Source organism: uncultured Desulfosarcina sp. (assembly GCF_963664155.2).
In the GTDB taxonomy this organism is placed as follows: Bacteria; Desulfobacterota; Desulfobacteria; order Desulfobacterales; family Desulfosarcinaceae; genus Desulfosarcina.
The window spans coordinates 1,152,938-1,210,436 of the sequence record NZ_CAXXXH010000001.1; the positions used below are offsets into that span (position 1 = coordinate 1,152,938).

Genomic DNA, 57,499 nt, shown 5'->3' on the forward strand with positions numbered 1-57,499 from the left:
AAAATCGGAACCCAACAGCGTCGTCAGGAAAGAATCGACCGGGGCATCAAGGTTCGCACAGACGGGCTGTATGCCTTGATGTCCTGGCGGGAGCTGGCCTACCTGATTGCCCCCCGGCTATTGCTCATCGGCGGTCTGCTGCTGCTGCCCCTGGTGGTTCCCGGCATGTACTGGCTGCGGGTAATTTCCATCGTCTGTATCTACGCCCTGCTGTCCCTGAGCTTTGATTTCCTGGCCCATTATGTGGGGCTGGTCTCCCTTGGGGGGGCGTTTTTCGTGGGCATCGGCGGCTATCTCACCGCGCTGTTGAACACCGAACTGGGGTTCAGCCCCCTGGTCAGCATCCCGGTCGCCGCCATTCTCGGCGGGGTGATCAGCACCATCCTCCTGTTGCCCTGCCTGCCCTTGAGGGGCGTCTACTTCGCCATCGTCACTCTCATGTACCCCCTCTTTCTTTCTCGGGTAATCGAAGCGTTGAACATTCTGGGCGGCACCGACGGCATCATGGGCATCGACGGCGTTCCCTATGTGTGGCTGGAACAATACGGGATCATTATAATCCTGCTGTTGATTCTCTTCGGGTTGCGCCGGCTGGTCAACACCGACCTGGGGCTGGTAATGCGGGCGGTCAAGGACAACGATCAGGCGGTCAGGGCCTCGGGCATGAATATTACCCATTACAAGGCATTGGCCGTTTTCATCGCATCCTCGGTGGGTTGTCTGGCCGGGGCCTGCCTGGTGCACACCTACATGTGGGCGGGAATCTCAACCTTTGCCCTGGATTTTTCGATCCTGCCCATCGCCGCCACCGTCATCGGCGGGGGGGGAACACTGGTAGGGCCGGTGCTGGGTTGCCTGATTCTGGTGCCCATATCCGAACTGCTGAGGGACTTCGGCACGCTGCGAATCGTGTTCTATTCCCTGATCCTGTTGGGCTTTATCGTATTTCGCAGCGACGGGCTGATGATCTACGGCCAACGTAAATATCACCAGTTTCAGAGATGGACGGACATATGACGGACACACCCTTTCTGCAAGTCACCAACGTCACCAAGACCTTCGGCGGCATCATCGCCCTGAACAATGTCAGCTTTGAGGTAAACAAAGGAGAAATTCTCGGGATCATCGGCCCCAACGGCTCCGGAAAAACGACCGTGGTCAACTGTATCACCGGATTTGTCAAGGCCTCCTCCGGCCAGGTCTTGTTTCGCGGCAAAACGATTACCGGCAAACCGCCCCACAAAATTGCCGATATGGGAGTCCTGCGAACCTTTCAAATCATGCGTCCCTACTTCAGCCTGCCCGCCTACAAAAACCTGGTGATTCCCCTGTGCTCACCCCGGGCGCGGCGAACCGGAGGCTGGCGCGGCGGCGGCAAGCTGGGCGATCGAAACACCGTGAGCATCGACATCCTGGAAGAGATCGGTTTTGAGCGGGACTCCTACGTCCCCTACAAAACCACCAACACCCTGCCCACCGGTTACCTGAAACGCCTGGAACTGGCCCGGTGCCTGGCCCTCAAACCGGAGCTGATCATCTGCGACGAAGTATTCTCAGGGCTCAGCATGAGTGAAATCGCCAGCATGGTGCCGTTGATCGAACGGCTCCAGATGGACGGGATCACGCTGATCATGATCGAACACCGGCTGCGCGAGCTGTTTCAGGTGGCCAACCGGGTCATGGTGCTCAATTTCGGCGAGAAACTGGTGGAAGGCAGCGCCAAGGAGGTCATGGCCGATCCACGGGTCCGGGAAGCCTACTTTGGGTCCGAAGTCGTCGAGGAGGTGATGAACCATGCTTGAGGCAAGCGATCTGATGGTCTTCTATGAAAACAATCTGGCCCTGAACAATGTGCACATCCGTTGTGACCGGAATCAGATCGTCGGGGTATTCGGCGCCAACAGCGCCGGCAAGTCAACGCTGATGCATGCCCTGTCCGGCATCGTACTGGATATGCAGAAGAAAGAAATGATGGCCGGTGGCGAACGCATCACCGTGGCCGGAAGCGTCCGCTACCAGGAAAAGGAGGTGATGACCGTTTCCCCCAGCCGCCGGGCGAAGATGGGCATCGTGCTGTGCCCGGAACGTCGGCGCATATTCAAGGAAAGTACGGTGCTGGAGAACCTGAAAATCGGCGGTTATCTGGCCTCTCCGTCCCAGGCCAGGGAGACCCTGGCGTACGTGTTCGAGGTATTTCCAGCCCTTTCCAGGCTGAAGAATCGTATCGGCGGGTTCTTGAGCGGTGGCGAACAGCAGATGCTGGCCATCGGTCGCGCGCTGATGGCCCAACCGAAAATACTCCTTTTGGACGAACCCCTGCTGGGGCTCAGTCCGCTGATGCAGGCCATGCTCATGCGCACCACCCGTGAGATCCGGGACCAAAGAAAAATCTCCATTATCGTTTCCGAACAATACGCCCGCCCGGTTTTCCCCATCGTCGACTATGCCTTTATTCTGGAAAACGGTTCGGCCGTATTGGAAGGCACGCGCGAGGCGTTGATGGACAACCCGGACGTGCGCTCGGCCTATTTCGGCGTTTAAAGGAGTCTGAGAGTCAATGCACACCAGCCCCGACACACTTGAAAAAGAACTGACCTTCAGCCGGTTCGACCGGATGAGTGAGAAATACCCGAACCGGTCCGCGCTGGTTTATCTGGGCGCACACGTCTCCTACCGCAGGCTTAAGAATCTGAGCGAACGCTTTGCCGGCGCCCTGTCGTCCCTGGGCGTGCACAAGGGCCACCGGGTGATGCTGTATATCCCCAATTGCGTCCAATGGGTCATCGCCTTTCTGGGCATTCAGAAGCTCGGCGCAGTGGTCGTTCCGGTGGCCCCCATCTACACGTCCCACGAAATCATTTACATGATCAAGGATGCGGGCGTGGAAACCGTGGTCTGCATGGACACCAATTTCTGCTACGTCAAGGAGGCCCTGGCGGAAACCGACCTCAAGCGGGTCATCGTCACCAACCTGACGGATCTGCTGCCCGCCTGGAAACGGGTGATGGGCCATCTCTTCGACAAGATCCCCACGGGAAAAGTGGATGCCGACCCGCGGGTGCATCGATTTACCCGGCTGCTCAAACACGCCCCCAGGAGAGAGGCCGCAGCGATAGATCCGGCCCGAGATCTCGCCTACATTCTCTATACGGGGGGAACCACCGGATTTCCCAAGGGCGTTCCCGGCAACCATATGGGTATGACCTCTTACGTCAACGACGTCACCGAAGATGTCGCCGGCGAACACCTTAAGGAAGGCAAAGATACTTACATCGCCGTCAACCCGCTTTTCCATATCATGGCCCTGGGCCTGTTCATGGCCGTCGGGCTCAACCGGGGCAACACCACCCTGCTCATGCCCTTTCCCCAGGTGGATGCCATTTTGGAATCGATTCAACGGTTCAAGGTCCGGTGGCTGCTGGGGGTGCCGGCCCTGTATCGCATGATTCTGGAGAACGACCGCCAGGACCGCTATGATCTGAGCTCGCTGACCTATTGCTATTGCGGCGGCGACGTCCTGCCCGAAGAAGTCAAGGAGCGCTGGCAGAAGCGTTGCGGCACACCCATCTACCAGGTCTACGGCTCCACCGAAGTCGGCCATGTGGCCTACAGCCGGATCGGGGTGGAACCCAGCCCGCGGGCCATCGGGTTCCCGTTGAAAAGCCGGCAGTGTCTGATCGTCGATCCTGCTACCCTGGAACCGGTGAAAGCAGGCAGCAGCGGCGAACTGCTGGTCACCTCCCCTTATACCCACAAGTCCTATTACAACAAGCCCGCGGAAACCCGGAAAACCTATGTGGAAATCGATGGGACGACCTGGTGCCGCATGGGCGATTTCGTCAGCGCCCTGCCCACCGGCGAATTGATCTACATGGAACGGTCGGCCGATATCATCAAACACAAGGCCTTTCGCGTGTCGGCCTCCGAGGTGGAGGCAGCCCTCCAGGACCATCCCACGGTGATCGGCGCCTGCGTGGTGGGCGTTCCGGACCCCAAGGTCGGAGAACGGATCAAGGCGATCGTCGTGCTCAAGGAAGATGCCCGCGGTGTGGGCGGCACCGAATTGATCCGCTGGTGCCGTGACCGGCTGGCCCCTTACAAGGTGCCCTCCTATATCGAGTTTCGGGATATGCTGCCCAAATCCAAAGTCGGGAAACTGCTTCGCCGCGAAGTACGCGATGACGAGATTCGACGGATAACCAAGAGTAAACCCGCACCGGTTGCGAAAGGAGCATGAAATGGATCTTTTTTCCGCCATCGAAACGCGCACCAGCTGTCGCCAATTTCTGCCCGAAGCCGTAGACCGGGAAACCATCGATCGGATTCTGGCCGCCGGGGTCCGGGCACCGTCGCCGCTGAATTCCCAGCCGTGGCAGTTCATCGTGATCCGGGCGCCGGCGATCAGGCAGGCCATTCATGCGGAAGCGCAACGCTGCATCGCATGGGCGATAGAACAAAGCGGGTGGAAGTGGCTCAGCAAGTATAAAACGGATTTTCTCCTGCAGGCACCCGTATTGGTGGCGGTGGTGGGCGATCCCAAAAAGACCGGCATGGATATGTTCCAGGAAGAAGGGACGGTGGGATATCAGCTGGCCTGCGCCGCCGCCATCCAGAATATGCTGCTGGCCGCCCACGCCCTGAACCTGGGCAGTCTGTTTTTCACCTTGTTCGATAAAAACCAGTTGCGGCGCATCCTGGATATTCCGAAGGAAAAAACGCCTTTGGCGCTGGTGTGCATCGGCAAACCCAAAGACCCGCAGAATCCGGCCCCGCGAAAAGACAGCAAAGAGAAAACCGTCTACCTGGACTGATGGAAGACCGTCGCGGCGGCAGCCTCATCACGACACCCACGGGAGTATTATCATGTCGGAAAGCATACTAAATGGGAAACGCATATTGGCCGTGGACGATGAGGCCGACATTCTTGAAACGCTGGAAGATCTTCTTGAGGGATACCCCGGATTGATTCTGGACCGGGCCTCCGACTACGAAACCGGCTACCACCTGCTGCGCTCATGGACCTACGATGCGGTCATTCTCGACATCATGGGCGTCAGGGGCTTCGACCTGCTCAACGCGGCGGTTCATTTGGGGTTTCCAACGGTGATGCTCACGGCCCACGCCTTTTCCGCCGAAAGCCTGAAACGCTCGATCACCATGGGTGCCAGGGCCTATATTCCCAAAGAGCAGATGGCCGAGGTTCCCGCCTTCCTGGAAGACGTGATCACCCTCGGCCATCGTTCCAATCTGAAAAAGATGTTTCAGCGGCTGGGCGGCTTGTTCAACAAGCGGTTCGGTTCCCGGTGGATGGAGGATGAAAAAAGCTTCTGGGATCAGGTGATATCCGGGGAATACCAGCCCAAACCGGTCATTTTGAAAAAGTAGACATTCTCAGGAGATGTGATGAAAACGATCTGTACGCTCCGCAACATGATGCGCCGCAATGTCGAACTCAATCCTCAAAAAATCGCCCTGATCCAGGGTAACCGCCGCTACACCTTCGGCCAACTGTCCCGGCGCACCGGGGGCATGAGCAGCGCCCTTATGACCCTCGGGTTGAAAAAGGGTGACCGGGTGGCCATCCTCGGCCCCAACAGCATCGAAAATGCCGAAGCCTATTTCAGCATCCCCAACGCGGGACTCGTACTGGTCATGCTCAATTTCCGTCTGGCCGCCCCGGAAAGCCTGAAGATATTAAAGGACGCCACCCCCTGCGCCGTAATGGTCCATGCGGCCTACCGGAAGACCGTAGATGAAATTGCAGGCCAGTTGGGATTTGTCGACCACTTTATTTTCATCGGCGATCGTGCGGAGACACCCGCCGGCTGGCATCACTATGAAACCCTCGTCGCCGGGGCCTCCGGGGGCGACCCACCGGTGGTCGTGACCGAAGACGATCTGGCGGCCCTGATGTACACCTCCGGCACCACCGGCTCACCCAAGGGCTGCATGGCCACCCATCGAAATTTTTACCACGCCGGCCGGAGTCTGACTCTGGAGTTGAAGATGGATGACAACGACGTGGGCATCATCGCCTCGCCGCTCTTTCACGCCACCGGTGAAGTCACCCTCATGAACGATGTGTATAGCGGCACGACATCGGTGATCATGCCCCATTGGGATACGCGATTATTTCTGGAACTGGTCCAGGAGCACCGCATCACCACCGGCATGCTGGCAACGCCCATGCTGTTGTTTCTGGTGGATTACCCCGAGGCCGACCGATACGACACCGGCAGCCTGAAAAAAATTTTCTTTGCCGGCGCCCCGGTCACCCCGGTGGTGTATGAGCGGGCCGTTAAACGATTCGGCAATGTGTTTCTCCATCTGTTCGGTACGACCGAGACGGTGGGCCAGACCACCATCTTGAAAACCGAGGACATCGCCCGGGCCATGGCCTCAGGAAATACGGAGATCCTGGCATCCTGCGGCCGGTCCTTTGCCGACATGGAAAGCGTGGTCGTGGATGAAAACGACGTCCCGGTCGCACCCGGCGTCGTCGGAGAAATGAAAGTGCGCGGGTTGGGCACCACCCTGGGGTACTGGCAGAAAGATACGGAGACCAGCCAGGTTTATCGCAACGGCTGGTATTATCCCCTGGATTTATGCCGGGTCGACGAACAGGGGTATATCTACGTGGTGGATCGTAAAAAGGACATGATCATCACCGGCGGTGAAAACGTCTACCCCGCCGAGGTTGAAAACGCCCTTTACAAACATCCCGACATAGCCCAGGCGGCCGTGGTCGGTTTACCGGACAGCCGCTGGGGGGAATGCGTTGCCGCCATCGTGGTCCCCCGTCCCGGCACGGACCTGAAGACGGAAAGTGTCCGGGATTTCTGCCGGCAGGAAATCGCGGGCTACAAGGTCCCCAAACAGGTGATCTTTACCGACAGCCTGCCGATGAGCGCCAGCGGAAAGATTCTGAAATACGAACTGCGCGCCAGATTTAAAAAGGCTTGATCGCAGCTGGGGTAAAAACTTATTGGAGGGCCTTCATCCGGGGCTGGAAGATCAGCCGATGGGACCGACGAATCTCCCTCTGAAGGGGAAGGGTTCACCCGGATGCAGCGGGTCGGCCTGCCTGAAGAAGACGTTTCCGGTCGGCAAGATAGGCATTATACGTCGGATATTTGCACCATTTGTTGTATTCGCTCATGATTGCCGTTGTCATGGTTTTCCCCACCTTTGCCCTGAAAAGTCCTTTCAACTGGATCACCGTCGCCACATCCAGTCGCGTTTTGAGGTATTGAAACACGGGCTGGGAGAGGTTGAATCCGGTCTTATACCCCATCAGCAGGATGCGATAGGCGATCAGCTGCTTGTCCGGAATGAAACGGCTGTTGAAATCGATCACCCGATCCCTGACAGCCGCCGTACACCCGTTTTCAAACAGCATCTTCCGGTGAAAATCATATATTACCGCATTGACCGTAAAATCGATGCCGGACAGCAGGTTTCCCATGGTCGGCGCGAGATGGCCGACGTCGATCACCACAAAATCCACAAGCAGGCAAAGGTCGTAAGCCAGAGCCGATGAAACCGGATACCAGCGCATGCCTTTCAGATCTGTCGGTTCAGCCGTTTGGTCGCTAAGAACGCCGGACAGGGAGAATTCACGATCCAGCCCGCCGATAAAGATATCGATATCGCGGGTAGGGGGTGCATGGCCATGCAATAGATTGATAATCAGGTTGCGAATGGAACCGCCGGCAACGAAAATTTCAGCCGACGGGGGCAACCGGCTGCTGAGGAATTCCAGGTTGCCGCGGATTTCAGGACGCTGAAAAAACCGCTCAACGACCGGAACAATCGCCTTATCGGTCACCGCTGCCATGGTGGGCCTCTCCCTCGACGAAGGCGTTTCAGGATGATACTATCGTAATATAATACAGGCTCACCAACTAAAAAGCGACCGTCAAATTCGAAAAGGGGCCGGGTCTCCCTATTCTACCGGCATGTCAGAAACCGGCAACGGGAATGACAAAAAAAAGGATGGCAAAAAAGTGAAGGATACTGCCGGCCAATACAAAAAGATGCCAGACGGCATGATGATAGCGGAGGTTCCGCATCACGTAAAAACCGATGCCGACGGTATATGACAGGCCGCCGGCGAGCAGCAGAATCAAGCCGCCGGGGGCAACGCCGGCCAGCATGGGTTTGATTGCCGCAACCACGGACCAGCCCATACCCAGATACAATCCAAGCGAAATCACACGATGGCTGCGAAGGGTGGTCAGTTCGAAGACGATTCCGAGGAGGGCAAGCCCCCATATTACACCGAACAGGGACCATCCCAAGGGACCGTGAAGGGTGACCAGGGTAAACGGGGTATAGGTGCCTGCGATCAGTAAAAATATGGCACAATGGTCAAGGATCTGCAGGAGGGTCTTGGCACGGGGGTTCCGGACGCTGTGGTAAAGGGTCGATGCGGTATACATCAGGATCAGCATGCTCCCGAATATGCTCACGCTGACCATGTGCCGGCCATTTCCATAACCGTCGGCAAAGGCGATCAGCACCCCCAGCCCGGCGATGGACAGGATGATGCCGACGCCATGGGTAATGCTGTTGGCCATCTTTTCGCCGGGATGGTATCGTTCAACCGTGGTTGTCTCACTCATCAGGCACCTTTTTTCACTGGTTTATATTCCCACCAACCGTCTCGCCCATGCGGCCCGCCACGGGTAAGGTTGAGTAAAGTACGCCACAAAGTCAAACCAATTATCCTGCCGGGTCAGCGCTGACATTTTTTTTACAAAGGAATCCTCCAGTGCAAAGAGGGTTCGATCAAGTTTTGAATGATCATCCCGGGAAGTTGGATCTGTCCACCGATTCCGGCCAGGTATTTTATCTGGAATTGTTTCAGTCACCTTTCAGCGATAATGAACCGCAGGTGACGTTGGTGGCCTGTCCCGCTCCATATCCCTGAGGGAAAGGAAACATGCAATTTCCGTTGATATCAAAATAGAGAAGTCGGGCTGTTAAGCTAACCTTTTTTATCGCGAGGCCGATAACACCATTGATTATCTTTTGAACGAAATGACAAAGGATCCATGCCAAATGAAAAGCCTGGAGGGGAAACTCACTGTTTCCATCGGTATCGCGACTATCCTTTTGGCGACCTATCTGTTTTACGCGACCTACCGCATGACCGATCAAAGACTCAAGGACGTGGTCGTCCAGCAGGCTGAAATGGCATTGCAATTTGACCTGGCCATACGCAGATACGTCGGAAACCATGTTCGACCGATGATGTACGACCTGCTGGGCGAGGACGAGTTTGTACCGGAAACCATGTCCACATCATTTGTGGCACGAAGCATATTCGAGGACCTTCGCGAGGATTTCCCGCATTACATTCTCAAATTTTCATCGGATAATCCGCGGAACCCGGCCAATCTGGCTGGCCCGGAAGAACTCAAGGTCATTGCCTTCTTCAACGAACATCCCGAGGTCAAACGGTGGACCGGACAGATCAAGATCAATGGACGAAACTACCTGGCCAAGTTCAGCGCTCGCCGGATGAAAACCTCTTGTCTGAAGTGCCATGGGAATCCTGCAGATGCACCTAAATCCTTGATCGACCGGTACGGCGGCAAAGCCGGCTTCCACCGGCCCATCGGGGAGGTGATCGGCACCGATACGGTGGCCATTCCCATTTCCAAAATGACCGAGGCGCTGTGGTCGGAATCCATCAACACGTTTCTATTGATCGGCTTCAGCGTCGCAATCTTCTTTCTTATTATCACTCTCATCATCAGGTTTTTTGTCACCACGCCATTGTCTAAAATCAGCCGACACATATCCGCGGCATCTTCGCGTGACAGCTACAAATATATTGAAAATATTGATGTTTCCTCTGGAGATGAGATCGGCGAAGTGGCCACTCGATTTAACGTGCTGTTTTCGAAATTACGGGATTTTAACCATTCGCTGGAAGAAAAGGTCGCCGAGCGCACCTTCGACCTGAAGCAGGCCAACCAAGAGCTGATGCGCGAAGTAGAGGCCAGAAAAGAGACCGAGCAGTCCCTTGAGCTGACCCAGTTTGTTATCGATCATTTTTCGGATCCGATCTTTTGTCTCCAGCCGGATGCGAAAATTCTTTTCGCCAATAAGGCCGCCAGCAAAAGATTGGGATATTCACATGCCGAAATGATGAAGATGACCGCCTTTGAGATTGATTCCAACATCCCTGAAAAATCATGGCAGGCCTTTTGGCAGGAACTCCGCCTCCAAGGCACCGTCTTGATGGAATCCCACTACGAAACAAAACATGGCGAATTATTTCCCGTGGAAATAAAAGCCAATTATTACCAGCATCGCCACCTGGAATATAATTTTTCCATTGTGCGGGACGTCTCGGATCATAAAAAAGCGCAGATCGAAAAAAACCTTCTTGAAAAAAGACTTCGCAGAGCATTGAAAATGGAGGCCATCGGCACACTGGCAGGCGGTGTGGCCCACGACTTGAACAATGTGTTGTCCGGTGTGGTCTCCTATCCCGAAATAATCCTGTTGACCCTCCCCGACGACCACGAACTCAGAGAGCCAATCGAAACCATTCGCCGGTCCGGCCAAAAAGCCGCTGAGATCGTCCAGGAACTTCTGACCCTGGCCAGACGGGGTGTCTCCCAGCTCAAGCCACTGGGAATAAATAAAATCATAACCGATTACATGGGCAGCGCGGAATTCGGAAAGATGAAGGAAGCGCATCCAGCCTGCAGCGTCAAAACAAATCTTGACCCGAATCTGCTTAATATTATGGGTTCCGAGGTTCATCTTTCCCAAACCATCATGAACCTTGCCATCAACGCGCTGGAAGCCATGCCCGATGGCGGTGAATTGGCGATATCGACCCAAAATCGATATGTTGACCGAACCCTTCAGGATTTTGATAACATCGAGGAGGGGGATTACGTCCTGGTCCAGGTTTCGGATACGGGTAATGGTATTTCGGAAGAGGACAAGGAAAGAATTTTCGAGCCGTTTTATACGAAAAAAGTCATGGGAAAAAGCGGCACCGGCCTGGGGATGACCGTGGTGTGGGGAACCGTTAAAGACCACGAAGGATTTATCGGCATCCAAAGCGCCATCGGATCCGGCACGACATTTAAGCTTTTCTTTCCGGCAACCCGAAAACGCATCGATGACAATCAACCCCTTTTTGTATTGGCGGACCACAAAGGCGCCGGGGAGACCATTCTGGTCGTCGATGATGTGCTGGAGCAACGGCAGATCGCCGCGGCGATTCTGGAAAGACTTGGATACAGGGTCGTTTCAGCGGCGGGCGGTGAGGACGCCGTAATGTATCTCAAGGATCATACCGCCGATCTGGTTGTTTTGGATATGATCATGGAGCCGGGAATCGATGGCCTGGAGACCTACCGGCGGATCATAAAAATACGGCCGGGCCAAAAAGCGATCATCGTAAGCGGGTTTTCCGAAAGCACTCGCGTAAGGGCACTCCAGCGGCTGGGTGCCGGGCAATACGTCCGGAAACCCTACACCCTTGAGAAATTGGCTGAAACGGTTAAGATGACCCTGGGCAACTGAAACCCTCCCTATGGTTTTTCAGGGCAAGGTCATCATGAATTCGGCTCGACGGGGATGACCGTCACCGGAACAGGGGAATGCCTCAGAATCTTTTCAGCCACGCTTCCGAAGCGGAAGTTGCCTCTCGCGCCGTGGCTGGCCATCACCACCAGATCCATCTTCTCTTTCTCTATCAGATTCAGGATCTCCTTGGCGGCATCTCCGACCGCGACGTGCTTGATGTAAAGCGGGCAGCCGTCCAGGTACTTTTCACAGATCTGCCCCAGCCGCGCGGTGGCCGTTTTGCTGGCATGCGCCATGAGTTCCTTGACGCGTTTCTCCTCAAACGCGCCATACCAGCCGTCATGGTGGGCGATATCCTCAATCACGTATAGAACGTGAATTTCTGCGCCGTATTTCTCGGTAAGCGATTTAACGTGTGGCAGGGCGCTTTCGGATATTGCGGAAAAGTCTGTCGGCCATAGTATTCTTTTCACGTCCATGATTGAACCTCCTTGGGTTACCCGGCCACGGGGGCCAGGTCCTTATTTGTTGTAGATCCTGCACATAAAATAAGAACGGGTTCCAGGATCGGCAAATCAATGACGGTTAATAAGCGCGCTTGCCGTCGACAACCCCCCGAACACCTCCTTTGGGGTTTTCCGTATCGCCGTCGCGCCGCGGGATCAGATGGATGTGGGCATGAAACACGGTCTGTCCGGCCGACACGCCGATGTTCACCCCGATGTTGAACCCGGTCACGGACGGGTCTTTCCGCCTGATCTTTTCCACGAGATGGCGGATCAGCATTTCGCTGTCCCGGACCTCCTGTGGGGTCATGGAGAGCCAGTCCGCCGTATGCCGCAGCGGCACAATCAACAGGTGCCCGTCGGTCACGGGGTTCCCGTCATGGAAAGCGGCAACCGTGCCGAATGTCTTTACAGCCTTTTCCGCCCTGATCCAGCGGCAGAACAGGCAAATTGGATCAAGATTCTCCGGATATTCCATGGCTTCCTGCATCGCTCCTTTTTGATTGTACCCCTCCTGTCCGCTTCCAGTCAAAACCAGTTTTCCGTACCCACGCGAGGTCGTCCGCCCAGACGGCTGATAAACCATTGACAGTTCCTGCTATTTTACCTTAAAAACTGAAATGAGCCAATCGACAACTTCATGCCCCTGCCGCCGGCCCCGACGGCTTCACATGGATACGACACCCCACACGGCCACCGGCAGCATGACGCCACGATAAAGATGACCCGGAACTTTTAACGCGACCCCCGGCGACCCGGCGGGATCCGGCCGGACCCGGCGGTTGCCCATTGACCCCGCGGGTCAAGCCAGGCCAGGCGGACAGTTTCGCCCTGATTATAGCAGCCCGAATGATATTGACCGAGATCCCAACCAGCGGGAGGGCAATATGAAAGCGACGGTGATGGACGTCTTTCGCGAAACCGTGGCGGCCCATGGAGAAAAAACGGCGTTGAAGCATAAACGCGGAGGTCGTTGGGAAACGCTGACCTGGCGGGACTACGACGCCCGGGTCCGCACCACGGCCAAAGCCTTTATCGCTTTGGGCCTCGACGTCGGCAAAGCGGTCAGCATCCTCGGGAACAACTGCCCCCAATGGTTTATCAGCGATCTGGCCGCCATTTTTGCGGGGTCCATCCCCGGCGGCATCTATACCACCAGCACGCCGGAACAATGCCACTATATTGCCGAGCACAGCGAGGCCAACATCGTTGTGGTGGAAGATGCGGCCCAGCTGGCCAAGTTTGCAGCCCTCTGGCCCCGTCTCCCCAACCTGAAGGCCATCGTGATGATGAACGGGTCGGACGCCGATGAACGGGTGGTCGCCTGGCGGGATCTGCCCGAGCTGGCCTCGGGGGTGCCCGACGAGGCGCTGGATACCCGCATGGGAAACTAGGCCCCCGAAGACTGCTGCACGCTGATCTACACCTCCGGTACGACCGGCAACCCCAAAGGGGTCATGATCACCCACGACAATATCGTCTGGACGGCCCGGCAGGTCGTAGACCTTGTCGATGGGGATCACCGGGAGCAACTCATCAGCTACCTCCCCTTGAGCCATATTGCCGAGCAGATGGTCAGCCTGATTGTGCCGATGACGATGGGCGCCACCTCCTGGTTTGCCGAAAGCCTGGATCTGCTGGGCGACAACCTGAAGGAAGTGCGTCCGACCATTTTTCTCGGCGTGCCGCGGGTGTGGGAAAAGATTCAGGCCAAAATGGCGGCGGCCGGTGCCCAAAATCCGCCCCTTAAAAAAAAGATCGCCGCCTGGGCCCGCAAACAGGGCCTCGCCGGCGGCTATGCCCGCCAGAACGGCAAGCCCGATCCCTTTTTATATCCTCTGGCGGAAAAGCTTGTCTTCTCCAAAGTTCGCCAGCGCCTGGGGCTCGATCGCTGCCGCATATGCTTTTCCACGGCCGCGCCGATTGCCGAGGATACCCTGGAGTTTTTCATGAGCCTGGGGATCCCGATCACGGAAATATACGGCATGAGCGAATGCACCGGGCCCACCACCATCTCCCTGCCTCAGCCCCATCGTCACCGCACCGGCTGGGCCGGACCGCCCATGCCGGGAACGGAACTGACCCTCGGGGAATATGACGAGATCCTGATACGCGGGCGACATGTGTTCAAGGGCTATTACAAAAACGAAGCGGCCACCCGGGAAACGATCGATGCGCAGGGCTGGCTTCATTCCGGCGATGTCGGTGAGATTGACGAGGCGGGCTTTCTGAAAGTAACGGACCGGATGAAAGAGTTGATCATCACCGCCGGCGGCGAAAATATTCCGCCCCAGGTCCTGGAAAGCAGGCTGAAGGCGATTCCCGTTATCAACCAGGTAGTGGTTGTCGGCGACCGGCGGAAATACGTTTCCGCCCTGCTGACCCTCGATCCGGCCAAACTTGAACAGGCCGTTGCCGACGCGGGCAGCAATGCCAAAGATGCTGCAGGCGCGGCCGTCTGCAAAACCTTCAACGCCTATCTGCAACGGCACATAGATGCGGTCAACACCAGCCTGCCCCGCCCCTGGACGATTAAAAAATTTGTGATTCTACCGGAAGAACTGTCGATCGAAAAAGGGGAGCTGACGCCCACCATGAAACTGAAGCGGCGGATCATCAAGGCCAATTACGCCCGGGAGATCGAAAGCATGTATCGGGAGCAGCCGGATTCGGCGCACCGTTGAGCCTATTTCCCTTCCCGCACCCTGGGTCCGGGTCCGGTTCAATCGGGCTTGCGCGCCCCTGTTCCTAAATCCGGCGACATACCGAAGACGGCGAGGACATAAAGGAGAAGAGAGGTTCATGATGACAACACTGCAAACCGGCGATCCGGCACCGGATTTCACGGCATCGGACCAAAACGGCAACCGCGTGAGTCTGGCCGATTTTAAAGGCCGCAAATGCTTTATCTTTTTCTATCCCAAAGCCGGCACCTCGGGCTGAACCGCACAGGCACAGGCGGTGCGGGACGCACTGCCCGAACTGGCGGCCGCCGGCGTGGCCGTTGTCGGTATCAGCCCGGACAAGGTCACCCGGCAGAAGCAATTCGATGAGAAGCACGGGCTGGGATTCCCCCTGCTCAGCGATGCCGATAACCGGATCGCCGAAGCCTATGGCGTATGGGGCGAGAAGAAACTCTACGGCAAGACTTACCTGGGAATTGTACGCTCGGCGTTTTTGATCGACGAAGCCGGCACCATTGCCGCCGCCGGCTACAAGATCAGCCCAAAAGACACCATACCCGCATTGAAGCAATGGCTGGCGTGATCACGCGCTAAATGGCGCTCATCCACCGATGAAACGTCGTCGCGCTTTGTCGGCCCGCAGGGATGCCGGATTCACGCCTGTTCGGCAACCATTGCCGCCACATGACGGGCAATGGCGGGACTGGCGGTAAGCCCGGGAGATTCGATGCCGATCAGGTTGATCACGCCGGGAAAACCCTTCGAGGATTCCTCCGCGATGATAAAATCCCTGGCCGGGTCTCCCGGTTTCTGCAGTTTGGGTCGGATACCGGTCATTTCCGGTTGCAGCTGGTCAAGCGCGATGCCGGGCAGATAGCGACGGGCCGCCTCGTAGAACGACTGCCGGGCTGCCGGATTCACGGAATAATCCAGGTCCCTGTCAGGCAGATAGGTCGCATTGGGGCCGAATTTTACCCGGCCGCCCATGTCGATGGTGGCATGCACCCCCAGGCCCACATGGTTTGCCGGGGGAACCGGATAGACCAGATGGCGGATGAACCCCGGGGGCGCGTCGAGGCTGAAATATTCCCCTTTCCAGTAGGAAAGCCGGTAGCCGCAGGCATCGATATCGATCCCCATGGATTCGGCCAGACGATCGGATTCGAGACCGGCGCAGTTGATGATCCAACGCGACGCAAATGCGTCTGTCTGGCCGTCCGGGTAGGCCACATGAACCCGGTAGCGGCCATCCTCTTGTTTCTCCACCCGTGAAACCGTGGTTTGCGGCACGAACCGGGCGCCGTTTTTATTGGCCCGGGCAGCGTAGTGGCGCATCAGCCGATGGGAATGGATGATCCCGGTCGAGGGAGAAAAAAGAGCGGCGCACGCCTTTACGTTGGGTTCCAGGGCCTTGATCCGCCTGGCGCTCAACAGTTCAAGGGCCTCCGCGCCGTTTTCGCGCGCGCGATCCTGGATCGTCGCCAGAATCGCCTCCTCGTCCTTTTCAGTGGCCACGATCAGCTTGCCGCATCGGCGGTGGGGAATGCGGTGCTGTTCACACAACGGGTACAACAGGCGGTTGCCTTCGACGCAGAGTCTGGCCTTCAGGGAATCCCTGGCATAATAGATGCCCGCATGAATGACTTCACTGTTGCGGCTCGACGTTTCCTGGCCGAATGACGGGTTGCGTTCCAGGATCAATATCCCCTTGCGGGTTTTGGACAGCTCTGCCGCCACGGCAAGACCCACTACGCCTGCCCCGACGATTGTAGTGGTAATTTCCATCCGGACTCCTTGAAGTCAGAGCGGGGACCGCGGGCGGGCGGCACCTTTTTCCGCCTTGTACCGGGCCATGGATTTTAAATAACCGTCGACCACATGCCGGGAATCGATGTGGAGGATGTCGGCATAGCTTTTCAAAAACTGCCTTAAATAAACCTCGGCCGGCAGCTCTTCGAACTGGTCGGCCTCGATTCTTTTCAGGGAGTCGCCGCTGATCTTCGTAATGGCGTAGATTTCGGAGATTTCGATGCCGTATGCTTCCCTGAGCTGCTTCAAGGCCAGGCCGGAGAGCAGGTCCTGGGACAGGATCGCTTCGATAAGCTGTCTGATCTCCGGCGTATCGACCTTTTTCCGGACCCATTGGCTGAGGCTCTTTTCCGTGGATGGGCTTCCGGTATCCGAATAGGCCGCCAGCTGTCTCTGGCCCTGTCCGGAAAAATTGGCCGCATCCATCTGCCCGGTGTCGATGAGCATCTGATTGTAGGCGGTTCTTTTGTCCTCGTTGATCAGGGTGCTAAAGGCCGTTTCAATGGCCTGCAGCAGGCGCTCCCGCTGCTCCTCGGAAAAGAGCGAATAGGTGGCCACGCTTTCGGCTTCATAGATGGCCAGAGCATCCCGGTAGGCGTGCTTGATTTCGTCTGCCCGGGCATTGGCGGGAACCTGCAGGATATTGTAATAATTTTCATTCTCAAATGTTTTCATGGCGCCTGTTGTTGTAAAACGGGGGCCGGTTGAGGGGTCGTCAACAATCCGGCAATCCGCTTTAAGTCCATGGCCGTGATCGTGGCCGGGTAGGCGGTGACATACAGTTTTCTCGCATAGATCGAATCGATGACCCGCTCGTCAAAAGCGACCTGCCCCCAAAATTCGAAAGGGGAATAAAAATGGCGGTTGCAGACCGTCTCTATTTTTTTGCCCAGGGAAGTATCGGCGATTCTGCGAAACTGATTCAGGATCAATTTGAATTGAAACCTGGCGATGTGCGCTTTCAAAAGCGAAGCTTTCTCAGGATCGTCTTTTGAAACCATATCCAGGAGGTCCTGGGACTTGACCGCACTGGAATCTGTATCCAGGATCGCCGCTTTCACCCGGGCACCGAAATCATGCTGTCTGATGAGCTGTTTGATTTTTCTCAGATAGACCGCTTTGATAAACCGAAAGGCATTCTCGATGGAGGTGGGTTCGGGGGTGCAGACAAAGATCCCTTTGCTGGAGGTCAGGAAAAAATCAAGGGTATTGAAATTGGTCCCGGCACCCAGGTCGATGAGAACATAATCAAAGGGCAGTTTTTTGACGGCATTGATCAACTTGATTTTCTGGGCATAAAACAGGTTGGCAATCTCCATGGAGCAGGTGGAAGAGCTTATCAGAAAGAGATCGGTGACGGGGGTCGGGACCGCTACCTGCTCCAGCGTCTGCGCGGTTTTATTTAAAAACAGGTTCAGGCCGTCCTTGGGCGCCGGCATCCCCAGAAAGGTATGCAGATTGGATGCACCCAGGTCCAGGTCGAGCAAGGCAACCGTCTTGCCGTGTTGGGCGATCAGTGCTCCCAGGCTGGCGGCGACAAAACTTTTGCCGACCCCGCCCTTGCCACCACCTATTGGATAGATCTTCGGCATCGGCTCCGAGTTCCGGGTTCCGGGTTCCGGTTCAGGATGTCAAATGGGGCGACCGGATTCCGTTCTGTTGCCTGATTCACGGATCGGACTATGGCAGAAAGCCCGCTGTGCGTCAATATCCTTGTCGTTACAATATGTTGGAAAGCAAGCCCGCTGCCGGCTGATTCGATGACCGGATTGAATCTCCCTCCCCCACCAACCATGGGGGCGCGCTTGCTATCGCGGTTTAAACGCTGAAATAATTAAAAACAAAACGGACCCAATCCTCCAAGGTGACCAAATGAAAAACCGCAAGCGACTTCTGCTGTTTCTACTGAGCCTGCCGGTGTTAATGACCGGACCCGCCTTTTCCGGTGACTTCGACGGCTCGAATGCGCTAACCGGAAGCGTGGACCGGCTGATCGAGATCAACCGACTGCGGGTAATCGAAGGTGTCGATCCGGACACGGTGGGTCTTCCGGAAAAATTCATCATCGATTTCCGGGAAAATACCCTGCGCGGGACACCGGACAGCCTGGTCCGGCGGGTGGTCAGGATCAAGCGAATCGAACATATCGAAGACAAACTGATCCTGCTGGGCGCCGATGAGGGGATGGCGGGCACATCCAGCGGATTGGGATGGAGCCTGTCCATCGAGAAACCGTCGGGCAAGGCGGTACTATCCGCCGCCGGCAGCGGCATCGCCTATGTGGCCTTCGGCACTTGCACGCCAATCAGGGGCGGCAAGTGAACACAACGGATATGAAAAAATTCCTGCCGCTATCCATGACCGGTTGCCAGCCGATCGGCGGAATAAGCCGCCGACGGTTACCGGTATCCTCAGCGCAGGTGATTCAGGGCAGGCCGCATTGCCTGGCGAAAGCCCCGATCTACAGCATCCAATGGGGACGGTGGGAAATCCATGATTGGACCGTTTCACGCAGCCATGCTTCCAACCCCCGGGCGATATAGAAAACGGGGCTGAGGAGGTCGGCCTCCGGCTCGATCAGGCCTTCCCGGACCGCAATCCGGGCCAGTTCGGTATATGGATAGATTCTCGGGCCGATGGTCAGTTTGATGGCATTCAAGCCTAAACTGTCAGCGAAAGAAAGGCTCTCCAGCACGGTTTCACGGGTTTCTCCCGGTCCGCCCAGCAGAAGGAACCCCATGCTTCCAATGCCGGCATCGGCCAGCAACCGGCTGGTTCGCCGGACATCCTCCGGAGAAAAGCGTTTATGCAGGCCATCCAGGATCGGTTGCGACCCGCTTTCAAACCCCAGGGACACATCCCGGCATCCTGCCCGCGCCATGGATCGTACCAGCGTTTCGGTCACCTGCCCGGGATAGAGGATGGCCCGCCACTGAATGTCGAGACGTTCGCCGGCCATGCGCGCGCACAGGTCGCTGGCATAGCTGTTCGGCAGGTTAAAAACGTTGTCCACAAAAAAGATCCGTGAATAGCTGGCCGCGCGCCAGCGATGCAACGCATCGATAACGGTCGCCGGGGATCTTCTGCGGATCAGTCGGCCTTCGATGGTGGACGTCGAGCAGTAGCTGCAGTTCAGAGGGCAGCCACGTCGGGTCTGGATGGGAAGGAAATAGTCCGGATCCCGTGCAAATCGGGAATCGAACAGGTCCGGTCCGGGGAGGGGGAAGCGGTCCAGATCACGGACGTGGATTCCGGGCGCCTGAAGACCTTTTCCCCGGATGGCCAGCCCTGGCACATCCGCAGGCGAGGCTGATCGTTCAAGCCTTTCCAGCAGCATGGAAAAGGACTGTTCCCCTTCACCCTGGATACCCATGTCCGCCCCGGTGTAATCAAGTACCGCCTGCGGAAAAATGCTGTAGCCTGCGCCGCCGAGGACAATCGGTGCATGGGCGTGCGCCCGGCAAAAGACCACCACATCCCTGGCCTTTTCCAGTAGAAAGCGCGGCGATCCGCTGACCTGATCGTCAATGTTGCGAATGGAAATACCGATAACATCGGGTGCCGGTTCAGCCAGCGCTTCCCGGAGAGCGGATTGCCAGTCCTCCTTGGCCATCAGGTCGAGAAACCGGACTTCATGATCGGCGGCCTCCAGGGCCGCCGCCACGCAACCAAGCCCCATGGGAAGGGTGGGCATGTTCATTTTTTCAGTATTGGCGGAGATGAGCAGACAGCGCAAGGCGCCCTCCTTCCTGCGGTGGCCGGCGCGAAAATGGCGGCCGGCATCCTTAAGGCAACGGTACGGGGGAAAGGATGCATGGACAGGGTATGGTTAAAAAGTATACCATGCCTGTGTCTCGCCGGAAAGGTTTCACATCGGGCTTGTTAAACCGACGTTTTCTGAATAAATTGAAGTTGCCCCCCACCCGCGGTAATATCCGCAAATGGCGCATGGAAGCGACAGGGCCTGTTGGCGGTCAACCGTGACCGTATAAAACGGATCCGCGTGCCGTAATTGCCCACAGGCCCTCATCCGATCATTTTTTAAAGGAGAAGATGCCATGGAATTGAAAACCGTCACGATCAACAACCCCGAACAGCTCAATTTCATCCTGGGCCAGTCCCACTTCATCAAAACCGTCGAGGATATTTACGAAGCCATCGTCAATACGGTGCCCGGCGCCAAATTCGGCATCGCCTTCTGCGAGGCCTCCGATGTCTGCCTGGTGCGCTTTGCCGGCACGGATGAGGGACTGACCTCCCTTTCCCGGGAAAACGCGCTGAATTTGGGTGCCGGACACAGCTTCATCATTTTCATGCGCGACATGTTCCCCGTCAATATCCTCAACACGATCAAACAGGTGCCTGAAGTTTGCCGGGTTTTCTGCGCCACGGCCAATCCGGTCGAGGTCATCGTTGCAGAAAGTGCACTGGGGCGCGGCATCCTGGGGGTCATCGACGGTTTTGCAGCCAGGGGCATTGAAGGGGAAGCCGACATCGCCAAGCGTAAATCCTTCCTGCGGGCTATCGGCTACAAAATGTAACCGACGCGCAGCCGGCCTTGCCGTCATACTTAAAAAAATGGACGAGAGATCCCATGTACCTAATGCAAAACCACCGGGGCATCACTTGCTGAAAGACCTGCGCAACCGACATCTTTCAGGCCGGATCGGCGGCCTGGTCGCCGTCTGCTCGGCTCATCCCCAGGTACTGGCGGCAGCAGCCGCCCGGGCAAAAGACGACGGAACCCTGCTGCTGGTGGAGGCCACGGCCAACCAGGTCAACCTGTACGGCGGTTATACCGGTATGACGCCGTCTGATTTCGCCGACCAGCTGACGCGCCTGGCAACCGATGGTGGATTGGCACCCGGACAGGTCATGTTGGGAGCGGATCACCTCGGCCCCCACCCGTGGCGCCACCTGCCGGCAAGGGAAGCCATGGCCCATGCCGAAGCGCTGGCCCGGGCCGTTGTGGCCGCCGGTTTCCAAAAGCTGCACCTGGACACGGGCAGGCGGTGTGCCGACGATCCCCGGGACCGCCTGCCGGTGAAGACCGCGGCCCTGCGCGCCGCCTCCCTGTGCCGGGCCGCCGAATCCGCCGCCGGCCATTTCCACCGGCCTTCCCCATTCTATGTAATTGGATCCGAGGTGCCGACACCGGGGGGAGGCCTGGGGCAGAACGGGGTGGTGGCGGTCAGCGATCCGCAGGACCTGCGTGACGAACTGGCGGACTATAAGGAAGCTTTCAGCCGGGCCGGGGTCGATCAGGCCTGGGAACGGATCATCGCCGTGGTGGTTCAACCCGGTGTGGATTTCGACGACCACCGGGCAGCCGTCTACAACCCGTCGGCAGCCGCCGCGCTTTCGGCATTTCACGACCGGTTGCCCGGTGCCATGACATTTGAAATTCACGCCACCGATTATCAACCCCCATCGGCGCTGACGCAGATGGTGAGGGATCACTTCTGCCTGCTTAAAATCGGCCCCTGTCTCACCTCTGCCCTGCGTGAGGCGCTCTTTGCCCTGGCCCACATCGAGAACGAACTCCCCGGGCTGTCCCATCGGTCCAACCTGATGGCAGTCATGGAACAGCTGATGCAGACCCACCCCGAACACGGCAACATTCATTATGATGGCACCGGGCCGGAGCGGCAATACCTGCGCCGCTACGGCCTGCGCGATCGCATCCGGTACTACTGGCCCCGAGCCGAGGCCCGGCAGGCCTGTGAGCAGTTGATGCACAACCTGCACCGGCCCATTCCGCACCCGCTGCTGCGACAATTCCTCCCCGACCTGGCCGGAGCAATCGCCGTCGGCAGCCTGTCCCCGGCACCCGAGGCGATCCTCCAGGCACGCATCCGGTCCGCCCTTGCCCCCTATGCCGACGCATGCCGGCATCAGGCGGATACGGCGTAAACGATCCCGGCCTTCTGAAATCTCGAACAAGAACAGGCAGAGCTTACCCGGCTGATCGATTCCTCTCAAAACGTCCTGCTTTACTCTCACCGCCGCTTCAGATAAAATACCGGGATCGGAATGTGCCGGTTGGCGCGCTGACTCCGTTGACGCCCCTTGTTTCCGTTGGCAATCCCCCCCCCCATCCGCTGCCACCTTTTTCCAAGACGGGTGTATGTTTGACAGGTAAAGGCTTAGACAATCTGGAAAAAAAACGGACACGCCACGGCTGTGATCGTGACTTCGGAAACCGGTAGACGCAATTTAAATATCATTATTTCTTCATGTTATCATCGCCTCTTCTCATTTCTGTTTTGGCATGAAGGTTGATATCCTTTTCTTCAAAGGGCCAAACCATAACCCGCCTGCACGGGGAAGTATCGCCTTTTGCAACAAACGGACAATGAAAGGAGCAACCTATGGGAATCCATGTAATCATCGTGGGCGGTGGGCCTGCCGGAATTATTACGGCACTGACGGCCAAGAGCGTTTATCCTGAAAAATCGGTTTGTGTCGTCAAGGAAATCGGGGACGGGGTTATTCCCTGCGCCATACCCTACATGATGCACACCCTTTCCGACACGAAGCACAACGCCATGGGCAACGTGCCGCTGGAGAATGCCGGAATCGACGTCAAAGTGGGCAAAGTGGTTTCCTTGGATGCGAAAGCACACACGGTTACCCTGGAGGCGGGTGACGTTCTTGCCTATGAGAAGCTTGTTTTGGCCACCGGAACGGACGTATGCATGCTGCCGATTCCGGGTGTGGATAAGCAAGGCGTTTTTACAATCAAAAAAAGCATGTGGGCGATGAATGCCTTGCGGGAAAAAGTGCATCAGGCCAGAAAAGTGGTCATCATCGGCGGCGGTTTCATCGGCGCGGAGTTTGCCGATGAGCTATCCCAGGATTCGGATGTGGATATCCACCTGATCGAAATCATGCCCAAACTGCTTTTAAGCGCGTTCGACGATGAATTCTGCGATGACATCGCCGGGTTGTTGGAAAAGAAAAGGATCGACATTCGTACCGGCAGCCGCGTCGTCTCCATCGATGGCAGCGAACGTGTCGAATCGGTCTGTCTGGAGAACGGAGAGAAAATTCCGGCGGATATGGTGTTGGTCAGTGTGGGTGCCAAACCGTCGAGCCATCTGGCTGAAAAAGCCGGCTTACGGATCATCGATAACGGATCTATCTGGGTTGACGATTACATGCGAACCGATACCGAGGATATATTCGCCGTCGGTGACTGTGCGCTGAAACGGGATTTTTTCACGCGCAAGGCCGCACCGGTCTGGCTCGCTTCAACGGCAACCGCCGAAGCACGCAATGCAGGCACCAATATCTACGGCATCCGGGTACTGCATCAGATTCAGGGGACGATTGCCGCCTTCTCTACCCGGATCGGAAAAAAATCGTTTGCCAGCGCCGGGATGACCTGCCGGACCTGCGAAAAAGAAGGGTTTCGATACGTTACCGCAACCGCCGCAGCCCCGGATCGCCACCCCGGCATGCTACCCGGAGCCAGTGAACTCAAAGTCAAGCTGATCTTTGCCGATGGTTCGGGCGTTATCCTCGGCGGACAGGTATCCGGTGGACCGTCCGTGGGTGAGTTGATCAATACGATTGCGCTGGGGATTCAAAAAAAGGTCACGGTGCGTGAACTGGATATGATGCAGATTGCGACCCATCCGTTGCTGACATCGGCTCCCACTGTCCATCCGCTGATCAACGCCGCCCACCAGGCGCTGGCCAAGCTGCGCGCGACGATCAGGCCGGCGGCGTAATATTGTCGGCATATTTGTATTGACAAAGGATACCCGGTCACATAGGAAACAGGGCATATGCCCATTATATGGCCCTGACGTTTCCTGTTTTCCGGCTTGGAATTCCAGTATTTCAGCATGGAGGAATGCGCGTGAAATTGACCGTGCTGGTCGACAACAACACATTGATCGATCACTATTTTCTAGCCGAACCGGGTGTTTCCTACTATATTGAAATCGATGATATGAAGGTATTGTTCGACACCGGCTACTCGGACGTTTTCATAAAAAATGCCGCCAAAATGGGCATCGATTTGCTCGATATCGATGCGCTGGTGTTATCCCACGCCCACCTGGATCACACCTGGGGACTGCAGCATCTGATCCAGGCCTATGCTGAGCGGCGGTTCGAAAACCGGCCGGCCAAACGCCCTGCCCTGATCGCCCATCCGTCGGTGTTCGACCGGCGCTTTATTCCCGGTATGGGCGATATCGGTTGCCTGATATCTGAAGAAACGGCCCGTCAGCACTTTGACCTGCAGTTGACCCGCCAACCGCGGTGGCTGCATCCGAACCTGGTTTTTCTGGGAGAAATCGAACGGGAAAACGACTTCGAGGCCACCTATCCCATCGGCCGAATCCATCATGACGAGGCTGAGGCCGATGACTTTTTGCTGGATGATTCATCGCTGGCGTATAAGTCTTCACAGGGATTGGTGATCGTCGCCGGCTGCGCCCATGCCGGGATCTGCAACACGGTGGCCCAGGCGATGCGGGTCTGCAATGACCACCGGATGATAGACATTATCGGCGGATTTCATCTGTTGGAACCGACGAAATCCCAGTTGCACGACACCATCGAGCAGATGAAAAAATTTCGTCCGAATGCGCTTCACGCATGCCATTGCACGGATTTCAAGTCCCGGGTGGCATTGTCACAGGTGGCTGACCTGCAGGAGGTCGGTGTGGGGCTGGAACTCATTTACGAAAGCTGAAAAAGGAGAAGAAGATGCGACGTCGACAGCAACGCGGTCTGAAGATGGTGATGATGTTAATGGCGGCTGCCCTTATTTGCGTTCCGATGGCCGGTGCTTCAGACACGATCAAAATGGGCGTTGCCGGTGCCCACAGCGGCGACCTGGCCTCCTACGGCATTCCCACGGTAAAGGCCGCAGAGCTGGTGGTAAAAAAGATCAATGCCAAGGGCGGTGTACTGGGAAAACAGGTTGAATTGCTGGTCGAAGACGATCAGTGCAAAACCGAAGTGGCCGTCAACGTCGCCACCAAGCTGCTCACGGAGGGGGTTGATGTCGTCCTGGGGCACATCTGCAGCGGCCCGTGCAAGGCGTCGCTGGGAATCTATGCCACCAAAGGCGTGATCCTCATGTCCCCTTCGGCCACCAACACCGATCTGACCAAAAGCGGCCAGCATGACAACTTCTTCCGGACCATTGCCCCGGACGATGCTCAGGCCAAAACCCAGATCGACTTTTGCCTGGGACCGTTAAAAGCGAAAACGATTGCCATCGTTCATGACAAGGGCGATTACGGCAAAGGGCTGGCGGAATTCGCCAAAGGATTCCTGGAAAAGGACGACCGGGGCAAGCTCCTGCTGTTTGAAGGCATTACTCCCGGCGCGGTCGATTACTCTGCGGTGATCAACAAAGTCAAGCGCTCCAACGCCGACGTGCTGCTGTACGGCGGGTTTCACCCCGAAGCATCCAAGCTCGTACAGCAGATGCGCAGAAAAAACATGAAGACAATTTTCATTTCCGACGACGGGGTGAAAGATATCACCTTCATCAAAATTGCCGGCAAATACGCCGAAGGCGTGTACGCCACCGGACCGACGGACACCACCCAAAACCCGCTGGCCATCGCTGCCATCGAGGAACACCGGACGGTTTACGGGTCGGATCCCGGGGCTTTCTTCCTCAATGCCTATGCGGCCGCCACAGCCCTGCTGGAAGGCATTGAGATAGCCGGAACCACAGACTTTGCGTCGCTTTCCAAGGCGTTGCGGAGCAACTATTTCGAGACCCCCCTGGGCCGCATCAGCTTCGACGCACAAGGTGATGCCATCGGAGTCGGGTTTGCCGTTTTCCAGGTGAAAGACGGAGAATATGTCGAGATAAAATAACTGTGGAAACGGTTGACACCCTGATCGTCGGAGGCGGCCTCAGCGGCATCTATGCGGCCTTCCTGCTGTCCCTGAAAAACAAATCAGTTGTCGTTCTCGAAGCCCGTGAGCGTATCGGCGGCAGGATCTTAAGCCCCGACCATCGGGGATTTCACGCCGATCTCGGCCCATCCTGGTATTGGCCCGCCATTCACCCGAAAATGGCTGACCTGGTTAAAACCCTGGGCCTGATCGGCTATCGCCAGTTTGAAGCGGGCATGGGCTGTTTTCAGCGTTCCAACAGCGCTGTCCAGACCGTTGGCGGATACGCCATGGAGCCGCGCTCCTGGAGGATTTCCGGGGGCATGATTAACCTGGTCACGAAGCTCTGTAAGCACATTCCGGATAACACCATCAGGCTGAATCATCCGGTCTGTCAGATCGAAAAAACCGCAACCGGCGCTCTGGTCAGCGTCGGTGAACTGGAGAAAGATCCCTGGAGCCGGTTCAGTGCCAGTACGGTAATCCTGGCGCTTCCGCCCCGGCTTGCCGCCGCCACCATTCTCTTTACCCCCGATCTGTCTCATCTCCTGACCCAGGCGATGCTGAAAATGGGTACCTGGATGGCGGGCCAGGCGAAATTCTGCGCGCTTTACGAAGAACCTTTCTGGCGGCAAAGGGGTCTATCGGGCCAGGCTTTCAGCGAGCGCGGCCCGCTGGGCGAGATCCACGACGGCTCCAACAACAGTCAGGGCCCCTATGGATTGACCGGCTTTTTGGGCATCCCGGCAGTGCAGCGCAATCATCAACAACGCCTCACGGAGGCGATTCTATCCCAGCTTGCCATCATCTATGGCAAACCGGCGGCACAGCCGACGACCTTCTTCTACCAGGATTGGGCGCGCGAAAGATTCACCGCCACCCCGCTCGACCAGCCGCCGATGGTCGAGCACCCCCGTTATCACCCGCCGGCAGGCAAAACCAGCTTCTGGGACGGCGCCATCCATTTTGCCGGCACGGAAACCGCCGTCCAGCATGGCGGTTATCTGGAAGGCGCCCTGAGCGCTGCCGAACGGGCGGTTATGAATGTCTTCAAAAGATGATACGGACGGGCAGCCCCGGGGGCGTCCTTCGGTCCGGAATCAATTGCCGTGCAGCACCTTGAGTTTGGCGTCGATCAGCCGTTTGTGGGAAATGTCCAGCAGGTTGGAGACCTTGTTCATCAGATAATGTTCATATTGGTCCATTTTGCCGTCAACGTAGACAATCTGCCACAACCGTTCGATCAGTTTTTCTTTTCTGGCAATGCTGTAACGGTCATTGATAACCTTGGCAAACTGCCATAGGTCGACACTCTCTTTCAACTCGCGGTCCGCTTCATCGAGCAGGGCATCGGCATCTTCGCCGGAAAGGCCGTATTTATCGGTTAAAATGGAAAGCACCTTTGCCATTTCCTGCTTCGTGAAGGTTTCATCGATGCGCCCCATTTCCAGGAACAGGGCACACACCGCCACAATCACATCCCGATCATTGTCCCGGCCGGCGGGGGTTCCACCGTTTTCGGCAGCGCTGCTGAAAAAGCGTTTAAACAGATCGATCATCGGTTATGCTCCGGGTTGCGTAAATGTCCATAAATAGTAAATCCGCCGTGAGAATTAATGGGAACTTATCTCAGAATTAGGATTCTGAGTCAAGGCCGGGCGGAGCCGCGTTTCCACCCGGCAAGCGGGGGCCGGCCACGCTCACCGTTGGCAAATAGTCCGTTCCGCCAACGACTCTCCATACCGGATGCGGCTTTTCTGTTGACCTGAAAATCTCTTCTTGTCATAGTCCCGGATGACCCGTTGAACATTTCCCTGCCACCATTTTATCAACCGCAAAGGAAACCAAAATGAATCGATTGCTCTATTTTGGCTGCACTCCAGGCAACGACGTAGCGAGCCTTCAAAATGATCTGAACCTGATCACCGGGCACACCCAGCAAGGCTCGTCCATGGCAGCCCTGGAGGTGGACGGCATCTTCGGTGCCAAGAGTCAGTCCCGGGTAATGGAGTTCCAGCGGATCAACGGGCTGACGGTGGACGGCGTCGCGGGTGAGCAGACCCGGAGCAAGCTCGATGAACTCTTCTCCTCCGAACCGGGGCTCCAGATCAAACGCATCCGGGGCGGCGTCGCCGGCAGTGAAGGCGATGCCACCGGGGTCAAGACAGGCGGCGGCGCCTTCGGCAAAATGCCGCCCGCGGGCACGGGAGCCGCGAAAGGTGGGGGAACCACCGTGGGGCAGGGCGGGTGGGGCAAGGGCGGTTCGGGTTATGGCAGCGCCAAAACAGCCGGAACCGGGGGGGGCGGTCAGGGAAAGGCGACCTCCACCTATGGATACAAAGGGTAGTGAACCGGACCGGGCCGCCACCGGCAAGGCCTGAGCGGGATTCGGGTTCCACCGCCCCGCCGGCATCGAAGTCGTTTCGACCATCGGGTGTCGATGCGGTGGGAACCCTGCCGGCGCTGTATGCCCGCTGGATCGAAGCCATTCTCCCGGGGCCGCTGCCGGTGGAAATCGAGGCCACCTGCACCGACTGCGCCATGTGCGCGCGGCCGGGGGAACCGGTCGGTGCCGGCCGGATCTTTTTCGACACCGCCAGCAAGTGCTGCACCTATACCCCCGGCCTGCCCAACTTCCTGGCCGGAGCCATATTGGGGGATCTGTCCCCGGCTATGACGGCCGGAAGAGCCTCCCTGAAGGCACGCCTCAGCAAAGCCCCCGGAGCCAGCCCGCTTACCGTCCTTCCCCCGCCGGCCTACAACCTGCTCTACCGGCACAGCCAAAATGCCTTTGGACGCAACAACGCCCTTCGATGCCCCCACTTCGACGCGACCTGGGGAAGGTGCATGATCTGGCCCTACCGGGACCCCACCTGCGTCACCTGGTTCTGTAAACACGTCCGTGGAAAAATCGGTCAATCCTTCTGGAAGGCCCTGCAGACCTTTCTCAACAGCGTGGTTAAGGACCTCTCCCTGTGGTGCGTGCTCCAGCTCGATATCGGCGACAGCGCCCTTGCCGTGTTAGAATCGTGGCGGGAGGGGGAAATGAGCGGCGAAAACCTTCAGCCGAACGAGGTGGACGGCCGCCCGGATGCCGGCACCGCCAGGAAAATCTGGGGCCGATGGTGGGGACGGGAAACCGCGTTTTACGCAGAATGCGCCGAACGGGTCTGTGACCTGGACTATCGGGACGTGGAAAGAATCTGCGGCCCCGACGTTCAGCTGTCTTCCCGGCTGGTCCAGCGGGCCTATGACCGGCTGCAACAGACAAAAATTCCAGCGCACCTGCGGGTCGGCCGGTTCACCGTCATAAGCGCCGCTTCAGACGCCGTCCGGGTGCGGTCTTACAGCCGTCTGGATCCGCTGGATCTGCCGGTACCCGTATTCAACGCCCTGTCCGGTTTCGACGGCCGCTCTACCGCCGATGTCCTGTCTGTCGCGGAGCGGAACCTGGGGGTGCGCATCGATACCCGAATGCTCCAGACACTGATCGACTTCGGCATCCTGAGGACCGGGCAGGAATCAAAACCGGAAAAACAAAAGGCCCGTTAAGCGCAGATCACTGGCCTTGCCGTGAAAAATCGACAATAGATAAACGGTCGCGCGTCCCCGGATCAGCAGACCATGGCGCTTCCCCCGCAATAGCGGGCTTCCCTCTCTTGGGCCACGGCGGTGCTTGCCAGATAGTCGTCATAGTTCATGACCCGGTCAATGGCGCCCTCAGGGGTAAGTTCAACGATCCGGTTGGCCACGGTGGATACGAACTGGTGGTCGTGGGAAGCGAAGAGAATCACCTCGGGAAAGGCCATGAGCCCATCGTTAAGGGAGGTGATGGCCTCCAGGTCCAGGTGGTTGGTGGGCTCGTCCAGTAAAAGCACATTGGCGCCGCCGAGCATCATGCGCGAGAGCATGCAACGCACCTTCTCCCCGCCGGAAAGCACCCCGGTATTTTTCATGGCCTCTTCTCCGGAGAAGAGCATGCGGCCGAGGAAGCCGCGGGCAAAGCTCACCCCCTCTTCCGGCGCGTACTGCAGCAGCCACTGGACCAGGGACATGTCAGTATCGAAAAACCGCCGGTTCTCCTTGGGAAAGTAGGCGGTGGTAACGGTCTGGCCCCATCGGAAGCTGCCGGCGTCCGGCGCCGTCTCCCCTGCCAGGATCTGGAACAGGGCGGTTTTGGCCAGGCTGTCCTCGCCGACAAAGGCGATCTTGTCCCCGCCGTTCACCACCATACTGAAGTTATTGAGGACCTTCTCCCCATCGATAGTTTGGCTAAGGTTGTCGATCTCCAGGATCACGCTCCCGCAGGGTCGTTCCGGCCTGAAGGCGATCCAGGGGTATTTTCGCGACGAGACCGGCATGTCATCCAGGGTGAGCTTTTCCAGGAGCTTTTTCCGGGAAGTGGCCTGCTTGGCTTTGGAGGCGTTGGAACTGAAGCGCTGGATAAACGCGGTCAACTCCTTGGCCTTTTCCGCGGCCTTCTTGTTTTCGTTCTGTTTCTGCTTCTGGATCAGGCGGCTGGCCTGGCACCAGAAGTCGTAGTTGCCCACGAAAACCCGGATCTGGCCGTAATCGATATCGGCAATGTGGGTACAGACCTGGTTGAGGAAGTGGCGGTCGTGGGATACCACGATCACGGTATTCTCGGAACGCGCCAGAAAATCTTCCAGCCAGGCGATGGACTTGTGATCCAGGTGGTTGGTGGGCTCGTCAAGCAGCAGGACATCGGGATTACCGAAGAGGGCCAGGGCCAGCAGCACGCGGACCTTGTCCCCCCCTTCCAGCTCTTTCATCTTAAGCTGGAGTGCCTCTTCCGGGATGCCCACCCCCTTGAGCAGAACCGCCGCCTGGGATTCGGCCTCGTAGCCGTCCAGTTCGGCGAATTCCGCCTCCAGCTCACCGGACCGGATGCCGTCCGCTTCGGTAAAATCCGCCTTGGCGTAGATGGCGTTTCGTTCCACCACGACGGCATGCAGCCGGTCATGCCCCATGATCACCGTGTCGATGACGGTTTCTTCATCAAAGGCAAAATGGTCCTGCTTCAGAACGGCGATGCGCTCGCCGGGCCCAGTGCCCACCGTTCCTTTGTCGGGCTCTATCTCCCCGGAAAGGATCTTCAGGAAAGTCGATTTCCCGGTACCGTTGGCGCCGATAAGGCCGTAGCAGTTGCCGGGGGTGAACTTGATATCGACGTCTTTAAACAGAACGCGCTTGCCATAGGCAAGCGCAATGTTGGATGCGCTGATCATATTGGGTTCCTCTTGGGTTGAACCATAAAAAAACCACGGGCCGTTCCAACCCGTGGTTCGTGCGACCCGTGCTTATAGCCCATCGTATGTATGCCATCAACCCTTTTTTTTGGTTTCGGGTTTAAGGCTTTTTTTCTTAAAGAAAAAAATGGGTTGTTACCGTTCTGCCTCCAGATCGGATCCCGGGCGCCCCGGGAAAGCGCCGTCCGTGGATGGACACTACCGATGAGAAACGCAGGCCTGCAAACGGAGAAAATTGCCGCCCACCACCGCGGCCTCGACATCCGGGTCCAGTTGCAGGCTGCGCACTTTCTGCAGTTCCGCATACGGATCACCGAAGGGGAAATCCGATCCGAACATCAGCCGCCGGTGGTCGTAGCGCCGCAGGTATTCGCGAACCTCATCCGGTGAAGCCAGGGCGGTATCCGCCCACACGTTTTCCTGCGCCCACAGGCCGGACGCGGCGATGGCAGGGAAGCCGCCGTTGAGCATCCCCAGGTGAGGGATGATTACCGTGATCCCGTCGGCCAGTTCCCGGATGAAACGCACCGTATGGTCGAATTCCTCCTCCAGAACCACCGGTAAATGCCTGCGCCGGATCTCGTCCAGGGCCGACCGGCACCCGGGGTCATCGTAGCGGTACGCCGGCTCACCGGCATGGCGGTGCCACTTGATGCCGCAGTGGGCCGGTGAAAGCTGCTGCACGGCAAAGTCGTTCCAGATGAAAAAATAGGGGTAGACGGTCAGCCCGGCCGTTTCCAGCGAGAGCAGATAGGCATTGCTCTCCTTACGACGCCGGCGCCAGGCAGGCGTATCCACGAAGCTTTCGTCATAGCGGTCGTAGATCTCCATCACCGGAGAAAAAAGGGCCGCCCCGCCGATGTCCGTTTCGGCCAACTGCTGCGCATACGCCTCTATGGACTGCGGCCAACTGCGGTCAAGGATGCCGCAGTGGGCATGGGCGTCGATTACCGGCATGGGATCGGTCATTTCTTGGGAAAACCGATGCTGATTTTTTCGGTCCCCTCTTTCACTCTGATCTTCACGTTGAGCTCGATGCTGCTGTCGCGAATGCCCAGGGCCAGGGCCGTCTTCCCTTTATCCGCGTCGATGTGCGTCATCTCCCGGAAGGTTTTGAAAATCCTGAGACCGGCATCCTGGCCCGGAGACGGCAGTTCGGTGGTCCTGTATTCGGCAAAAACGGTGATCTTGCCGTCATTCCCGCGATGAATGGATATCTCCTTCGCATTGTTATTGACGCCGTGCAAGGCTGCCAGGGCCAGCCACTTTACCGCAGCGGCCTCCGTGTCGGAATCGTTTTTAAGCCTCGACATCTCTTTGAGCGGGTCACTGGTTGTGTAACAATCGCACATCTCCTGAACTTTTTTATGAATACTGCCCGAATCTTTCATGGCCGTCCTCCTGTTCGTTGTCTGCCGATCGGATGTTTCTTTTTGAAAAGTTACCATCGGGCGGCACATCGTCAACGATGGCGGAACGAAAGAGGCTGTTTTGTCCCGGGCGAAAACCTTTGTTTTGTTCATTTGCTTAATACTCAATTTTCTGGTATGCGAAAACGGTTTTGGCGGGATGCCCGATCCCGGAATGCCGCCCGGTCTGATTTGCAGGGTATTAAAAATGGATGGTCATCGATGATAGACATCAGCGGAATACCGGCTACCGAACCGGTGCGGATCATCATCGGCGCCGGCGATCAGCGCTGGCCCGGATGGATTGCCACACACAGGGAAACGCTGGATCTGCTGCAGCCCGACGATTGGGAAGCCAGCTTCGGCCACCGCCTGGTGGATGCATTTTTGTGCGAGCATGTCTGGGAGCACCTGACCGAAGCCGAGGGACGGTCAGCCGCCCGATTGTGTTACCGGTGGCTCAAACCGGGCGGCTATCTGCGTTGCGCGGTTCCCGATGCCAATTTCCAGGATGCGGCTTACCAGCGCATTGCCCGAATCGGCGGCCCGGGTCCGAAAAGTCACCCGGCCGCAGATCATAAAATCGTTTATGACTATCACCGCTTTGCAGATGTCTTTGTCCAGGCGGGTTTTTCCGTTGAATTGCTGGAGTATTGCGACGAACAGGGCCGCTTTCATCACCACCCGTGGTCGCCGGACCAGGGTCCCATTTACCGGTCGCTGCGCATGGACCATCGCAACCGGGGAGAAAAATTAGGATTCGTATCCCTGATCATCGATGCCCGCAAGCCCGGCTGACAGCCTTTGGGGCACCCGATCCGGCAGCCGGCCGCCATATCCAAAAAATCGGCTCGCAGCTCAATTTACCGCCACCCATCTCAACCCATACTTCAAAGGAGGCACTTAACATGGCCCAAATGACCCAACGAATGCAGGAATTGTTCAACACGGTCCGCACCGCGATTCTCTCCACGGCCACCGCAGACGGAACGCCAAACGCCGTACCGGTCGGCGCCAAGAAAATCATCGACAGCGAAACCATTCTCATCTCCGACCAGTTCTTCAACAAAACCCTGGCCAACATGAAAGCCAATCCCCAGGTGGCGGTAACCTTCTGGGAAGGCCATGAAGGGTATCAGCTCAAAGGCAACGTCACCATCGAAACCAGCGGCCGGCGCTATGATGAAACGGCCCGATGGATCCTGGAGTTGAGTGAGAAGGCAGGCTTTCCCCTCAAATCCAAGGGAGCGGTCATCCTTCACGTTAAAGAGATTTTCGGCGTCTCGCCGGGCCCGGGAGCCGGCAAGCAACTGGCATAATTTCAATTCGCGATCCGGCGGATAAAATCCACATTGACAAAACAGGTATCCGTTCACACTCTATACGCTTAAAGATGGCCCAAAGGCGACTCCCCACAGGTGGCGTCGCCTTTTGCATTCGATCCCGGCCGTGCGGTCAATCATTTTCCGGCGCGGGGTGGAACGAAGGCCGCACCATGCTGCTGAAAAAAGAAAAGAGAGCGATCCATGTCTCAAAGTAAAGCACACAATCGCCGCATTGTATTGGCCAAGCGCCCGCAGGGCGCGCCGCTGCCGGAAGACTTCCGGATGGAGAACACGCCCGTGCCCGAGCCGGCCGAAGGCCAGGTACTGCTGCGCACCGCGTATCTCTCCCTCGACCCGTATATGCGCGGCAGGATGAGCGATGCCCCATCCTATGCGGAACCGGTTAAAGTGGGCGAAGTGATGGTGGGCGGAACGGTTTGCCGGGTTGAAGCATCCCGGCACCCTGATTTCAAGACGGGAGAGTGGGTCCTGGGTTATTCCGGCTGGCAGGATTATACGCTTTCCGATGGCACCGGCCTGACCCGCTTGGGGCAGAACCCCCAACACGCCTCCTATGCATTGGGGATATTGGGCATGCCGGGGTTTACCGCCTACATGGGGCTGTTGGATATCGGCCGACCCAAACCGGGAGAGACCCTGGTCGTTGCTGCGGCCACCGGGCCGGTGGGTGCGACGGTAGGGCAGATCGGAAAATTGAAAGGCTGCCGGGTTGTCGGCGTTGCCGGCGGCAGCGAAAAATGCAGCTTCGCCAAAGAAGTCCTAGGTTTTGATGCGTGCCTGGATCACCACTCTCCGGATTTTGCCCACCAGCTTGGCCAGGCCTGCGCCAAGGGGATTGACATCTATTTCGAAAGCGTCGGGGGCAAGGTATTCGATGCGGCCCTGCCGCTGCTCAATACAAAAGCCCGAATTCCGGTGTGCGGGCTTATTTCCCACTACAATGCAACGCGGCTTCCCGATGGACCGGACCGACTGGCCTTGCTTATGCGTGCCATCCTAGTCAAACGGTTAAAAGTACAGGGATTCATTATTTTCGATGATTACGGCCACCGCTACGACGAATTTGCCAAAGATATGTCTCAATGGCTGAGCACAGGGCAGATCAAATACCGTGAGCATATAGTCGATGGGTTGGAAAGCGCACCGGATGCGTTTATCGGCATGCTGGTCGGTAAAAATTTCGGGAAATTAGTCGTCCGGGTGAATGACGAAAGTCAGTTAAATCCAAAATAAACTTCCCGGTGCATCAGTCGAAGGCCGAAGGCTTTTATGACGGGTTGTATGCCATCAATACTCAACTATCAAAAGAAACCATAGCCTTATTTCCACTTGATTGTGGCCGAAACGGTCATACACTGATCACAGCGAACCAATCCCGTTTACCCCCGACAGAACGCAATACAAAAAGTGGTGAAAAAATGGAAAACCGATCACAGAGCGATCAGGGGCTCAAATTGATGGTAAGAAAGTGCCGCAGTGAATTCGAACGCGCGGAAAATAAGGATTTTTACGAAGACTATCGAGCGGCCGAGAGAAAATTCGTAAAATTCTGTATGCTCAACAAAACCGGTTAACTCATCTGCTGCCACGTCATGACGACAATAGGTTTATCATGGTCGCTGAATCGATGTTGACGCCGCTTAAAATAATTCCAATCCTGCCTGTCGGCTCAACCACCCGGCTTGAGCAGGGCCGCCAATCCGGGTACGCCCGACGGCTCGACAACCAGATTCATCCGGTAAAACAGAAACTTCACCGCTTCTAAAATCGCCGGTTCCGAAGCGGTTTTCATATCGTCTACCTATTCAAGGACCAGCGGGAATACGATTTTTCCCAGTGACGGGGTGCGGGTCCCATCGGCGAGCTCGGGCTCGATGCCGTTGGTTCTGCAATTTCCCGAAGCGCCCTTTGCCGCCACCGCACAACCGCTCAACAGTCCCCCGCCGCCGCAAGGCACGAGCAGCATGTCAAGCTCTCCAATCTCCTCGAACATCTCCAAAGCGACCGTACCATGAAGTTCTCCCATTTAAAAATGACGTCCGCACCCACCATCCGGTTCCGTGTCCGTGAAACCATGTTCGGCGTTATATCAGCATACCCTTTCAGTCGTTTTTTTGGAGCCAGGGTGTTCTCGAACTTGCTTTCTCCATTTCGATGTAAATCATGAAAAATTTCTGTGTATTCTGTGTGTTCAGTGGTTTCTGACCTTTATAAAGCTATGGCGACGGCCACGATTAAGCCGCCCTTTTGGGCCTCGACAACATCGTTTTAAGCCTGCGCAACTCCCGGTAATCGTCCATCCGGCTTGGGACGACCCCGAATATATATAAATATCAATCAAATATCCACTTGCAATCACGGCGTCATTGCCGTTATTGAGAATAGGTCGGGATTCTGTTTTTTATATCGTGTTGAAAAAGGCTCTTCCCAGGATTTAAAACCCCGGTATCATATGGCCGGAAGAAGGAGTCATCACGGCATGTTCAGATCCATCCTGTTTCGCAAACTCTTCATGTCCATCGTCGTGGTTGTGATTGTCAGTTCGGCGGCGCTGTATGGCTTGAGCGTGCCGATGATCAAGAAAACGGTCTATGCCACTGAAGAGGCCTCGGCTAAAACGATTCTGAATAATGTCTATGAACTCGTGGATGCACAAAATTCCGCCATAGCCGCTTATCGGGATTCAACCCTGGAAGACTACAAGCGGCAGTTGAAGAACATTACCCTTATTCAGGAATCCTATATCCGGGCCGCCTATGATAAATGCAAACAAAACCCTGCCCGGGAAGCGGAGACGAAGAAGAACGTCCTGGAGGAAATGCGCAAATTCAGATACGGACGGGACGATTATGTATGGGTCTCGGATTACCATTCCGTGCTGATCTCCCACCCGGACCCGAAGCTGCATCAAACCGATTTTTCGGGCGTCAAGGATATTTACGGGAACCTGATCGTCCCCCCCATGGTGGCAGTCGCCCGCGACAAGGGAGAAGGCTACACCTCTTACTGGTGGCGGCGGTTGGGTGAAAATGATCCGGTTGAAAAGCTGACTTACAGCCGGAATTTTTCACCCTGGAACTGGGTGATCGGCACCGGACTGTATATCGACGACGTCAAGCAGGAGGTGGACCGGCGTCGGTCAAAAATGATCGAGGAGTTGAGGGCCCTTCTTAAAAAGACAAAAATCGCCCGAACCGGCTATGTCTATATTTTCGATTCCCGGATGAATATGATCATTCATCCCAACTCCAATATCGAAAATACGAATTTTTCCAAACTGCTCGATCCGATTACCGGGAAATCCATCGGCACGGAGCTGATGGCGGTGGCCAATCATCCGGACTCGATGCTGCGGTATGCATGGGACCGGCCCGAAGATAAAAGCAACTATATTTATGACAAGATTTCCTGGGTGCAATACTACGAGCCCTTCGACTGGTATATTGCCTCATCGGTTTACCTGGACGAATTGAACAGCAGCGCCGACAAGCTTCGAAACCGCGTTTTCTGGGTTTCCTTCGGGATGGCCGTTGTCCTCATCGCCCTCAGTGTTCTCTACCTCAAGAAAATGCTGGTGCCCATACAGACGCTTTCAAAGATGACCGTGCAGGTTGAGAAGGGGGATCTGGACGCCCGGTGTCAGGTCAGCGGCAATGATGAGATCTCTGTGCTGGCCGCAGGTTTCAATCGCATGGTCGGCGAACTGAAATCTTTCATTAACGAGTTGGATAACAAAGTCATCGAGCGCACCCGGGAGGCCGAAGAAAAAAATTCGCGCTTGCAGTGCGAAATCGACGAGCGCTCCCGGGTCAGTGAACAGCTTGAAACGGCCAATGCGAAACTGACCACCTGGGTTAAGGAACTCGAAACCCGCAACCGCGAAATCGCCCTGTTGAATCGAATGGGCGACATGCTGCAGGCCTGCAGGACCCTGGACGAAACCTTCGGGGTGATCACCGAAACCCTCGGCGGGCTTTTGCCGAGCGAGCCCGGTGGGCTTTATATGCTGCGTTCTTCGAAAAACCTTTTGGAACTGGTCGCCAAATGGGGGGATTTTAAAGGCTGCGCAGAAATGTTCCCGCCCGAGGAGTGCTGGGGACTTCGCCGGGGCAAGGCCCATCGCGTGGAAAAACCCGGGATGGGGCAGGCATGTGCGCATATCCGGACGCCTCCGCCTTTCGGCGCCCTGTGCGTGCCCATGATGGGCCAGGGGGAGGTTCTGGGAATGCTGCATCTGAGCTTTTCCGGGCCGGAACCCGACCAGCGTGATGACGAACACTACCGGCGCTTGGAATCCATGGAACGATTGGCCATGACCGTGGCGGATCATCTGTCCCTGGCCCTGGCGAATCTCAAATTGCGCGAACGCCTCCAGGAGCTGTCCGTCCGGGACCCCTTGACCGGCCTGTACAATCGCCGCTACATGCAGGAAACCCTGGAAAGGGAAATCAAGCGCGCCCAGAGAACATCGAAGCCCATCGGCATCATCATGCTGGATGTGGATCATTTCAAGGCTGTCAACGATACCTATGGCCATGATGCCGGAGATGTGGTGCTGAAAACCCTGGCCCGATTTCTGACCATCAATCTTCGCGGCGAGGATGTGGCCTGCCGGTATGGCGGCGAAGAGTTCATTCTGATCATGCCGGGCTTGTCGCTGACAGACAGCGAACACAAAGCCGAACACATGCGCCAGGAGATCGAGAACACCTTACGGGTTCAATATCTCGACAAGTCCTTATCCATCACGGTTTCCATCGGTGTGGCCGCTTTTCCCGAGCAGGGCGGACATGCGGATCATTTGATAACCCAGGTGGATGAAGCCATGTATGCGGCCAAAACCACCGGCCGCAACAGGATTGTCACGGCCGGCAAATGAGCAGGCATAAGATGTTCTATGCTTACGGTCTTATAATTTCCTGTTTAACCACGGAATACTCAGAAAGCACGGAAGAATATGATGAAAAATTTCTGTGTAATCTGTGTGTTCCGTGGTTTCTGACCTTAAAAAACTATGGCGACGCCTACGTTTAAACCGCCCTTTTTGGCCTCGAAAACATCGTTTTAATCCTGATAATCGTTCACCCAGCTTGGTCCGGCCCCGGATAATCCCCTCAACAGTTACACGGTGTAAAAATAAAAACCCGGCGCCACCGCAGCCACAGTTTCGAAACTTCTCCCGGTTTTACACCCATTCATTTTGAATCTCTCTGAAGAAAGGAAACAGTTGACAGGAATGAAAAGTCCGCCCTATAGTGGCATCTGGTAATACCAGAAACCATGAGAGGCTCAATGCAGGAACTACTTGCCCCCATTCAGGCACCCAGTCTGAAAGATGTTTTTATTGAACGTTTTGAATCGCTTATCCTGTCAGGCCAACTCAAAATCGGCCAGACGCTGCCCTCGGAGCGGGAACTTGCCCTGAACCTCGGAGTCAGCCGCCCCGTCGTCCATAAGGGACTGGTCGACCTGGAGGCCAAAGGCCTGGTCACCCTGACTCCCCGCGTCGGGGCGGTGGTCAATGATTATCGCCGGGAAGGCTCTTTGGCCCTGCTGAACTCGCTGGTAACCTATCAACAGGGGCGTCTGGAACCGGATCTCCAGACGAGCCTGCTGAACATGCGGCAGCTTTTTGAAGTGGAAACCGCCCGCCTGGCCGCCCTTCATCGAGAAGATGAACACCTGAATGCCATGCAGGAGGTCGTCGCGGAAGAAATGCAAATTCCGCTGCAGGACGTGGCCGGAATCACCGCCCTCGACTTCCGGTTCCATCATCTGCTGGCCCTCGCGTCCGGCAATTTGATCTACCCGATGCTGATCAACTCCTTCAAACAGGTGTATCTGAACCTGGCGGCCCAGTTCTTCGAAGACCCGGCCGTCGTCAAAACCGTGCATGCATTTCACCGCAAGATCTTCCGGGCCGTCGAAAACCATGATGAGCCCACGGCCGTCTCGACCATGCGTCACATGCTTGTCCACGGTGCCGATCAACTGCAGAAGGTGTCCCGCATTCTTTGATTTGACAGACGACCTAACAAAGCCGGCAATTCACACCCACCCGTGAATTTCCGGGGAGGAGGACCACAATGACCACTGCTGATCGGAATCGGGAAAGGCCTCTTTTAAAAGCGCCGGGACAGCTGTCCCCGCGAATCCAGTGGCTGAGGGACTATTACTTCAAAGGTGCCGACCGTCGATGGAACAACCAGTTCCTGGCCTGGTCAACCGGCACACCCTGGGACGTACAGTTCAACGAGATGACGTTCTATATCGTCCCGGAGACGTATGCGCTCCTGCAAACCCTGCGGGGATCGTTCCGCCAGGCGGCCCGTGACATCGATCTGCCGGATGAATTCTGGTCCTGGTCGCTGCCCGAACGGCGGGCCTGGTTTGTCAAAGACGTCATGGTGCATCACGTGCCCCGTGAAATCCTGCCCGGCGATCTGCTCGCCGGCGCCCGCTTCAACCTGCAGACGTCCCTGTGCCTCACGGAGGCGGAGCAGAAGGCCTTCGATGACGCCCTTCTGGGGAAAACCGGCGCCCGGAACCGCATGAAATGGTTCCACGACCATGGATACGGAAATACCGGCGCCACCAGCGGCCACCTCGTACCGGACCATGCCATGGCCCTGCAACTCGGCTGGCGCGGGATCCACGCCGATTTGTCAAAACGCTATGAAGACCTCACGCAGGCCGACCGGGAAAGCCCCCGTGGCGCCCAGTTGCGAGCCATGATGACCGCTGCCACCATGCCTCGTGAACTGGCTGCGGCATACAGCGGTCTGTGCAGTCGCCTGGCGGGTGAAACCGATGACGCGCAGCGGCGGCAGGAGCTGCGCCGCATGGCGGACAACCTGAAACGCGTCCCCTGGGAACCGCCCCGCGACTTCTGGGAAGCGGTCCAGGCCCTGTGGATCAACCACATGCTGGTCATGAGTGATGAGAACTATCCCGGCCCCGGGGTATCCTTCGGACGCATCGATCAATACCTGCTGCCTTACTGGAACGCCTCCCTCAGGGAGGGCATGGACCGCGAATTCGGCAAAGAGATCCTGAAATGTTTCTGGATCCACTGCAACACCGTTTACGACGCCATGATCCGCAACGGCCGCCAAGGCATCACCTCGGGCTTCGGCCAGCTCGTCACCCTGTCCGGCCTGGGTCCCGACGGAACGGACATGACTAACGATTTGACTTACGCCATCCTGGAAGTCATCGACGACATGTCTCCCATCCTGGAGCCCAAACCCAACGTGCGGCTGCACCGCGGCACACCGCCGGAACTTCTGGACAAGGTAGTGGCCATGATTTCCGGCAGCCAGGGAGCGCCTTTCCTGCTGAATTTCGACGAACGGTCCATGGCCGGCATGATGCGCGAAGCCGGCCGGGCCGGATGCACCGACCTGATCCGCCTGGACAACGTCCATGACTACGCCCCGGTGGGATGCCTGGAAAACACCATGGTGGGCAATGACCGGTCCGGCACGGTGGACAACAACCTCAACCTGTTGAAAGCCGTCGAACTGGCCCTGACCGGCGGCCGGGATCTGCTGCCCTTCCACAATCCCATGACCGGCAGGACCGAACCGGTTGCCCAGGACGGGCCGCCAACCGGAAACGCGGCCGCCCATGAAAGCTGGGAGAAATTCTGGAACTCCTATGCGGCCCAGACCGAATACATTATCCGCAAGTGCGCCGACACCTATGAAGCCTCGGAATCGGTAAGGGCGCGGTTTTTCCCGACCCCCTATCTCTCCTGCCTGGTCCGGGGATGCGCCGAAAAGGGGATGGATGTCACCCAAGGCGGGGCCGAGTTGAGTTTCACCACGCTCGAAGCCGTCACGTTCGCCACCACCGTGGACTCGCTGCTGGCGATTAAATATCTGGTATACGACAATCAGAAATGTTCCATGGCGGAACTGATCGAGGCCCTGAAAGCCAACTGGAAGGGGTTCGAGGTACTCCAGGCCATGGCCCGCAACAAAGCCCCCAAGTACGGACGCGACGATGACGAGGCCGATGCCATGGCCCGACAGGTCATGGACCTGTGGTGCGACCTGACTTGGCAGCAGCGCACGACATCAACCCATCGCCAGTTCAGGCCGGGTATGCTCAGTTGGAATTACTGGGCCGGCGACGGATTCGTTATGGCGGCCAGCGCCAACGGCCGTCCCCGAGGCCAGTTTCTGTCCAATGCCATCTGTCCCTCCAACGGCGCCGATATCAAGGGCCCCACGTCCAACGCCAACTCGGTGGGCAAAGTGTTGGGCGGACGGGCCCCGGACGGGCAGGCCGATTGGGGCGATACCTTCAACTGCCTGCCCAACGGCGCCAGCCATACCATCACCTTTCATCCGTCGATCATCCGCGACCCCGAGCACCGGAGCAAGTTCAAGGCCTTCCTTAAAGGGTATGCGGAGAACGGGGGCACCTGCCTCCAGGTGAACATGCTCGATCCGGACATGCTGCGGGATGCCCAGCAGCACCCGGAGGATTACCCCCATCTGCTGGTGCGCATCACCGGGTATAACGCCTACTTCACCGCCATCGGCAAGGAGTTGCAGAACGAGGTCATCGAACGGGTCAGCCATCAGGGTTATTGACGGAAAGTTGCCCGTAAAGGACGATTATGCGCGCTATCGAAAACCATCCGCCCAACGGCGACACGCGTCATCCGGAAGCGATGGTGTTTGAAATTCAAAGGCTTTCCACCGAAGACGGGCCGGGCATCCGCACCACGGTCTTCTTCAAGGGCTGCAGCCTCGCCTGCTCCTGGTGCCACAACCCGGAAAGCATTTCCGCGCGGCCCCAGCTGCACTGGATCGCCAGTCGTTGCATCGGTTGCGGTACCTGCTGCGCCATCTGCCCGGAGACGGCCCTGACCCTTTTGGAAGGCGGCCTGGCCATCGACCGGTCGCGCTGCACGCAATGCGGACAATGCGCCGCGAATTGCCCCTCAACGGCCATGGAGGTCATCGGCACGTGCTGGCGCCTCGACGACCTTGTTCACGAAGTCCTCAAAGATCGGGCCTATTTTTCCAATTCGGGGGGCGTAACGGCCGGTGGCGGCGAACCCGGCCTGCAGGCGCCTTTCCTGTCCGCTTTTTTTCGCACCCTGAAAGAGGCAGGCATTCACACGGCGGTCGACACCTGCGGGTGCTATCCGCGCCGCGCCTTGGACGAGTTCCTGCCCTTCACCGACATGGTTCTTTACGACCTCAAAGAGATCGACCCGGACCGCCACCGGGCGTTTACGGGACGTTCCAACGAACAGATCCTCGACAACCTGAAAGCCGTTGGATCCCGCATGACTGCCGGTGCGACTCCGCAGGCGCTGTGGATCCGCACGCCGGTCATTCCGGATGCCACGGCGACGGAGGCCAACATCGCCGGCCTCGGGCACTGGATCGCCGACCACTTGAAAGGTGCTGTGTCGCGCTGGGAGCTGTGTGCCTTCAATAATCTTTGCCGGGACAAGTATCTGAGGCTGGATCGCGACTGGCCCTTTAAATCCCACCCGCTGCTGTCACCAACCACGATGGAACGGCTGGCCGGCATTGCCCGTCGCTCCGGCGTCGACCCGGATATCGTGCATTGGAGCGGATCGACCCGGATGGACACGGAAACCGGCGATGCGGAAACGGATCAGCCAACACCGGCAACCATAGCCTGACATACCCAGGAAGGACGGCACCTCATGACCGCCACACGACCCTGCTTCACCGGAGATGATCAAAAGGCCTTTGAACCGGCCGAAAAGATCGGCATCGTGGCCTGCACCAATCCCGATGGCCAGCCCCACGTTTCGCTCATCACCTCGATCATGGCCCCCCGTCCCGACCAGATTACCCTGGGGGAATTCTGCCGGGGACTCAGCAAGCAGTATATCCAGCAGAACCCCCGCATCGCTTTTTTAATCATGACAATGGATCGCCGCCTGTGGCGCGGGCGGGCACGCTGGACTCACCTGCGCCGGGAAGGCCCCGAATATCAGCGATACAATGATATCCCCATGTTCCGCTACAACACCTACTTCGGCATCAATACGGTGCACTACCTGGACCTGGTGGAAACCTCGGTTCCCGAGCCGCTTCCCATGGCCGGCATCGTAGCCGGTACCCTGTTGACACGGCTGGGAAAGGGTGCCGCCGCCACTGGACGCACGGACCGGATTTTGAAACCCTTTGCCGAAGGGCTGTTCAACCGGATGGGTTCACTGAAATTTATCAGCTACATCGGAGCAAATGGCTTTCCGGAACTGGTGCCGGTCGTCCAGTGCCAGGCAGCCGACAGCCGGCGGCTTGCGTTCGCACCCCTGGCCTTCGGCGCGGAATTACGCCGCATAGAGGCCGGAACGAAGGTTGCCGTCTTCTGCCTGACCATGGGAATGGAAGACGTACTGATCCGTGGCACCTTTCGGGGCTTCAGACGCCGCCGCCTGGTTCCGCTGGGTATTGTGGATATCGAGTGGGTCTACAATTCCATGCCGCCGGCCCACGGCCAGATCTATCCGGAAGTCCCCCTGGAACCGGTTACCGAATTTTAGGATCACGGGATTAGGGATCGAACCAAAAGCAAGGTATTGATTCATCCAGCGTGGCCCAACCCCGGATCTCCACTCTGAGAAAACCGGTTACCGGGCACGGATCAAGTCTACGTTTTAGCTTGTTTAATTTCCCTTTTAACCACGGAATACACTGAAAACACGGAAGACGAAGATGATGAAAAATTTCTGTGTATTCTGTGTGTTCAGTGGTTTATGACCTGTAAAAAAATATGGCGACGACCACGTTTAAACCGCCCTTTTCGACCTCGAAAACATCGTTTTAAGCCTTGAATATGGCCCCGTTGTTATCCTGAATCCTTGATAATCGTTCATCCAGCTTGGTCCGACCCCGGATCCCACCGGATCCCAGTTGGTGTGGCCCGACCCCGCGTACCCGCATCGTACAGTAGGTTTAGATTGCCACATGGCATTTTTCGGTGGCGGTTTCCCGCTTTTTGCTTGATTTTTTAACCATTCGGATTTTATGATGAAATCACTATAAAGGGTTCGCGACGAATAGCGGCATCGCACACAGCTACCTTTTGCCCATTCCCTCTTCCCTCAACATCTGCTGATTCTGTTTAATCAGTTCGCTTTCATGCTGCTTCCGCACTTCGTGTGTGCAGGCCACTCCTTTCCACCTGAAAACACAGCTTTCTTTTTTATATAAGTTTCTCGGTAACACGTGAAAAACCGGCTATTACACAGAAAATAGGGTGGTTGACATGTCCCAGGTCGAAAATGAAACCATCGGAAAGCGGTTTATCGGATGCCTTATCGGCATGTTGCTGATCGCCGTTGCAATTTATACCGTCAGCCACCTGCTGGTGAAGGACCCTGTTTCCTGCCCGGAAGGTAAAACCGGGATGGATCCTTGCGGCAGTGCCGACTGCAGCGAGGATGCCGGCAAATTGAGCTGGAGAAATTTTGCCAGAATCGATCCCCGGGGACGGGTCAGGCTTCGAAACCCCGGTGAGATTGACTGGTACATCGGTGCTCAACGAGCCAAAACTATTCTTGAAGGTATCCGGGATCGAACAGAGGCGATGGATACGATTCGACGCCGGATTGATGAGAACATGGAGGAAATGGCCAGCTTGTTGCTGGACCGGGGCCCCGTGGATGAGTTGGCGGCGCTGATCATAGCCGGCCAATACGAGAAAGCGCGTTTACAGGTAAATACGGTTTTTTCGGGACAGTCGGTTCGTGATATCCGCCTGATTAAGACTGACCTGCTGGAGCTGGAGCAGCAACTGCTGCAGCAATGTCGGGATTTGGAGGATATGGCCCCACCATTGAGTTGCCTGTTTTTCTGGACATCGCCGACCTTATCGGTAATTGAGGTCCTGTTCTGGTCCTTTTTCGGAGTCCTGACGAATCTTTTGGTCAATTCAGCTGAATACCTGCGAAAAGGGAACTTTGCACCGGTGGAACGCTGGGTTGCCTACACCAAGCTCGTTTACGGCCCAATCCTTTCGGTGGTCCTGGTAATGGCCATTATCAACGGTTTCTTCGAGGTTGAGAGTTATCAGGTGCGGATATGGACCCTCCCGTTGGTCGGATTCATATTTGGATATGCGGCCCGCCGGGCCGCGAACCTGGTGGATAAAATCATCGAACGGTTTCTGGGAAAGGCAGAAAAAGGAATCGAGCAAGGGCCTGAAGCCGTTGCCGCCCGGCGTGCCGCCGTGGTCGAAGAATTTAAGAACGCCCTTCGACCGAGGAATATGGAAGAGCTGAAGTCCCAGGCCAAAGCACTGGCCCGGAAAATGACCGAGGCGGGGGCGGAAGGAAAAGGTGGTATGCAATGACGCCATTGAACGCTCTTTTAAGGGGTTTTGCCGTTCTGTTCTTGAGTGGGCTGCTGCTGACGGCCTGCGGGCCATCCGCGGGAGTAGTCCAGTTGGTGGACCGGACGATAGACAATCAAGCCATTCTGGCCCAAGAGCAACAGCGATCGTTGAACAACCAGCAACGGGTCGTCGATGCACTGCCCCATATCTATAAGGAAACTGCCGCTATCGCCATTGAGGAATGCCGAAAACGTGTCGATGTCAACATTCAGCTGTTAAAAGCGCGTATCGACGCAAGCGAACAGGAACTACGTAATCAATTCGAGCAACAAGCGTGGAATTTGATATCAGAATCATTCCCCGCCCAATTCGAAGCGATCTACCTGACACCAGTCAACGCACTGATTGAAAGAGAAAATAAGGCACTCATCCAATTGGACGAAAAACGCCGACGGCTGCCCAACGATGCTCCGACAACGGTGGCATATTACAAAAAAAAGGTTCAGGTGGCCTCATTGAGCCAGGTGGCATTTAAAGATCAAGCCGAATTAATGTTTAATCTGATGGAAAAACTGGAAACGGTGAGAGGGTCTATAAACCAGACCATCCAATATGAACTCGATAAGGTGAGAAACCAAGCCGACGACCTGAGCGACGGTGCCTGTATCGCCTCGGAAACGGTGCCGGATCAATTGGTAAAACTCCAAAACCAAATGGGGCGTCTTCATGACCCAATTATGAGCCTTCATAATGAGCAGAAAGCCGCGCTGGAAACCGTAGGCGCATACATCAATCGAAAAAGTCCCGTCGAATTGGTTATTGTCGGCGCTGGTCTGGCCACAAAGGAAAAACTCGGCAGCCTCAACAGACTGGTGGACCAGGGTCTGGCAGGGTTGCAGAGCGCCGTTTCCGGGGCCGGTCAAGACCTTATCGATACAGTTGAAGCAGGTTCGGCTGCAGTTAATCGAGATCTGGACCTTATCTTCAAACGGATCAGCAGCCTGATTGACTCGGAATTGGACGACCTCTCGGAAAATATTTTAACGGGGGCATCGAAAATGACCGGCAAGGTGTTGAAGAATTAGCCCAGCTGACATCCAAGGAAGGAGGGCAGCAAATGGTTTATAAACCCAAGCACAGCATTCCGGAAGAGGCCATCGAACTCAGTCCGGAAGCAAAAACCCTAGTGGCCGATGTTCGAAGCCAGATGGAATCTTGGATAGATGAACACGTTGACCGGCTCACAAAGGAGATGGGTGAGAAAATCAGCCAAGTTGCCAACGAGCTCAATGCCCAGGTAGAAGAAGTGCGCGGAGAGTTTAAGGCGGCGAGGGAAAAAACAGAGAAACTGTTGGCCAGTATTGAAACGTTGGCCTCTAACCTGGAATCCGGAGATGGCGAAACTCTTTCCGAGGCAATTCGCATGACCCGGGACCAGATTCTGGCCGTTAACGCAGAACTGGAGGCACGGGAAGCGCGGTGGACCGCGGTCGGGAAAGGCATTGTCAATACGGGTCTTAAAGCCGTCAGTTCCATCGTCAATATCCCTTTTCTGAGTTGACAGGACGAGGCGAACCATGAAGACGGGAATTATTAGGGATGTCGATATCGCACTGACAGACGCCCTGCCGGGGGGCAGGGCGGGCAGGCAACTTGCCGAAGGTGATGTCGTTGAAATTCTGGGCACCTGGCATCGGGTTCGCCTTGGAGACCAGGAAGGTTTCATACCTGCTGACGCCATCCGGCCGGGCGAGGACGGGAAGGATTCACCACCGGTGCCGGAATCGACGGTGGCGCCGCCCGCCGTCCTCTCAAAGATAGACATCCAGGTATTCAGGGGATCGGCAATAATTGGAGACAAATCGATAGAGTGCGATTCGGGTTTCAGCTCCTATTTGACCCGATTGGACAGCTACGCATCCCAGGCCGGTGTCGGTGTTTTCGTAACGCATTCCTTGCGCCAAAAAGACCGCTTACCAATCGGAGCCATTGTGCCCCCAGCCAAGCGATCCAATCACCTGGTAGGGCACGCCATTGACATGAACATTTTCATGGGCAATCGAAATCCCTGGTTCAACTCCAAAAAACTGAAGCGTTCCAACCTTCGCAACCTGCCACTGGAAGTCCGGACGTTCATTGACATGATACGCGATGACGACGTGTTGCGCTGGGGCGGTGATTTCGTAAAAGAAGACCCGGTTCACATCGACGACAATTTATACGGCCGCGCGCCTGATGTCTGGATGAAAAAATTTGAAGCTCTCTGACCGCCCCCTATTTCTCATCAGCAACAATTGAACAACCGTATAAGTTAAGAGAGGGGTAATTATTAAAGCTTAAACTGAGCGTTTCAAATTTTTTCGGATGATAGATGGTTGTCATTTAATTGAATATTTCCGAAATCTATCCTGAAAAATTTAAAACCCGTTGGGATTGTCGATCTCACCGCATCTGCGGCGTCAGACGCCTTCCCGCATAGGCGACTATAGCGGAAAAGCATCTTCCTTGTATCTGCGGCAAGCTCGACAATCGCTCAGTTTTGGTAAAACCTATCTCAAAAATAGACCGGCAACAAAAGGTACCACCGGCGTCATGCCGGACTTAATCCGGCATCAAAGGCTTCGTTCCAGGTTAATTTTGGTTTCGATAAGAAACAGGTCCACACCGGCGGCCTCGATAATTTGGGCCTGGTGGACATAGAGGTCTTTGGCCCGCTCTACCGTCATGCTGCCCATGGGGGAAAACATTTCTCCCACGGAACCCAAATCCCCGGCCACATATTGTCCTGGCTTCGCCGCCGCCTTTGCGTGCTTAACCGCTTCGGTGTTGATGATCTCAACACCCTCCTTGATGCCCATTTTTTCCAGCTTAAGGGACGAGGCGCCAAACGTATTGGCGGTTGCCACATCCGCCCCCGCATCAAAATAGGCCTGGTGTATTTCCTGTATTACCTCAGGGCGGTCAATATTCCATTTTTCTGCGCACTCACCCCCCTTGAGCCCTCGGGAGATAAGCATGGATCCCATGCCACCGTCCACAACCAGCCCGTCCTGTTTGACTTTCTCGATAAGTTCCATCTGATCATGCCCTCTTTTTTTCTTCACTTTTCGACCACGGGATACACGGATCACACGGAAGACGCAGATGATGATCGATTTCCGTGTATTGTGTGTTCCGTGGCAGCTAATCCTTAACGGACGATGCCGGCTCCACCTCCACCCGACTGCAGTGAAACGCACAGGTGTCGCCGGCGTCGGTCAGTCGCTGGCTGGTCAGCTGGTTGGCCCCCCTACCTCCCCGATGAAAGCCGGGCCAGCGAAGCCCTTCGGCGACCAGCAGCCCTGGCCGGGTATCCGCGGTCACCCTGGCCGTCAGGCAGCATTCGCCGCGATCGTTATGGACGCGAACCAGGTCGCCGCTGGCGATCCTGCGGGCGGCGGCTGTCCCGGGGTGGATCAGGACGACAGGTGGTCCGGCCTCCTCCCTGAGGGCGGCGATTTCGTTGAACGCCGAGTTGAGAAAAAGACGGTGGGGCGGCGTGATGAACTCCAGCGGGAATCGTTCACCGCCCTCCGGGTCTCGAACCGGACGGCCATCGGGAAGCGGATCGAGTCCCTTCGCTTCCCAGGCCCGGGAGTAGAACTCCACCTTGCCCGAGGGGGTGTTGAAGGATTGGGCGTACGGGTTGTCCGGGATATTGAGGGGCACGGCGCAACCGGATCGGACCCGGTTGGCATCGACATCGACCATATACGGTGACGGCTCCTTCAGCAGCCTGTCGACACACTGGTCTTCCGTCAGGGAAAAGACATCCTCCGCAAAACCCATCCTTGCCGCCAGGTCCTGGAAGATGGCCAGCGTCGAACGGCTCAGGCCCACCGGCGGGATGACCGGCTCCGCCAGCTGGATACAGTTGTGGCCGTAAGCCCGGTAGAGGTCCTTGACTTCCAGGAAGCTGGCCCCCGGGAGGATGATATCAGCCATACGGGCCGTGTCCGTCATGAACATCTCCTGCACCGAGACGAACAGGTCTTCCCGGGCCAGGCCGGCCATGACCGGGCGCGACTGGGGGGCCACCGCCGCCGGGTTGGAGAGATACACATGCAGGTATTTGATCGGCGGGCCTTCCAGTTCCGTCAGGGCGTGGCCCAGATGGACCATGTTGACCTTGCGGGTGCCCGGCGGGCAGAGATCGGGCCGGGTCAAAAAAGAGAGGTCGGACGGTGCACCGCCCAGGCTGCGGGTGATCCCGGCGCCGGGCTGCTTGAAGGCGCCCACCAGGCCCGGGAGAAGGGCGATCGTCCGCATGGCCATCGCCCCGCCCAATTGGCGGCTCGGTCCCCAGCCGGTGCGGATGTATGGTGCGCCGGCACGGCCATATGCCCGGGCCAGTTCCCTGACCGCCCCGGCTGAAATGCCGCAGATGGCGGCCGCCTTCTCCGCCGGATACATGGCCGCCCGCGCCTTGAGGGCATCAAATCCCACGGTTCTCGTCTTGATAAACGCATGATCGATCAGGTCATCGGCGATCAGCACGTTCATCATCCCCAGAGCCAGGGCGGCATCGGTCCCCGGCCGGAGCATCAGGTGGGTGTCGGCCCGCCTGGCGGTCTCGGTCCGGTAGGGATCGATAACCGTCAGCCGCGCACCGTTTTTTCTGGCCTTTTGGAAAAAGGGCCAGGCATGCAGGTTGGTGGTCAAGGTGTTCGATCCCCAGATGATGATGAAGTCGGAGGCGGCGGCCGCACTGATGGCGGTCGACGGCCCGCTCCCCAAGCTGGCCTCGAAGCCGGCGCCGGCCGCCGGTCCGCAGATGGTCGGGATCAGCCGGCTGGCCCCCAGCCGGTGAAAAAAAGCGTGGCCCGCGTGGCGATGCACAAGGCCCATGTGCCCGGCATAATAATAGGGTAGAATTGCCTCGGGGCCGTGTTCCGCCGCAACCGCGGCCATGCGCCCGGCAATCTCCCCCAGGGCTTCGTCCCAGGTGACCGTCGCGAACCTACCCGAGCCCTTGGGACCGGTTCGTTTCAGCGGCGCCAGAATCCGTTCGGCGGTGTGGACATGCTCCGGGAAATACCCCGCTTTGCGACAAATGAAACCCCGGGTGACCGGATGGTCCGGATCACCCTTGACGGCCGTTATCCTTCCTGCTTCAACCTTGACCAGCAAGCCGCAGGTATCCGGGCAGTCCTTGGTACACACGGAACGTTTCCACATGGCAACCCTTCCCATCCATTTCAGTCAGCGCTTCACGCGAAGCCGCATAAACAAGGATATGCGTGGACCGCATCATCTTCACCTCCCACCATTACCTGCCTTTTCCACTGCTTCACAAGGTCTTTTTTGTCTTCTGTGTGTTCGATGCTTTCCAACCCTTAAAAAAACCAGGGTGCGCCTTTTTTTTAACCACGGAATAAACGGATCACACGGAAAGATAGAATCAATAGTTCCGTGTGATCCGTGTTTTCCGTGGTTCCAACTTTCAAAAAACCAAGGCACTCCCTCCCCTTGAATGCCGGACCGCTGGAAGCGGTTGATCAGGTAAAATCGCGGTCCGTGACACGCCGGGAGTATCAACCTCCTTCTTGAATTAGTCCAGAATCGGTTCTAATATGGATGCCATGTTGAATATCGCTCCTTTCAGACAGAAGCCCGGCTATTGCGGCCCGGCATCGTTAAAAATCGTGCTGGGTTATCTGGGCGTCAAAATCACGGAAAAGAAACTGGCGCTGATATCCGGCTGCAGCCCGTCCTCCGGGACCGGGGCGGAGGGGTTGGTGGGCGCCGCCCGGAAATTCGGCTTCCGCGCCCGGGTGAAGGATCTTTCGGATCTGGAAGATATCAGGGAGTGGGTCAGCCGCAAAAAGATTCCGGTCATCGTCGATTGGTTTGCCTTCGAAGGCGGTCACTATTCGGTGGTCAGCGGCATCGACCGGGAGAACATCTACCTCGAAGATCCGAGCCTGGGTCATCGGCGGGCGCTGAAGCTGTCGACGTTCATGCGACTGTGGTTCGACTTTCCCGGCAACTACCTCCAATCCAGAGACGATTTGATCATCCGGCGGATGATCATCATCGACAGGCGCATCCGCGATGAACGGCTGCGAACAACCACCGGTTACTATGAAAAACTGGAGGAGCTGTCGGCCGGACGGCGCGATATCGAGATTACCCGGCACCGCCTCGATTACCCTGGCGCCGGATACGATTTTTACCGGATCGTCTCGCGCGGCGCCAAGCCAGACGACCGGTTCATGCTCATCCGCGCAGGAATCCACGGGGACGAAGTGGCCGGCCCGCTGAGCCTCATCCGCTATTTCGACCGCCTGTTCGACTATGCCCACAAACGCGGGGTCAAGCTCATCGTCTATCCGCTCGGCAACCCGGCAGGCTACGATGCCCGGCAGCGCTACAACACCGCTGAGGGCGAGGGGACCGGCGTCAACAACGATTTCCTGCGCTACGAGCTCGTCAATGGGAATCGGGTGGATGATATCCGCCGCGGTGCGACGTTCAAACGCTGGTACTGGTCGTCCGACAGCCGGCTGAACCTGGATCTGCCGGCCGAAACACGCCTCATGCACCAGCTTCTTCGGCGCGAGCCGATAGAGAACATCGTCGCGGCCCTCGACCTGCACCAGGACACCATCTCGCGCGTCGGCCAGGCCGCCGCCTACCACTACGCCTTTGGTGATCTCCCGGTTTACGGCCGGATCGTGGGGGCGATCCGTAAAATCGTGCCGGTTCTCGATCACAAGGTGATCAGCGCCGGCCAAGGCAGCGGCATGCGGACCGACGGGGACGGCTTCATCGTCCGGCACGACGGCACACTGGGCGACCTGTTGCACCGCCTGGGGGTGGCCCATACGGTAACGGCCGAAACTTCGGGCAGGACGCCCATCGATACGGCCTGCCGGGTCAACTGGCATTGGGCCAGTGGGTTGATCGACCTGGCGGCCAGAAAACGCGCCACCGTCAAACGGCATCTGTCCAGCGAGGTCGCCCGGCCGCTCAGAAAAAAAACGAACGCGCATCGCCTGGTCAAGGCCGGCCGGATCACCACCGACGACGGCGTCCATCCCCTGTACGCGGCCGTGACCCGCAATTATTCCGGCGACCTTCCCCGCATCATCCTCTCGGCCGGCATTCACGGCGAAGAACCGGCCGGGGTTTACGCCCTCCTGGAATTCATCGAGCGGGGCATCGACCGCTACCTGAGGCATTTTTCATTCCTGATCCTGCCCTGCCTCAACCCCTACGGCTTCACCCGCAGTGTGCGCTACGCCAGCGGCGGCACCGACCTGAACCGGGCCTTCGGCAAGGCTGCCGGGTTGCCGGAAGTCGCGGCGGTCAAGGATCTGCTCCACCAGTTTCCCGGTCCCTATCGCCTGGCCGTCGACCTGCATGAAACCGACACGTATATGCCGCGGGGCGAGGCCTTTTCGGTGGAGGATATACCGGCCGGCTTCTACCTTTACGAAACCGCCTCGAGCGGGCACCCGGTTCTCGGCCCGTCGATCCTGAAAGCCCTTTCCACCGCCGGCTATCCCATCACCGGACGCCGGTCGGTCTATGGCGCCGAGTGCCGCGACGGCCTCATCAGCGCTATGTCTCCCGACGACCCCGATTACCCCACGCTGCCCGAATTCAACAGCACGCTGGACTGGTATCTGCTCAAGAAAGGCCGCACGCACCATTCGATCACCACCGAAACACCCACCGCCTGGCCCCTCAGGCGACGAATCGCCGCCCACAAAAAAGCGCTGACCGGTGCACTGGACCAGCTCAAAAAAAGCCTGTAATCGAAGCATGGCGTTGTTTTTTCGGGATGCCGACGATTGAATTTTCTTCTTAACCACGCAAAACACGGAAGAAGAATAGGATGAAAATTTCTGTGTATTCGGTGTGTTCCGTGGTTTCCATTTTTAAAACATTACCGCGCTTTTGTCCTAAGCCGTTGGTCATCGTTTACCAAGCCTGGTTCGACCTCGGCCCATTGGATATCAAACAAAAATTCGGATATGCGCAGGTTCCACATCTGTATGGATTCGATCATCACCAGAATAAAAACCTGATAGTCGCCTTTGACGAAAAAGACGTTTTCAGATTTTCTACCCCGGTTCATGAAATGATACCAGGCGTCCGGGTATTCGATTTAGTGGGTGGGAAATTACGGAGAGAATGTCATGATATCAAGTAAGAGTCAAAAGCAGTATTGATCCCTAAGTTAAAAAATTAAACGCTTACGCACTTATAAGCTGAGAAAGCTTAAGTTTTAAATTTTCAATTTGTTTTAACTCATGCTGCCAAACACGTATTACAAACCAGCCTTTGTTGATAAGTTCCTCTGTCACCTCCTTATCTCGCTCAACATTCCTTTCAAGTTTTCTTTTCCAAAAGCTTCCATTTGTTTTAGGAATTTTACCGTGAATAGGGCAACCATGCCAAAAACATCCATCAACAAAGACAACTATTTTCAATTTTTGGAAAGTAAAATCCGGCTTTCCAGATATTGGAATCTTTCGGCGCCAACCTTTGATTCCTAACTCTTTAAAAATTTTAATCATTTTTATTTCAGTGGCCTTATTACCACTGGATCGAACGCGTGACATTATGTCGGATCTTTTATCCTTTCCGTATATGTCAACCATGTTTGATCATTTTTTGTAACGAAGGAGCCATTCGGATTCCGCCAGCCCGACTCGTGATAACTGCCCCGATAGTTCTTGAGCAATTCGCTGGGCATGCTCAAACTTAAGCTCTCCTCTCCAATAAAATTCCATTCCATTAAGTGCTTTAAAAACAAATCTTTTTTTCTCAAGATCCGGCTTAGAGACAATACGTTTTGAGGAATCCGGCTTAAAAGTTAACATTTTAATTCTGTTTGGTTTACAATCAATTTTTAAACAAATAGGATGTCCATTTTCGAATAGGACAACACTCCGTTTGCTTCTATAGTCTTCCTCAGCAACAATATCACACCGCAGAAAAGGAAATCTTGTATCATCATCCAGCCTGACAGAATCACATCTGGGTTGGACACAAACCCAATAGTTTTTTCCATTCTCGCTTTTGGTCTGTAAAAGTGTCCCAAGGGTTAAGGTTCTGGCTTTGTTACTATAGAATGTACGTAGAGCCATGCTGCATGCTAGTTGGTAATCTCCTACATATTCGGTTTTACCGGACAGAACCTTACTCAACTTATTACGAGATTCAAATCCTTTAGCGTTAATTTTTTTTAGAACCTGAAATGGATGATTATTTGAATCGCAAAAAAAATCTGCGCCTTCGACACATAACTGTTTAAGATCATCATGTGGTTGAGATTCTTTAGGATATTGACCAAATTCCTCAAGTCCTTTACTCAAAATTTCTTTCTTGTGATCCAACCATTGAACAACCGCCTTTTTAGAAACTAAATCTGTTTGAAAACTGTCTTCTATTACAGCATAAAACTCCGAGGACATCATTTCTAACAAGTGTGACTCAGCATTCTCATCGGGAAGACTCAAAACTCTATGAGTTAGGAAGGCCGCATCAAGTTTTGGAGAGAAATTTGATATTATTTTTCTGGTATTTGATCGTAATGCCGCTACGGACCGCAATGCTACATTTGACATGAGCCCGCAAGTCATTATTGCATATTCTTGTATTGCACGTTCAGCCAACTCGACCTCTGTTACTTCATGAGATTGATATTTTTCAAGACGGCCACGTCCGTTTTTTTTACCTAAGACAATTATCCGGGAAGAACCAAAACGAACCGCTAAATTTTCTTCTTTTTCAGGCGAGGGCAGTTCTTGATCAATGGATTGAAGATGAGTGAAAATTTGATTCTCGATATTGAAAAGATTTGGTTCGCCTGTATAAGCAATTATCAATCTTAGTTGTTCTGGTGTGTCTCTCAGGTTTTCAGTTACTATTCCGGCAATCAACTTTTTAGCCCTCTGGCCATTATCTGCGAACATGGACCAGTCAACTATTACGATATCGGCATTTTTACAGAGTTTTCTAAAATCGCCAGTAGAGCCAGTCGAAAAGTCTCTATGTTTTGGCTGATAAGCCGCACAGACAATACTTTTTTTAGCAAATGCGCGTATTAGGTCCTGAGTATCGACATTGTGCGGATCATCGCTTATTTCATCAGATTTTATTTTTTGAATACCGTCATCTTTTCTTCGGATCACATGTTTTCTTGATTTTGTTTCCTTTAATTTTTTTGGTGGTTCTCCGGCAAATTTTTCAAACAGTTTATCATCTATTATTACCGCAGTTTGGATAAAATTACTTGCAGCAGCTACTGAATCAACAAAAAATTCACTGGTATAATTCATCGCGGCTCCCGACTATCGATAACAAAATTAACAGTAAACTCATCATCAGTAGGGCCAAGAGATAAATCAAATCCTTCTTTTCGGAGAACATTTTTTGCAATAAAAAGCCCCAAACCGCGTCCACCGGGTTTACGGGTAAAACCCTGTTCAAAAATAGCATCTTGATCTCTTGCATGAATTTTAGGACCGGAATTTTTTATTGAATATGAACTCCGGTTCGCATCCAAAAAAATTTCTCTTCGACCAGATTCGTTTCTCATCCAAAAAATCGCATTATCGATAATATTGACAAATACGGGAAAAAACGTCGAAGGGTATCCAATTAGGATTTTCTCCTGAAAATCTTTTGTGGCTTTCAATGTTATAT

53 protein-coding genes and 1 pseudogene (3 of these 54 running past the window's edge) are annotated in these 57,499 nt (G+C 56.1%); 35 read left to right on the top strand and 19 right to left on the bottom strand.

Annotation, left to right across the window (positions count from 1 at the left end; genetic code table 11):
• Position 1: a 1-nt sliver of a branched-chain amino acid ABC transporter permease gene (locus ACHZBS_RS05125; protein WP_319405449.1), read on the top strand. 866 nt of this gene lie to the left of the window's left edge; only 1 of the gene's 867 nt is visible here; the start codon falls outside the window, past its left edge; the stop codon is cut by the window's left edge — 1 of its three bases falls inside, at position 1.
• Positions 1–1,017, top strand: partial view of a branched-chain amino acid ABC transporter permease gene (locus ACHZBS_RS05130; RefSeq protein ID WP_319405450.1) — the 3' portion only. It extends 3 nt beyond the left edge of the window; only the last 1,017 of its 1,020 coding nucleotides appear in the window; its start codon lies off the left edge, out of view; it ends in the stop codon at positions 1,015–1,017. Before ACHZBS_RS05125 ends, ACHZBS_RS05130 begins: the two co-directional genes overlap by 4 nt.
• On the top strand, positions 1,014–1,802 hold the full coding sequence (locus ACHZBS_RS05135) for an ABC transporter ATP-binding protein (RefSeq protein ID WP_319405451.1): 789 nt from the start codon (positions 1,014–1,016) through the stop codon (positions 1,800–1,802). The genes ACHZBS_RS05130 and ACHZBS_RS05135 overlap by 4 nt, the downstream gene beginning before the upstream one ends.
• Positions 1,795–2,541, top strand: coding sequence for an ATP-binding cassette domain-containing protein (locus ACHZBS_RS05140; protein ID WP_319405452.1), 747 nt, complete (start codon positions 1,795–1,797; stop codon positions 2,539–2,541). The genes ACHZBS_RS05135 and ACHZBS_RS05140 overlap by 8 nt, the downstream gene beginning before the upstream one ends.
• A gap of 16 nt (positions 2,542–2,557) precedes the next feature.
• The gene (locus ACHZBS_RS05145; RefSeq protein ID WP_319405453.1) at positions 2,558–4,237 is read left to right on the top strand and encodes an AMP-binding protein; all 1,680 of its coding nucleotides are present in this window, start codon (positions 2,558–2,560) and stop codon (positions 4,235–4,237) included.
• A gap of 1 nt (position 4,238) precedes the next feature.
• Complete coding sequence (locus ACHZBS_RS05150; protein WP_319405454.1) at positions 4,239–4,811, top strand: nitroreductase family protein; 573 nt, start codon at positions 4,239–4,241, stop codon at positions 4,809–4,811.
• 52 nt (positions 4,812–4,863) lie between these two features.
• Positions 4,864–5,385, top strand: coding sequence for a response regulator (locus tag ACHZBS_RS05155; protein ID WP_319405455.1), 522 nt, complete (start codon positions 4,864–4,866; stop codon positions 5,383–5,385).
• A gap of 18 nt (positions 5,386–5,403) precedes the next feature.
• Positions 5,404–6,963, top strand: coding sequence for an AMP-binding protein (locus ACHZBS_RS05160; protein WP_319405456.1), 1,560 nt, complete (start codon positions 5,404–5,406; stop codon positions 6,961–6,963).
• Between the two features lie 94 nt (positions 6,964–7,057).
• Here ACHZBS_RS05160 and ACHZBS_RS05165 read toward each other — a convergent pair whose 3' ends face one another.
• Positions 7,058–7,837: a hypothetical protein gene (locus ACHZBS_RS05165; protein WP_319405457.1), complete on the bottom strand. Its 780-nt coding sequence runs from the start codon at positions 7,835–7,837 to the stop codon at positions 7,058–7,060.
• Between the two features lie 124 nt (positions 7,838–7,961).
• Positions 7,962–8,624, bottom strand: a complete 663-nt coding sequence (locus ACHZBS_RS05170) for a hemolysin III family protein (RefSeq protein ID WP_319405458.1) — start codon at positions 8,622–8,624, stop codon at positions 7,962–7,964.
• Positions 8,625–9,063: 439 nt separating this feature from the next.
• On the opposite strand from ACHZBS_RS05170, the gene ACHZBS_RS05175 reads away from it, so the two are divergent.
• Complete coding sequence (locus ACHZBS_RS05175; protein ID WP_319405459.1) at positions 9,064–11,556, top strand: DUF3365 domain-containing protein; 2,493 nt, start codon at positions 9,064–9,066, stop codon at positions 11,554–11,556.
• 32 nt (positions 11,557–11,588) lie between these two features.
• Here the strand turns inward: ACHZBS_RS05175 and ACHZBS_RS05180 are convergent, their stop codons facing one another.
• On the bottom strand, positions 11,589–12,038 hold the full coding sequence (locus ACHZBS_RS05180; RefSeq protein WP_319405460.1) for a universal stress protein: 450 nt from the start codon (positions 12,036–12,038) through the stop codon (positions 11,589–11,591).
• Between the two features lie 106 nt (positions 12,039–12,144).
• The gene (locus ACHZBS_RS05185; protein ID WP_319405461.1) at positions 12,145–12,597 is read right to left on the bottom strand and encodes an HIT family protein; all 453 of its coding nucleotides are present in this window, start codon (positions 12,595–12,597) and stop codon (positions 12,145–12,147) included.
• 370 nt (positions 12,598–12,967) lie between these two features.
• On the opposite strand from ACHZBS_RS05185, the pseudogene ACHZBS_RS05190 reads away from it, so the two are divergent.
• Both ACHZBS_RS05190 and bcp read left to right on the top strand, forming a co-directional pair.
• Positions 12,968–14,749, top strand: a pseudogene (locus ACHZBS_RS05190) (AMP-dependent synthetase/ligase).
• 121 nt (positions 14,750–14,870) lie between these two features.
• Positions 14,871–15,332, top strand: a complete 462-nt coding sequence (gene bcp, locus ACHZBS_RS05195) for a thioredoxin-dependent thiol peroxidase (protein WP_319409064.1) — start codon at positions 14,871–14,873, stop codon at positions 15,330–15,332.
• Positions 15,333–15,403: 71 nt separating this feature from the next.
• Here bcp and ACHZBS_RS05200 read toward each other — a convergent pair whose 3' ends face one another.
• Genes ACHZBS_RS05200 through ACHZBS_RS05210 form a run of 3 tightly spaced genes read right to left on the bottom strand, consistent with a single transcriptional unit; the run spans position 15,404 to position 18,150 of the window.
• A complete protein-coding gene (locus ACHZBS_RS05200) occupies positions 15,404–16,534 on the bottom strand; it encodes an NAD(P)/FAD-dependent oxidoreductase (protein ID WP_319405462.1) in 1,131 nt (376 codons plus the stop codon).
• Between the two features lie 15 nt (positions 16,535–16,549).
• Positions 16,550–17,233 (bottom strand): helix-turn-helix domain-containing protein, encoded by a 684-nt coding sequence (locus tag ACHZBS_RS05205; RefSeq protein WP_319405463.1) that lies wholly within the window; start codon positions 17,231–17,233, stop codon positions 16,550–16,552.
• On the bottom strand, positions 17,230–18,150 hold the full coding sequence (locus tag ACHZBS_RS05210) for a P-loop NTPase (RefSeq protein ID WP_319405464.1): 921 nt from the start codon (positions 18,148–18,150) through the stop codon (positions 17,230–17,232). Before ACHZBS_RS05210 ends, ACHZBS_RS05205 begins: the two co-directional genes overlap by 4 nt.
• Positions 18,151–18,430: 280 nt before the next feature.
• On the opposite strand from ACHZBS_RS05210, the gene ACHZBS_RS05215 reads away from it, so the two are divergent.
• Positions 18,431–18,880 carry a hypothetical protein gene (locus ACHZBS_RS05215; protein ID WP_319405465.1) on the top strand — a complete coding sequence of 150 codons (450 nt, stop codon included), beginning with the start codon at positions 18,431–18,433 and terminating at the stop codon, positions 18,878–18,880.
• Positions 18,881–19,019: 139 nt separating this feature from the next.
• On the opposite strand, the gene ACHZBS_RS05220 is transcribed toward ACHZBS_RS05215, so the two are convergent.
• Positions 19,020–20,294 (bottom strand): B12-binding domain-containing radical SAM protein, encoded by a 1,275-nt coding sequence (locus tag ACHZBS_RS05220; protein ID WP_319405466.1) that lies wholly within the window; start codon positions 20,292–20,294, stop codon positions 19,020–19,022.
• 322 nt (positions 20,295–20,616) lie between these two features.
• On the opposite strand from ACHZBS_RS05220, the gene ACHZBS_RS05225 reads away from it, so the two are divergent.
• From ACHZBS_RS05225 to ACHZBS_RS05250, 6 genes are all read left to right on the top strand, one after another.
• On the top strand, positions 20,617–21,099 hold the full coding sequence (locus ACHZBS_RS05225; RefSeq protein WP_319405467.1) for an adenosine-specific kinase: 483 nt from the start codon (positions 20,617–20,619) through the stop codon (positions 21,097–21,099).
• 85 nt (positions 21,100–21,184) lie between these two features.
• Positions 21,185–22,471 (top strand): class II D-tagatose-bisphosphate aldolase non-catalytic subunit, encoded by a 1,287-nt coding sequence (locus tag ACHZBS_RS05230; RefSeq protein WP_319405468.1) that lies wholly within the window; start codon positions 21,185–21,187, stop codon positions 22,469–22,471.
• 458 nt (positions 22,472–22,929) lie between these two features.
• Entirely contained in the window at positions 22,930–24,294 is a 1,365-nt protein-coding gene (locus tag ACHZBS_RS05235) for an FAD-dependent oxidoreductase (RefSeq protein ID WP_319405469.1), read from the top strand.
• Positions 24,295–24,425: 131 nt separating this feature from the next.
• Positions 24,426–25,268: an MBL fold metallo-hydrolase gene (locus ACHZBS_RS05240; RefSeq protein WP_319405470.1), complete on the top strand. Its 843-nt coding sequence runs from the start codon at positions 24,426–24,428 to the stop codon at positions 25,266–25,268.
• A 14-nt stretch (positions 25,269–25,282) separates the two neighbouring features.
• Positions 25,283–26,413: a branched-chain amino acid ABC transporter substrate-binding protein gene (locus tag ACHZBS_RS05245; protein WP_319405471.1), complete on the top strand. Its 1,131-nt coding sequence runs from the start codon at positions 25,283–25,285 to the stop codon at positions 26,411–26,413.
• Positions 26,414–26,415: 2 nt separating this feature from the next.
• On the top strand, positions 26,416–27,495 hold the full coding sequence (locus tag ACHZBS_RS05250) for an FAD-dependent oxidoreductase (RefSeq protein ID WP_319405472.1): 1,080 nt from the start codon (positions 26,416–26,418) through the stop codon (positions 27,493–27,495).
• Positions 27,496–27,534: 39 nt separating this feature from the next.
• On the opposite strand, the gene ACHZBS_RS05255 is transcribed toward ACHZBS_RS05250, so the two are convergent.
• On the bottom strand, positions 27,535–27,993 hold the full coding sequence (locus ACHZBS_RS05255) for a TerB family tellurite resistance protein (protein WP_319405473.1): 459 nt from the start codon (positions 27,991–27,993) through the stop codon (positions 27,535–27,537).
• Positions 27,994–28,283: 290 nt separating this feature from the next.
• Here ACHZBS_RS05255 and ACHZBS_RS05260 point away from each other — a divergent pair, with 290 nt between their 5' ends.
• Together ACHZBS_RS05260 and ACHZBS_RS05265 are read left to right on the top strand one after the other, a co-directional pair.
• On the top strand, positions 28,284–28,781 hold the full coding sequence (locus ACHZBS_RS05260; protein WP_319405474.1) for a peptidoglycan-binding domain-containing protein: 498 nt from the start codon (positions 28,284–28,286) through the stop codon (positions 28,779–28,781).
• Positions 28,781–29,986, top strand: a complete 1,206-nt coding sequence (locus ACHZBS_RS05265; protein ID WP_319405475.1) for a hypothetical protein — start codon at positions 28,781–28,783, stop codon at positions 29,984–29,986. The genes ACHZBS_RS05260 and ACHZBS_RS05265 overlap by 1 nt, the downstream gene beginning before the upstream one ends.
• A gap of 62 nt (positions 29,987–30,048) precedes the next feature.
• On the opposite strand, the gene ACHZBS_RS05270 is transcribed toward ACHZBS_RS05265, so the two are convergent.
• From ACHZBS_RS05270 to ACHZBS_RS05280, 3 genes are all read right to left on the bottom strand, one after another.
• A complete protein-coding gene (locus ACHZBS_RS05270) occupies positions 30,049–31,683 on the bottom strand; it encodes an ATP-binding cassette domain-containing protein (protein WP_319405476.1) in 1,635 nt (544 codons plus the stop codon).
• 219 nt (positions 31,684–31,902) lie between these two features.
• Positions 31,903–32,673, bottom strand: a complete 771-nt coding sequence (locus ACHZBS_RS05275; RefSeq protein ID WP_319405477.1) for an amidohydrolase family protein — start codon at positions 32,671–32,673, stop codon at positions 31,903–31,905.
• A complete protein-coding gene (locus ACHZBS_RS05280; protein WP_319405478.1) occupies positions 32,670–33,095 on the bottom strand; it encodes a hypothetical protein in 426 nt (141 codons plus the stop codon). The genes ACHZBS_RS05275 and ACHZBS_RS05280 overlap by 4 nt, the downstream gene beginning before the upstream one ends.
• 240 nt (positions 33,096–33,335) lie before the next feature.
• On the opposite strand from ACHZBS_RS05280, the gene ACHZBS_RS05285 reads away from it, so the two are divergent.
• The 4 genes from ACHZBS_RS05285 (at position 33,336) to ACHZBS_RS05300 (ending at position 36,033) form a co-directional block, all read left to right on the top strand.
• Positions 33,336–33,911, top strand: coding sequence for a methyltransferase domain-containing protein (locus ACHZBS_RS05285; RefSeq protein WP_319405479.1), 576 nt, complete (start codon positions 33,336–33,338; stop codon positions 33,909–33,911).
• A 110-nt stretch (positions 33,912–34,021) separates the two neighbouring features.
• A complete protein-coding gene (locus tag ACHZBS_RS05290) occupies positions 34,022–34,432 on the top strand; it encodes a pyridoxamine 5'-phosphate oxidase family protein (protein WP_319405480.1) in 411 nt (136 codons plus the stop codon).
• Between the two features lie 207 nt (positions 34,433–34,639).
• Positions 34,640–35,692 carry an NADP-dependent oxidoreductase gene (locus tag ACHZBS_RS05295; protein WP_319405481.1) on the top strand — a complete coding sequence of 351 codons (1,053 nt, stop codon included), beginning with the start codon at positions 34,640–34,642 and terminating at the stop codon, positions 35,690–35,692.
• 185 nt (positions 35,693–35,877) lie between these two features.
• Positions 35,878–36,033 (top strand): hypothetical protein, encoded by a 156-nt coding sequence (locus tag ACHZBS_RS05300; protein ID WP_319405482.1) that lies wholly within the window; start codon positions 35,878–35,880, stop codon positions 36,031–36,033.
• A 95-nt stretch (positions 36,034–36,128) separates the two neighbouring features.
• Here the strand turns inward: ACHZBS_RS05300 and ACHZBS_RS05305 are convergent, their stop codons facing one another.
• Together ACHZBS_RS05305 and ACHZBS_RS05310 are read right to left on the bottom strand one after the other, a co-directional pair.
• Positions 36,129–36,251 carry a hypothetical protein gene (locus tag ACHZBS_RS05305; RefSeq protein ID WP_319405483.1) on the bottom strand — a complete coding sequence of 41 codons (123 nt, stop codon included), beginning with the start codon at positions 36,249–36,251 and terminating at the stop codon, positions 36,129–36,131.
• A 9-nt stretch (positions 36,252–36,260) separates the two neighbouring features.
• The gene (locus ACHZBS_RS05310; protein ID WP_319405484.1) at positions 36,261–36,485 is read right to left on the bottom strand and encodes a pyridoxal-phosphate dependent enzyme; all 225 of its coding nucleotides are present in this window, start codon (positions 36,483–36,485) and stop codon (positions 36,261–36,263) included.
• A gap of 453 nt (positions 36,486–36,938) precedes the next feature.
• Here ACHZBS_RS05310 and ACHZBS_RS05315 point away from each other — a divergent pair, with 453 nt between their 5' ends.
• The 9 genes from ACHZBS_RS05315 to ACHZBS_RS05355 all read left to right on the top strand — a co-directional run bounded on the left by ACHZBS_RS05315 (position 36,939) and on the right by ACHZBS_RS05355 (position 49,065).
• Complete coding sequence (locus ACHZBS_RS05315) at positions 36,939–39,338, top strand: cache domain-containing protein (RefSeq protein WP_319405485.1); 2,400 nt, start codon at positions 36,939–36,941, stop codon at positions 39,336–39,338.
• Between the two features lie 413 nt (positions 39,339–39,751).
• The gene (locus tag ACHZBS_RS05320; RefSeq protein WP_319405486.1) at positions 39,752–40,477 is read left to right on the top strand and encodes an FCD domain-containing protein; all 726 of its coding nucleotides are present in this window, start codon (positions 39,752–39,754) and stop codon (positions 40,475–40,477) included.
• 68 nt (positions 40,478–40,545) lie between these two features.
• Complete coding sequence (locus tag ACHZBS_RS05325; RefSeq protein ID WP_319405487.1) at positions 40,546–43,062, top strand: pyruvate formate lyase family protein; 2,517 nt, start codon at positions 40,546–40,548, stop codon at positions 43,060–43,062.
• Between the two features lie 26 nt (positions 43,063–43,088).
• Entirely contained in the window at positions 43,089–44,132 is a 1,044-nt protein-coding gene (locus tag ACHZBS_RS05330; RefSeq protein WP_319405488.1) for a glycyl-radical enzyme activating protein, read from the top strand.
• A gap of 24 nt (positions 44,133–44,156) precedes the next feature.
• Positions 44,157–45,005 carry a hypothetical protein gene (locus ACHZBS_RS05335; protein ID WP_319405489.1) on the top strand — a complete coding sequence of 283 codons (849 nt, stop codon included), beginning with the start codon at positions 44,157–44,159 and terminating at the stop codon, positions 45,003–45,005.
• A 725-nt stretch (positions 45,006–45,730) separates the two neighbouring features.
• On the top strand, positions 45,731–46,816 hold the full coding sequence (locus tag ACHZBS_RS05340) for a hypothetical protein (protein ID WP_319405490.1): 1,086 nt from the start codon (positions 45,731–45,733) through the stop codon (positions 46,814–46,816).
• Positions 46,817–46,908: 92 nt separating this feature from the next.
• Positions 46,909–47,883, top strand: a complete 975-nt coding sequence (locus tag ACHZBS_RS05345; protein ID WP_319405491.1) for a hypothetical protein — start codon at positions 46,909–46,911, stop codon at positions 47,881–47,883.
• A gap of 32 nt (positions 47,884–47,915) precedes the next feature.
• Positions 47,916–48,359, top strand: a complete 444-nt coding sequence (locus tag ACHZBS_RS05350) for a hypothetical protein (protein ID WP_319405492.1) — start codon at positions 47,916–47,918, stop codon at positions 48,357–48,359.
• A 16-nt stretch (positions 48,360–48,375) separates the two neighbouring features.
• Positions 48,376–49,065, top strand: coding sequence for a M15 family metallopeptidase (locus ACHZBS_RS05355; RefSeq protein ID WP_319405493.1), 690 nt, complete (start codon positions 48,376–48,378; stop codon positions 49,063–49,065).
• Positions 49,066–49,410: 345 nt separating this feature from the next.
• Here the strand turns inward: ACHZBS_RS05355 and ACHZBS_RS05360 are convergent, their stop codons facing one another.
• Positions 49,411–49,875 carry a homocysteine S-methyltransferase family protein gene (locus ACHZBS_RS05360; protein ID WP_319405494.1) on the bottom strand — a complete coding sequence of 155 codons (465 nt, stop codon included), beginning with the start codon at positions 49,873–49,875 and terminating at the stop codon, positions 49,411–49,413.
• 106 nt (positions 49,876–49,981) lie between these two features.
• On the bottom strand, positions 49,982–52,015 hold the full coding sequence (locus tag ACHZBS_RS05365) for a molybdopterin-dependent oxidoreductase (RefSeq protein ID WP_319405495.1): 2,034 nt from the start codon (positions 52,013–52,015) through the stop codon (positions 49,982–49,984).
• Positions 52,016–52,419: 404 nt separating this feature from the next.
• Between ACHZBS_RS05365 and ACHZBS_RS05370 the strand changes: the two genes are divergently transcribed.
• Both ACHZBS_RS05370 and ACHZBS_RS05375 read left to right on the top strand, forming a co-directional pair.
• Positions 52,420–54,600 carry a succinylglutamate desuccinylase/aspartoacylase family protein gene (locus ACHZBS_RS05370; protein ID WP_319405496.1) on the top strand — a complete coding sequence of 727 codons (2,181 nt, stop codon included), beginning with the start codon at positions 52,420–52,422 and terminating at the stop codon, positions 54,598–54,600.
• Positions 54,601–54,680: 80 nt separating this feature from the next.
• The gene (locus tag ACHZBS_RS05375; RefSeq protein ID WP_319405497.1) at positions 54,681–54,998 is read left to right on the top strand and encodes a hypothetical protein; all 318 of its coding nucleotides are present in this window, start codon (positions 54,681–54,683) and stop codon (positions 54,996–54,998) included.
• Between the two features lie 43 nt (positions 54,999–55,041).
• Here the strand turns inward: ACHZBS_RS05375 and ACHZBS_RS05380 are convergent, their stop codons facing one another.
• The 3 genes in view from ACHZBS_RS05380 to ACHZBS_RS05390 are tightly spaced (at most 6 nt apart) and all read right to left on the bottom strand, a layout consistent with a single transcriptional unit that may run on beyond the window.
• A complete protein-coding gene (locus tag ACHZBS_RS05380) occupies positions 55,042–55,449 on the bottom strand; it encodes a very short patch repair endonuclease (protein WP_319405498.1) in 408 nt (135 codons plus the stop codon).
• A gap of 6 nt (positions 55,450–55,455) precedes the next feature.
• Positions 55,456–57,132, bottom strand: coding sequence for a response regulator receiver domain (locus tag ACHZBS_RS05385; RefSeq protein WP_319405499.1), 1,677 nt, complete (start codon positions 57,130–57,132; stop codon positions 55,456–55,458).
• Positions 57,129–57,499 carry the final stretch of an ATP-binding protein gene (locus ACHZBS_RS05390; RefSeq protein ID WP_319405500.1) on the bottom strand. The gene runs 2,599 nt beyond the window's last position, so 371 of the gene's 2,970 nt are visible here — the last part of the coding sequence; its start codon lies beyond the right edge, outside the window; its stop codon occupies positions 57,129–57,131. Before ACHZBS_RS05390 ends, ACHZBS_RS05385 begins: the two co-directional genes overlap by 4 nt.

Coding starts and splice junctions, on each gene's coding strand:
- ACHZBS_RS05170 (WP_319405458.1), bottom strand. CDS start 8,624: ATGAGTGAGACAACCACGGTTGAACGATACCATCCCGGCGAAAAGATG.
- ACHZBS_RS05270 (WP_319405476.1), bottom strand. CDS start 31,683: ATGATCAGCGCATCCAACATTGCGCTTGCCTATGGCAAGCGCGTTCTG.
- ACHZBS_RS05235 (WP_319405469.1), top strand. CDS start 22,930: ATGGGAATCCATGTAATCATCGTGGGCGGTGGGCCTGCCGGAATTATT.
- ACHZBS_RS05320 (WP_319405486.1), top strand. CDS start 39,752: ATGCAGGAACTACTTGCCCCCATTCAGGCACCCAGTCTGAAAGATGTT.
- ACHZBS_RS05205 (WP_319405463.1), bottom strand. CDS start 17,233: ATGAAAACATTTGAGAATGAAAATTATTACAATATCCTGCAGGTTCCC.
- ACHZBS_RS05175 (WP_319405459.1), top strand. CDS start 9,064: ATGAAAAGCCTGGAGGGGAAACTCACTGTTTCCATCGGTATCGCGACT.
- ACHZBS_RS05280 (WP_319405478.1), bottom strand. CDS start 33,095: ATGAAAGATTCGGGCAGTATTCATAAAAAAGTTCAGGAGATGTGCGAT.
- ACHZBS_RS05315 (WP_319405485.1), top strand. CDS start 36,939: ATGTTCAGATCCATCCTGTTTCGCAAACTCTTCATGTCCATCGTCGTG.
- ACHZBS_RS05245 (WP_319405471.1), top strand. CDS start 25,283: ATGCGACGTCGACAGCAACGCGGTCTGAAGATGGTGATGATGTTAATG.
- ACHZBS_RS05305 (WP_319405483.1), bottom strand. CDS start 36,251: ATGAAAACCGCTTCGGAACCGGCGATTTTAGAAGCGGTGAAGTTTCTG.
- ACHZBS_RS05225 (WP_319405467.1), top strand. CDS start 20,617: ATGGAATTGAAAACCGTCACGATCAACAACCCCGAACAGCTCAATTTC.
- ACHZBS_RS05260 (WP_319405474.1), top strand. CDS start 28,284: ATGAATCGATTGCTCTATTTTGGCTGCACTCCAGGCAACGACGTAGCG.
- ACHZBS_RS05150 (WP_319405454.1), top strand. CDS start 4,239: ATGGATCTTTTTTCCGCCATCGAAACGCGCACCAGCTGTCGCCAATTT.
- ACHZBS_RS05255 (WP_319405473.1), bottom strand. CDS start 27,993: ATGATCGATCTGTTTAAACGCTTTTTCAGCAGCGCTGCCGAAAACGGT.
- ACHZBS_RS05300 (WP_319405482.1), top strand. CDS start 35,878: ATGGAAAACCGATCACAGAGCGATCAGGGGCTCAAATTGATGGTAAGA.
- ACHZBS_RS05160 (WP_319405456.1), top strand. CDS start 5,404: ATGAAAACGATCTGTACGCTCCGCAACATGATGCGCCGCAATGTCGAA.
- ACHZBS_RS05385 (WP_319405499.1), bottom strand. CDS start 57,132: ATGAATTATACCAGTGAATTTTTTGTTGATTCAGTAGCTGCTGCAAGT.
- ACHZBS_RS05145 (WP_319405453.1), top strand. CDS start 2,558: ATGCACACCAGCCCCGACACACTTGAAAAAGAACTGACCTTCAGCCGG.
- ACHZBS_RS05325 (WP_319405487.1), top strand. CDS start 40,546: ATGACCACTGCTGATCGGAATCGGGAAAGGCCTCTTTTAAAAGCGCCG.
- ACHZBS_RS05375 (WP_319405497.1), top strand. CDS start 54,681: ATGAAAATTTCTGTGTATTCGGTGTGTTCCGTGGTTTCCATTTTTAAA.
- ACHZBS_RS05165 (WP_319405457.1), bottom strand. CDS start 7,837: ATGGCAGCGGTGACCGATAAGGCGATTGTTCCGGTCGTTGAGCGGTTT.
- ACHZBS_RS05330 (WP_319405488.1), top strand. CDS start 43,089: ATGCGCGCTATCGAAAACCATCCGCCCAACGGCGACACGCGTCATCCG.
- ACHZBS_RS05155 (WP_319405455.1), top strand. CDS start 4,864: ATGTCGGAAAGCATACTAAATGGGAAACGCATATTGGCCGTGGACGAT.
- ACHZBS_RS05285 (WP_319405479.1), top strand. CDS start 33,336: ATGATAGACATCAGCGGAATACCGGCTACCGAACCGGTGCGGATCATC.
- ACHZBS_RS05275 (WP_319405477.1), bottom strand. CDS start 32,673: ATGACCGATCCCATGCCGGTAATCGACGCCCATGCCCACTGCGGCATC.
- ACHZBS_RS05310 (WP_319405484.1), bottom strand. CDS start 36,485: ATGGGAGAACTTCATGGTACGGTCGCTTTGGAGATGTTCGAGGAGATT.
- ACHZBS_RS05210 (WP_319405464.1), bottom strand. CDS start 18,150: ATGCCGAAGATCTATCCAATAGGTGGTGGCAAGGGCGGGGTCGGCAAA.
- ACHZBS_RS05340 (WP_319405490.1), top strand. CDS start 45,731: ATGTCCCAGGTCGAAAATGAAACCATCGGAAAGCGGTTTATCGGATGC.
- ACHZBS_RS05360 (WP_319405494.1), bottom strand. CDS start 49,875: ATGGAACTTATCGAGAAAGTCAAACAGGACGGGCTGGTTGTGGACGGT.
- ACHZBS_RS05350 (WP_319405492.1), top strand. CDS start 47,916: ATGGTTTATAAACCCAAGCACAGCATTCCGGAAGAGGCCATCGAACTC.
- ACHZBS_RS05335 (WP_319405489.1), top strand. CDS start 44,157: ATGACCGCCACACGACCCTGCTTCACCGGAGATGATCAAAAGGCCTTT.
- ACHZBS_RS05355 (WP_319405493.1), top strand. CDS start 48,376: ATGAAGACGGGAATTATTAGGGATGTCGATATCGCACTGACAGACGCC.
- ACHZBS_RS05370 (WP_319405496.1), top strand. CDS start 52,420: ATGTTGAATATCGCTCCTTTCAGACAGAAGCCCGGCTATTGCGGCCCG.
- ACHZBS_RS05135 (WP_319405451.1), top strand. CDS start 1,014: ATGACGGACACACCCTTTCTGCAAGTCACCAACGTCACCAAGACCTTC.
- ACHZBS_RS05140 (WP_319405452.1), top strand. CDS start 1,795: ATGCTTGAGGCAAGCGATCTGATGGTCTTCTATGAAAACAATCTGGCC.
- ACHZBS_RS05295 (WP_319405481.1), top strand. CDS start 34,640: ATGTCTCAAAGTAAAGCACACAATCGCCGCATTGTATTGGCCAAGCGC.
- ACHZBS_RS05200 (WP_319405462.1), bottom strand. CDS start 16,534: ATGGAAATTACCACTACAATCGTCGGGGCAGGCGTAGTGGGTCTTGCC.
- ACHZBS_RS05215 (WP_319405465.1), top strand. CDS start 18,431: ATGAAAAACCGCAAGCGACTTCTGCTGTTTCTACTGAGCCTGCCGGTG.
- ACHZBS_RS05380 (WP_319405498.1), bottom strand. CDS start 55,449: ATGGTTGACATATACGGAAAGGATAAAAGATCCGACATAATGTCACGC.
- ACHZBS_RS05180 (WP_319405460.1), bottom strand. CDS start 12,038: ATGGACGTGAAAAGAATACTATGGCCGACAGACTTTTCCGCAATATCC.
- ACHZBS_RS05290 (WP_319405480.1), top strand. CDS start 34,022: ATGGCCCAAATGACCCAACGAATGCAGGAATTGTTCAACACGGTCCGC.
- ACHZBS_RS05365 (WP_319405495.1), bottom strand. CDS start 52,015: ATGTGGAAACGTTCCGTGTGTACCAAGGACTGCCCGGATACCTGCGGC.